This window comes from Candidatus Enterococcus avicola (assembly GCF_047470845.1).
Lineage (GTDB): Bacteria > Bacillota > Bacilli > Lactobacillales > Enterococcaceae > Enterococcus_D > Enterococcus_D casseliflavus.
Genome location: NZ_JBLGTY010000006.1, coordinates 57,672 through 115,342, shown reverse-complemented (window position 1 = coordinate 115,342; position 57,671 = coordinate 57,672). Strand labels below are relative to the sequence as shown.

The 57,671-nt window shown below is 44.3% G+C and carries 49 protein-coding genes and 1 other annotated feature (2 of these 50 cut by a window edge); of the genes, 12 read left to right on the top strand and 37 right to left on the bottom strand.

What is annotated here, in order from left to right; translation table 11 throughout:
• Positions 1 to 364, bottom strand: partial view of a tRNA guanosine(34) transglycosylase Tgt gene (tgt, locus tag ACI3E5_RS07705; RefSeq protein WP_005227333.1) — the start only. The gene continues 782 nt to the left of window position 1, outside the view; the window shows 364 of its 1,146 coding nt (coding positions 1-364); it begins with the start codon at positions 362 to 364; the stop codon falls past the left edge of the window.
• Between the two features lie 198 nt (positions 365 to 562).
• Between tgt and ACI3E5_RS07700 the strand changes: the two genes are divergently transcribed.
• Complete coding sequence (locus tag ACI3E5_RS07700) at positions 563 to 1,273, top strand: DUF975 family protein (RefSeq protein ID WP_034857863.1); 711 nt, start codon at positions 563 to 565, stop codon at positions 1,271 to 1,273.
• A 449-nt stretch (positions 1,274 to 1,722) separates the two neighbouring features.
• On the opposite strand, the gene queA is transcribed toward ACI3E5_RS07700, so the two are convergent.
• Positions 1,723 to 2,754 (bottom strand): tRNA preQ1(34) S-adenosylmethionine ribosyltransferase-isomerase QueA, encoded by a 1,032-nt coding sequence (gene queA, locus ACI3E5_RS07695; protein WP_010748742.1) that lies wholly within the window; start codon positions 2,752 to 2,754, stop codon positions 1,723 to 1,725.
• A gap of 352 nt (positions 2,755 to 3,106) precedes the next feature.
• On the opposite strand from queA, the gene ACI3E5_RS07690 reads away from it, so the two are divergent.
• Genes ACI3E5_RS07690 through ACI3E5_RS07675 form a run of 4 tightly spaced genes read left to right on the top strand, consistent with a single transcriptional unit; the run spans position 3,107 to position 6,508 of the window.
• Positions 3,107 to 4,282, top strand: coding sequence for a betaine/proline/choline family ABC transporter ATP-binding protein (locus ACI3E5_RS07690; protein WP_498821233.1), 1,176 nt, complete (start codon positions 3,107 to 3,109; stop codon positions 4,280 to 4,282).
• 3 nt (positions 4,283 to 4,285) lie between these two features.
• Positions 4,286 to 4,921: an ABC transporter permease gene (locus ACI3E5_RS07685; protein WP_016609633.1), complete on the top strand. Its 636-nt coding sequence runs from the start codon at positions 4,286 to 4,288 to the stop codon at positions 4,919 to 4,921.
• Positions 4,921 to 5,841 (top strand): osmoprotectant ABC transporter substrate-binding protein, encoded by a 921-nt coding sequence (locus ACI3E5_RS07680; protein WP_010748740.1) that lies wholly within the window; start codon positions 4,921 to 4,923, stop codon positions 5,839 to 5,841. Before ACI3E5_RS07685 ends, ACI3E5_RS07680 begins: the two co-directional genes overlap by 1 nt.
• Positions 5,842 to 5,845: 4 nt before the next feature.
• The gene (locus tag ACI3E5_RS07675; protein ID WP_005227316.1) at positions 5,846 to 6,508 is read left to right on the top strand and encodes an ABC transporter permease; all 663 of its coding nucleotides are present in this window, start codon (positions 5,846 to 5,848) and stop codon (positions 6,506 to 6,508) included.
• 131 nt (positions 6,509 to 6,639) lie between these two features.
• On the opposite strand, the gene ACI3E5_RS07670 is transcribed toward ACI3E5_RS07675, so the two are convergent.
• From ACI3E5_RS07670 to ACI3E5_RS07650, 5 genes are all read right to left on the bottom strand, one after another.
• Positions 6,640 to 9,471 (bottom strand): endo-beta-N-acetylglucosaminidase, encoded by a 2,832-nt coding sequence (locus ACI3E5_RS07670; protein WP_498855860.1) that lies wholly within the window; start codon positions 9,469 to 9,471, stop codon positions 6,640 to 6,642.
• Between the two features lie 191 nt (positions 9,472 to 9,662).
• Positions 9,663 to 9,929, bottom strand: coding sequence for a Txe/YoeB family addiction module toxin (locus ACI3E5_RS07665; RefSeq protein WP_002294198.1), 267 nt, complete (start codon positions 9,927 to 9,929; stop codon positions 9,663 to 9,665).
• Complete coding sequence (locus ACI3E5_RS07660; protein ID WP_086293915.1) at positions 9,929 to 10,192, bottom strand: type II toxin-antitoxin system Phd/YefM family antitoxin; 264 nt, start codon at positions 10,190 to 10,192, stop codon at positions 9,929 to 9,931. The genes ACI3E5_RS07665 and ACI3E5_RS07660 overlap by 1 nt, the downstream gene beginning before the upstream one ends.
• 155 nt (positions 10,193 to 10,347) lie before the next feature.
• Positions 10,348 to 12,288 carry a glycoside hydrolase family 127 protein gene (locus ACI3E5_RS07655; RefSeq protein WP_498821236.1) on the bottom strand — a complete coding sequence of 647 codons (1,941 nt, stop codon included), beginning with the start codon at positions 12,286 to 12,288 and terminating at the stop codon, positions 10,348 to 10,350.
• A gap of 49 nt (positions 12,289 to 12,337) precedes the next feature.
• A complete protein-coding gene (locus tag ACI3E5_RS07650; protein WP_270273155.1) occupies positions 12,338 to 13,237 on the bottom strand; it encodes a helix-turn-helix domain-containing protein in 900 nt (299 codons plus the stop codon).
• Positions 13,238 to 13,357: 120 nt separating this feature from the next.
• Between ACI3E5_RS07650 and ACI3E5_RS07645 the strand changes: the two genes are divergently transcribed.
• Positions 13,358 to 14,620, top strand: coding sequence for an alpha-galactosidase (locus tag ACI3E5_RS07645; RefSeq protein WP_498821238.1), 1,263 nt, complete (start codon positions 13,358 to 13,360; stop codon positions 14,618 to 14,620).
• A gap of 66 nt (positions 14,621 to 14,686) precedes the next feature.
• Here ACI3E5_RS07645 and ACI3E5_RS07640 read toward each other — a convergent pair whose 3' ends face one another.
• Genes ACI3E5_RS07640 through ACI3E5_RS07600 form a run of 9 tightly spaced genes read right to left on the bottom strand, consistent with a single transcriptional unit; the run spans position 14,687 to position 23,823 of the window.
• The gene (locus tag ACI3E5_RS07640; RefSeq protein ID WP_498821240.1) at positions 14,687 to 15,877 is read right to left on the bottom strand and encodes an arabinan endo-1,5-alpha-L-arabinosidase; all 1,191 of its coding nucleotides are present in this window, start codon (positions 15,875 to 15,877) and stop codon (positions 14,687 to 14,689) included.
• 51 nt (positions 15,878 to 15,928) lie between these two features.
• On the bottom strand, positions 15,929 to 16,192 hold the full coding sequence (locus tag ACI3E5_RS07635) for a DUF6171 family protein (protein ID WP_086293912.1): 264 nt from the start codon (positions 16,190 to 16,192) through the stop codon (positions 15,929 to 15,931).
• A gap of 4 nt (positions 16,193 to 16,196) precedes the next feature.
• Entirely contained in the window at positions 16,197 to 17,642 is a 1,446-nt protein-coding gene (locus tag ACI3E5_RS07630; protein WP_096742189.1) for an alpha-N-arabinofuranosidase, read from the bottom strand.
• Entirely contained in the window at positions 17,643 to 18,626 is a 984-nt protein-coding gene (locus ACI3E5_RS07625; RefSeq protein WP_270273148.1) for a glycoside hydrolase family 43 protein, read from the bottom strand.
• Between the two features lie 3 nt (positions 18,627 to 18,629).
• On the bottom strand, positions 18,630 to 20,057 hold the full coding sequence (locus ACI3E5_RS07620) for a glycoside hydrolase family 43 protein (protein WP_498821243.1): 1,428 nt from the start codon (positions 20,055 to 20,057) through the stop codon (positions 18,630 to 18,632).
• Complete coding sequence (locus ACI3E5_RS07615) at positions 20,054 to 20,662, bottom strand: DUF624 domain-containing protein (RefSeq protein WP_005232198.1); 609 nt, start codon at positions 20,660 to 20,662, stop codon at positions 20,054 to 20,056. The genes ACI3E5_RS07620 and ACI3E5_RS07615 overlap by 4 nt, the downstream gene beginning before the upstream one ends.
• A gap of 4 nt (positions 20,663 to 20,666) precedes the next feature.
• Entirely contained in the window at positions 20,667 to 21,500 is an 834-nt protein-coding gene (locus ACI3E5_RS07610; RefSeq protein ID WP_005232200.1) for a carbohydrate ABC transporter permease, read from the bottom strand.
• 11 nt (positions 21,501 to 21,511) lie between these two features.
• Positions 21,512 to 22,426, bottom strand: coding sequence for a carbohydrate ABC transporter permease (locus tag ACI3E5_RS07605; protein ID WP_034872060.1), 915 nt, complete (start codon positions 22,424 to 22,426; stop codon positions 21,512 to 21,514).
• Positions 22,427 to 22,482: 56 nt separating this feature from the next.
• Complete coding sequence (locus tag ACI3E5_RS07600; protein ID WP_498855859.1) at positions 22,483 to 23,823, bottom strand: ABC transporter substrate-binding protein; 1,341 nt, start codon at positions 23,821 to 23,823, stop codon at positions 22,483 to 22,485.
• 375 nt (positions 23,824 to 24,198) lie between these two features.
• Between ACI3E5_RS07600 and ACI3E5_RS07595 the strand changes: the two genes are divergently transcribed.
• Complete coding sequence (locus tag ACI3E5_RS07595) at positions 24,199 to 25,089, top strand: ArsR/SmtB family transcription factor (RefSeq protein WP_498821246.1); 891 nt, start codon at positions 24,199 to 24,201, stop codon at positions 25,087 to 25,089.
• Positions 25,090 to 25,159: 70 nt separating this feature from the next.
• Here the strand turns inward: ACI3E5_RS07595 and ACI3E5_RS07590 are convergent, their stop codons facing one another.
• The 11 genes from ACI3E5_RS07590 to ACI3E5_RS07540 form a co-directional block, all read right to left on the bottom strand.
• Positions 25,160 to 26,983, bottom strand: a complete 1,824-nt coding sequence (locus ACI3E5_RS07590) for an APC family permease (protein ID WP_498855858.1) — start codon at positions 26,981 to 26,983, stop codon at positions 25,160 to 25,162.
• A gap of 217 nt (positions 26,984 to 27,200) precedes the next feature.
• Positions 27,201 to 29,903: a YhgE/Pip family protein gene (locus ACI3E5_RS07585; protein ID WP_498821251.1), complete on the bottom strand. Its 2,703-nt coding sequence runs from the start codon at positions 29,901 to 29,903 to the stop codon at positions 27,201 to 27,203.
• A gap of 15 nt (positions 29,904 to 29,918) precedes the next feature.
• Positions 29,919 to 30,143: a hypothetical protein gene (locus tag ACI3E5_RS07580; protein WP_223347157.1), complete on the bottom strand. Its 225-nt coding sequence runs from the start codon at positions 30,141 to 30,143 to the stop codon at positions 29,919 to 29,921.
• 47 nt (positions 30,144 to 30,190) lie between these two features.
• Complete coding sequence (locus tag ACI3E5_RS07575; protein WP_498821253.1) at positions 30,191 to 30,865, bottom strand: HAD family hydrolase; 675 nt, start codon at positions 30,863 to 30,865, stop codon at positions 30,191 to 30,193.
• A 46-nt stretch (positions 30,866 to 30,911) separates the two neighbouring features.
• Positions 30,912 to 31,712 (bottom strand): pyrroline-5-carboxylate reductase, encoded by an 801-nt coding sequence (proC, locus tag ACI3E5_RS07570; RefSeq protein WP_008376116.1) that lies wholly within the window; start codon positions 31,710 to 31,712, stop codon positions 30,912 to 30,914.
• Between the two features lie 61 nt (positions 31,713 to 31,773).
• Entirely contained in the window at positions 31,774 to 32,475 is a 702-nt protein-coding gene (locus ACI3E5_RS07565; RefSeq protein WP_498821255.1) for a GntR family transcriptional regulator, read from the bottom strand.
• A 41-nt stretch (positions 32,476 to 32,516) separates the two neighbouring features.
• Complete coding sequence (locus ACI3E5_RS07560; RefSeq protein ID WP_498821257.1) at positions 32,517 to 34,955, bottom strand: FtsK/SpoIIIE family DNA translocase; 2,439 nt, start codon at positions 34,953 to 34,955, stop codon at positions 32,517 to 32,519.
• 164 nt (positions 34,956 to 35,119) lie between these two features.
• A complete protein-coding gene (locus ACI3E5_RS07555) occupies positions 35,120 to 35,923 on the bottom strand; it encodes an amino acid ABC transporter substrate-binding protein (protein ID WP_086293899.1) in 804 nt (267 codons plus the stop codon).
• Between the two features lie 13 nt (positions 35,924 to 35,936).
• Positions 35,937 to 36,569 carry an amino acid ABC transporter ATP-binding protein gene (locus tag ACI3E5_RS07550; RefSeq protein WP_005227272.1) on the bottom strand — a complete coding sequence of 211 codons (633 nt, stop codon included), beginning with the start codon at positions 36,567 to 36,569 and terminating at the stop codon, positions 35,937 to 35,939.
• A 12-nt stretch (positions 36,570 to 36,581) separates the two neighbouring features.
• Positions 36,582 to 37,226, bottom strand: coding sequence for an amino acid ABC transporter permease (locus tag ACI3E5_RS07545; protein ID WP_010748717.1), 645 nt, complete (start codon positions 37,224 to 37,226; stop codon positions 36,582 to 36,584).
• A gap of 307 nt (positions 37,227 to 37,533) precedes the next feature.
• Positions 37,534 to 37,768 (bottom strand) — a binding site (T-box leader).
• 126 nt (positions 37,769 to 37,894) lie between these two features.
• On the bottom strand, positions 37,895 to 39,049 hold the full coding sequence (locus ACI3E5_RS07540) for a cobalamin-independent methionine synthase II family protein (protein ID WP_195265345.1): 1,155 nt from the start codon (positions 39,047 to 39,049) through the stop codon (positions 37,895 to 37,897).
• A gap of 126 nt (positions 39,050 to 39,175) precedes the next feature.
• Here ACI3E5_RS07540 and ACI3E5_RS07535 point away from each other — a divergent pair, with 126 nt between their 5' ends.
• The gene (locus tag ACI3E5_RS07535) at positions 39,176 to 40,096 is read left to right on the top strand and encodes a LysR family transcriptional regulator (protein ID WP_498821262.1); all 921 of its coding nucleotides are present in this window, start codon (positions 39,176 to 39,178) and stop codon (positions 40,094 to 40,096) included.
• A 128-nt stretch (positions 40,097 to 40,224) separates the two neighbouring features.
• On the opposite strand, the gene ACI3E5_RS07530 is transcribed toward ACI3E5_RS07535, so the two are convergent.
• From ACI3E5_RS07530 to ACI3E5_RS07510, 5 genes are all read right to left on the bottom strand, one after another.
• Entirely contained in the window at positions 40,225 to 42,591 is a 2,367-nt protein-coding gene (locus ACI3E5_RS07530) for a phosphoketolase family protein (RefSeq protein ID WP_005227267.1), read from the bottom strand.
• Between the two features lie 196 nt (positions 42,592 to 42,787).
• Positions 42,788 to 44,212, bottom strand: a complete 1,425-nt coding sequence (araA, locus tag ACI3E5_RS07525) for an L-arabinose isomerase (protein WP_142424148.1) — start codon at positions 44,210 to 44,212, stop codon at positions 42,788 to 42,790.
• Positions 44,213 to 44,231: 19 nt separating this feature from the next.
• Positions 44,232 to 44,927 carry an L-ribulose-5-phosphate 4-epimerase gene (locus tag ACI3E5_RS07520; protein ID WP_008376133.1) on the bottom strand — a complete coding sequence of 232 codons (696 nt, stop codon included), beginning with the start codon at positions 44,925 to 44,927 and terminating at the stop codon, positions 44,232 to 44,234.
• Positions 44,928 to 44,946: 19 nt separating this feature from the next.
• Complete coding sequence (locus ACI3E5_RS07515; RefSeq protein WP_195265350.1) at positions 44,947 to 46,542, bottom strand: xylulokinase; 1,596 nt, start codon at positions 46,540 to 46,542, stop codon at positions 44,947 to 44,949.
• 4 nt (positions 46,543 to 46,546) lie between these two features.
• On the bottom strand, positions 46,547 to 47,653 hold the full coding sequence (locus tag ACI3E5_RS07510) for a GntR family transcriptional regulator (RefSeq protein WP_369907762.1): 1,107 nt from the start codon (positions 47,651 to 47,653) through the stop codon (positions 46,547 to 46,549).
• Positions 47,654 to 47,818: 165 nt separating this feature from the next.
• Between ACI3E5_RS07510 and ACI3E5_RS07505 the strand changes: the two genes are divergently transcribed.
• The 3 genes from ACI3E5_RS07505 to ACI3E5_RS07495 all read left to right on the top strand — a co-directional run bounded on the left by ACI3E5_RS07505 (position 47,819) and on the right by ACI3E5_RS07495 (position 50,904).
• Positions 47,819 to 48,652: an SHOCT domain-containing protein gene (locus ACI3E5_RS07505; RefSeq protein WP_195265354.1), complete on the top strand. Its 834-nt coding sequence runs from the start codon at positions 47,819 to 47,821 to the stop codon at positions 48,650 to 48,652.
• A 330-nt stretch (positions 48,653 to 48,982) separates the two neighbouring features.
• Positions 48,983 to 49,687 (top strand): helix-turn-helix domain-containing protein, encoded by a 705-nt coding sequence (locus ACI3E5_RS07500; protein ID WP_269924131.1) that lies wholly within the window; start codon positions 48,983 to 48,985, stop codon positions 49,685 to 49,687.
• Positions 49,688 to 49,794: 107 nt separating this feature from the next.
• Positions 49,795 to 50,904, top strand: coding sequence for an ABC transporter ATP-binding protein (locus ACI3E5_RS07495; protein ID WP_077453935.1), 1,110 nt, complete (start codon positions 49,795 to 49,797; stop codon positions 50,902 to 50,904).
• 132 nt (positions 50,905 to 51,036) lie between these two features.
• Here ACI3E5_RS07495 and ACI3E5_RS07490 read toward each other — a convergent pair whose 3' ends face one another.
• From ACI3E5_RS07490 to chvE, 5 genes are all read right to left on the bottom strand, one after another.
• Entirely contained in the window at positions 51,037 to 52,494 is a 1,458-nt protein-coding gene (locus ACI3E5_RS07490) for an alpha-L-fucosidase (protein ID WP_498821268.1), read from the bottom strand.
• A gap of 282 nt (positions 52,495 to 52,776) precedes the next feature.
• A complete protein-coding gene (locus ACI3E5_RS07485) occupies positions 52,777 to 53,112 on the bottom strand; it encodes a PTS sugar transporter subunit IIB (protein WP_008376144.1) in 336 nt (111 codons plus the stop codon).
• 12 nt (positions 53,113 to 53,124) lie between these two features.
• Entirely contained in the window at positions 53,125 to 54,321 is a 1,197-nt protein-coding gene (mmsB, locus tag ACI3E5_RS07480) for a multiple monosaccharide ABC transporter permease (protein WP_077453936.1), read from the bottom strand.
• Between the two features lies 1 nt (position 54,322).
• Positions 54,323 to 55,852: a multiple monosaccharide ABC transporter ATP-binding protein gene (gene mmsA / locus ACI3E5_RS07475; protein ID WP_077453937.1), complete on the bottom strand. Its 1,530-nt coding sequence runs from the start codon at positions 55,850 to 55,852 to the stop codon at positions 54,323 to 54,325.
• A 146-nt stretch (positions 55,853 to 55,998) separates the two neighbouring features.
• Positions 55,999 to 57,099 carry a multiple monosaccharide ABC transporter substrate-binding protein gene (gene chvE / locus ACI3E5_RS07470; protein ID WP_005231478.1) on the bottom strand — a complete coding sequence of 367 codons (1,101 nt, stop codon included), beginning with the start codon at positions 57,097 to 57,099 and terminating at the stop codon, positions 55,999 to 56,001.
• Positions 57,100 to 57,330: 231 nt separating this feature from the next.
• On the opposite strand from chvE, the gene ACI3E5_RS07465 reads away from it, so the two are divergent.
• On the top strand, positions 57,331 to 57,671 hold the 5' portion of the coding sequence (locus tag ACI3E5_RS07465; protein WP_008376147.1) for an ABC transporter substrate-binding protein. 664 nt of this gene lie beyond the right edge of the window; only the first 341 of its 1,005 coding nucleotides appear in the window; the start codon lies at positions 57,331 to 57,333; its stop codon lies beyond the right edge, outside the window.

The following is a 57,671-nucleotide window of genomic DNA, read 5'->3' as shown; positions in this document are numbered from 1 at the left end:
AATGGTTTTTGAAATGGACACCTTCTTCGACGATGTTGCGCATTTCGGCTAATGAAAAGACTTGGAAACCACCTGAATCTGTTAAGATTGGTTGATCCCAATTCATAAATTTATGTAAGCCGCCTGCTTCTGCAACAATGTCTTCTCCTGGACGTAACCACAAGTGATAGGTATTGCTTAAAATGACGCCTGCACCCATTTCTTTCAACTCTTCAGGGGCAAGGGTTTTGACCGTTGCTAATGTGCCGACTGGCATGAACATTGGCGTTGGAAAGGTTCCGTGAGGCGTGATCAATTCGCCTAAACGGGCACCGGTATGCTTTTCTTTCTTTATCAGACGATAACGAATGGCTGGTTCCGTCATTCATTTCCCTACTTTCTCTCTATACTCGATTAACTGTGCAACGCTATCTATGATAAGGGTTGCCCTTACATTTTGCAAGGAAGTTTAAAGAAACTAAGAGTATTTTCTCCTAGTTATGCGAAACATCTATTACTTTTTTTTGAAGATTTAGCGAAAGTTTGCTATCATGTTATTTATATTGAAGGGAGGTTTTTTGAAATGAAATCAAATAGAGAACTAAAAGCAGAAGCAAAAGCAATCCTGAGAGGCCGCTGGAAAGACAGTGTTTTGATGTGTATTGTACCGACTTTGATCTCGATCGCTATCGCATTCGTCATTATCGTCCTTACTGTTATTCCATTGTATCAAAGCGGTATGTTCAATGATCTTGGTTCTACCGATGCAGTCAATTCCGCTGGCGGCAGTGGTGGCAGTGGCGGCGGCGGTTTGATCAGCGGTCTATTTTCTGCCTTATTCGGTGCTGGGATCTCTTGGACTTTCCTTGATCTTTTACGCGGTAAAAAACAGTCGATCCAACCCTTTTCTGATGTCTTTCGTGGCTTCAGTGGTGCTTTCGTGTTAGGGATCATCGTCATTTATATTTTGTCGACTATCTTCACGACGTTGTGGACATTCCTGTTTATCATTCCTGGGATCATCAAAGCTTATTCTTATTCTCAAGCATATTTTGTCTTTTATGATACTTATGAAGAAACTGGCATGCGACCAGATTTTCTCAGCTGCATCACAGGTAGCCGTCATTTAATGAGAGGCTACAAAGGTCAACTGTTCATCCTTGATCTGAGCTTCATCGGCTGGCACATTTTGGCCATCATGACTGCAGGAATCGGCTACTTATGGCTGACACCTTACATCAGTGCAACCAAAGCAGCGTTTTATGACAATCTGCCTAAACGAGCACTTGCTTAAAAGATCGGTTCGCCGGTCTTTTTTTTTGAGGAAAACGACCTTTTTCTTTTGCAAACGCTTCCGTTTCGTGTTATAGTATACGTGTAAGGAAGGTAGCAACTCTGTTGGTGGTTTTCGTAAATATCGCAAACTCAATCTACTAAAAGTTGTTGAACGTACAAGTTTCACCTAGTACCAAACGTGTAAAGTAACAAGAAGAAAAACGTAACAAGGATCGAACATTTCCATATCGAAAAATGATACGTCTCATTTTGTATCGGAATACACGAAACATGTGTAAGTTTGTAAATGAAAACAAATTTTCGAGAAACATTGCTTTGCATGGACCACAAAAAGCGACCACCACTTATACCTTCCTCTAGTAGTAAGCTGGGCGACAAAAAAGCAGTTCTAAAAGTTGAGAAATTGTTTCAACTTAAAGAGCCGCTTACGTCGCTCAGTTTTTTTGTTTATTTTAAGAACATCGCATCGCCAAAGCTAAAGAAGCGATACCGCTCATCGATGGCATGCTGGTAGGCAGAAAGTGTTAGGTCGCGTCCTGCAAAGGCACTGACTAACATCACTAAGGTTGATTTTGGTAAATGGAAGTTGGTAGAAAAAGCTTCCACGATTTTAAACTGATAGCCTGGCGTGATAAAAATACTCGTCCACCCACTATCGGCTTTGATTTGCCCATCAAACTTAGTCCCAATGGTTTCTAACGTACGGATCGAAGTCGTTCCGACTGCAACGATCTTGCCGCCATTTGCCCGAACCTCGTTCAATTGAGCGGCAGCTTCTTCTGTCAAACGGTAAAATTCGCTGTGCATCTCATGATCAGCGATATTATCGACACTCACTGGACGAAACGTTCCTAAACCAACGTGCAAAGTCAGATAAACCAGCTTGACGCCTTTTGCTGCGATCTGCTCCAGCAATTCTGGGGTAAAATGCAAGCCGGCAGTTGGTGCAGCAGCTGAGCCGTTTTCTTTGGCATAAACCGTTTGATAGCGGTCTGGGTCTTCTAGCCGTTCTTTGATGTAAGGCGGTAACGGCATTTCGCCAAGTGATTCCAGAATCTCTAAAAAGATTCCTTTGTATTGAAAACGAATGATCCGGCCGCCGTGATCGAGCTCTTCTTCCACCACTGCCTCTAATCGTCCGTCGCCAAAGGTGATCTTCGTGCCGACTTTGGCTCTTTTGGCTGGCTTGATCAAGGTTTCCCACGTATCCCCTTCAATATTATTCAGTAAAAGGATTTCTAAATGAGCACCTGTTTCTTGTTTTTCGCCATAGATACGAGCTGGTAATACCCGCGTATCATTCATCACCAAAGCATCCCCTGGTGCCAATTCATCAATGATGTTATAGAAGTGCTTGTCCTCAAATTTGCCAGTCTCACGGTCAACCACTAATAAACGGGAACTTGAGCGATCGCTTAATGGCGTTTGGGCGATCAGTTCTTCCGGTAATTCAAAATCAAAATCTTCAGTTGTAAGCATGTTGTTCCTCTCTTTCCCTAAATTCTTCTCTATTCTAGCATGTTTTTATAAAAATTGAAAAAACAGCTTTTTATTCTGCCCTTTCTTAGAAAAAAATAAAGAGACTGCTGCCAAGGCGTTCTGCAAAAAAGCCCCCTTTTTCCCAATGAAAAATAACGGGGGATCTTCGCCGTTTCTTTTCCCTATGCATCGCTCCTTAATTTGGACTTGCTTATGGCGCTATTTTCGGTTTTGTCTATACAATTATGAAAAAAATGGGCAGATTATTTGAATAACAAGGGACTTTTCGGCATACTTAGTACAGATTCTAAGCCATTATTCAGATTGCTTAAATAAAAATAGAGGTGACATCATGATTGAGTTTCAGCAGGTATCCAAAATTTACAAAGGTGGTAAAGTCGCTGTTGAAGATGTGAATCTTTCCTTTGAAAAAGGCGAATTCATTTGCTTCATCGGGACAAGTGGTAGCGGAAAGACGACTTGTATGCGGATGATCAACCGTATGACGGATCCTTCTAAAGGAAAAATCTTGATCAATGGAAAAAGCGTTACAGAGATCAACCCAGTGGAATTACGCCGTCAAATCGGCTATGTGATCCAAAGCATCGGTTTGATGCCTCACATGACGATTCGGGAAAACATTACATTGGTTCAAAAATTGTTAAAAGTCAGCCAAGAAGAACGCAACAAAACTGCCGAGCGCATGATCGATTTGGTGGAATTGCCGCGAGAAATGCTCGACCGCTACCCCAACGAATTATCTGGGGGCCAACAGCAACGGATCGGTGTTGTCCGTGCCTTGGCAGCTGACCAAGATGTCATCTTAATGGATGAGCCTTTTGGCGCACTAGACCCAATCACTCGTGATTCCCTACAAGATTTGGTCAAAGACTTGCAAGAACGGCTTGGAAAAACCGTCGTCTTCGTTACCCATGATATGGATGAAGCATTGAAACTTGCTAGCCGCATCGTGATCATGAGTGAAGGAAAAGTCATTCAATTTGATACACCAGAAAATATTCTGCAACACCCAGCAACACCGTTTGTGGAAGAGTTGATCGGTGAGGACCGCTTGTTGCAAGCAAAACCTGACACAACGCCAGTCAAAGACGTGATGTTGAATACCCCGATCGCTATCACACCAGAAAAATCCTTACAAGAAGCGATTCATTTGATGCGGGAAAAACGGGTCGATACCTTGCTGGTTACCGACAATAGCAACGTGCTAAAAGGCTACATCGATGTCGAATCCATCGACCGCAACCGTGGCAAAGTTACTAGTGTCGGCGATATCTTGAACAAAGATGTCTTTTTCGTTCGTGAAACCACCTTGTTGCGGGATACCTTGCAACGCATCTTAAAACGCGGCTTAAAATATGTCCCAGTAGTAGATGCCGACAAACATTTAGTCGGGATTTTGACCCGTGCTTCCTTAGTTGATATCGTTTATGACGTGATTTGGGGCGATGAGCCATCGATCATGGAAGCCATTGAGTCGGCGAAACCTGAAGAAACTGAGGAGGTCTAGCGCATGCAAAGCTTCTTTAATGAATATGGCGGCCAATTGGTCACCAAAAGTCTCGAACACTTGTATATCTCCTTTGCTGCTTTGCTCTTAGGGATTCTTGTTGCCGTACCGATCGGTGTGATCTTGACCCGTTTCCCCAAAGCAGCAACGGTCGTGATCGGCATCACCAGTGCGTTGCAAACCGTGCCTTCTTTGGCACTATTGGCATTGATGATCCCGATTTTAGGTGTCGGAAAAGTCCCTGCTATCGTCGCTCTTTTCATTTATTCCTTGTTGCCGATTTTGCGAAATACCTACATTGGAATGAAAAAAGTCGATTGGAATTACCGCGATGTTGCCAAAGGGATGGGGATGACCAACTTGCAGTCGATCATCAGTGTGGAATTACCTCTAGCGATCCCAACGATCATGGCAGGGATCCGCTTATCGGCCGTGTATGTTTTAGCCTGGGCTACCTTGGCTTCTTACATTGGTGCCGGTGGACTTGGTGATTTGATCTTTAGCGGACTAAACAACTACCAACCGCCTTTGATTTTTGCTGGGACGATTCCAGTGACGATCTTTGCTTTATTAGCTGACTGGTTACTGGGTTTGTTAGAAAACAAACTGACACCAGCTGCCTTAAGGGGGGATGCGTAATGAAAAAAACTTCAAAATTAGCGCTGTTGTTTTCCTTAGGTGTCGCTTTACTGTCCGGCTGTTCCTTTCCCGGTTTAGCTTCGACTTCTGATGAGAATACCGTGGCGATCACAGGTGGGATCACTTCCGAAGCCCAAATTCTTGGCGCGGTGGTTGCCGGTATGGTCGAACACTATACGGATAAAAACACAACCGTCATTAACAACTTAGCAACAACGACCATCAATCACCAAGCGATGATGAATGGCGATGCGTCGATCTCAGCTGCCCGCTACACAGGAACTGACTTGACCACGACGTTAGGGTTGGAGCCAGAATCTGATCCGCAAGCCGCCTTTGACAAAGTCAAATCAGAATTTGAGCAACGGTACCAACAGACTTGGTTCCCTTCTTACGGCTTTGATAACACGTATGTCTTTCTTGTCAGAAAAGATACTGCCGAAGAATACGGATTGGAAAAAGTCAGTGACTTGAAAGATGTCGCAGATCAATTGGTTGCAGGGGTCGATACCGCGTGGATTACACGGGTCGGCGATGGGTACGATGGCTTCCAGAAAGCCTATGGGTTCTCTTTCCAAAATATCCTACCGATGCAGATCGGTCTCGTTTATGATGCTGTTGATAACGGAAAAATGGATATCGTTTTAGGGTACTCAACCGACGGCCGGATCGGCAGTTACGATCTCGTGATGCTGGAAGATGATCTAAACTTCTTCCCGCCTTATGATGCCGCACCGATCGTCGATGACAAATTGTTGAAAGAAACACCTGAAATCGGCGATGCCCTGAACAAATTAGCAGGCAAAATCGATACCGAAAAAATGCAAGAATTGAATTACCAAGTGGATAATGACCTTCTAGAACCAACGGTAGTTGCCGAACGTTTCTTAGAAGAAAATAATTACTTCGAAGGAGAGTGACGAAATGGCAGACATGAATTTATTCCAACAATTTCTTTTCTATTTTCAAGAAAACGGCGGCTATGTTTTTGCCCAGTTCATTCGTCACTTCTTGATTTCAATCTACGGGGTACTTTTTGCCTCGATCGTCGGCATTCCAATCGGGATCTTGATTTCTAAAAAAATGCGTTTGGCAGATTGGGTGATTCGTTTCGCCAATATCATCCAGACGATTCCATCTTTAGCGATGATCTCGATTTTAATGATCGGCATGGGCTTAGGTGTGAATGTCGTGATTTTAACGATTTTCCTTTATTCTTTGTTACCGATCATCAAAAATACCTATACCGGCATGCGCCAAGTCGACCGCAATACGTTAGATGTCGGCAAAGGGATGGGGATGACTAGCTGGCAGCGATTGTATATGATCGAATTGCCCTTGTCTGTTTCGGTGATCATGGCAGGGATTCGAAACGCCTTAGTCGTGGCGATCGGTATCACCGCCATTGGGGCTTTCGTTGGTGCTGGTGGACTGGGGGACATCATCATCCGCGGAACCAATGCGACAGATGGTGCATCGATCATCTTAGCCGGTGCTTTACCAACTGCCTTGATGGCGATCATTACGGATCTTGGATTGAGCTTTATTGAACGCCGCTTAGATCCCGCCAGCCGTACTTCACGCTAATCTTATTGGGAAAAAGCAAAAGCCGTTGTGACCATTTATTGGTCGCAACGGCTTTTTTGGTTCGGTCATTTTTCAGAAAAGCATCGCTTCAGCCGCTTCCCTTTTTAGGGTTAACGCCCTGCTCTTTTTTGCTATTTATCCATTCCGTATACTTCGACTTCATAGATTCGGGCTGCTGAGTCTGCTCCTTGTGTTGGTTTATCAATACTGATTTTTACATATTGCACCTTCTTGACGGCAAACGTATTGGTGCTATTGCCTGCTTCATTTTTCAACGTTCGTGAAACTGGCTCATAGTCTTTGCCATCTTCACTGACGAGCACCGTATACGCCCGCGTATTCATGTCTGGACCTTCTCCACCAGCTTCCGCATGGGCGAGGCGTACTTCACTGACCGTTTGTGGTCGACCGAGATCGATCATCAACTCATGAGGCGCATTGCCTGTCGCACACCACTTCGTACTCAAATCACCATCGAGGGCAAAAGCTGGTGCTTCGGCATCATTGACAAACGATGAAGCAGTTGCTTCGGCATCTTTTGAAAGCAGCAGCAACTCTTTCGGCGCATCAGCAGAAATCGTGATCAATCCCGCCATTTCCAGAGGGGTCTCTCCTGCTTCGTTTTTGGCAACAAGCGTGACTTTGTAGGTACCTGGTTCCGAATAGGTCACTTGGGGATTTTCTTCTGTACTGCTTGTGATATCGCCGCCTTCAAACGTCCATTCAAATGCTTCGGCATTCGCAGATGAGGTATTCGTGAAGGTGATCGTTTCCCCCGGTGCCGCTAAGGTTTTAGAGGCTGTAAAGGCTGCTTTTGGCAGCTGATTGTTTGGCCAAGTGATCTCCACCGTATCGGATAGCTTGCCGCGATTGCCATAGCGATCCACTGCCACCACCGCGAACTTGGTTTTCGTCCCTTTTGGTCGTTCAACGGCATTCAAATAGTGGTTGGTTGCTGGCGTAGCTGCTAAGAAGGAGCGTGAGCCGTCATCGTTCAATTGGTAGACCTCATAAACCGCAGCTGTCTTGTCCTTGGCAGCTTCCCACGTTAAACGGACCCCCGCATAGTTGCCCTCTTCTTCATCAAAGAGCACATCCTCAACCGTCAATGCTTCGGCAGCGAATTTCTCTGCTTTCTGATCTCCGATCGTTAATTGCCCTAGATTCAACTCATAGACATCACTGGTTTCTTTCGTGGTTATGTCATAACCGATCGCTGTCACTTCCCCTTTGATGTCTTTCAATGAGTAAGTGATCGTCGTCCAGTCTGTTGCGACCTCTTTGTCTCCTTTGATCGTTTGTGTTGAACCATCAGCTAAAGTCACGACCAAATCAAGAGCTATCGGTACCGTTGCTTTGACAGTCGTCGTCAGCTTCGTCTTTTTCGTCACAGGAAATGCTGTCTGATACAATGCCATGTGACTGGTACTACCTTTTGTCATCTGTCCACGTAGTTTCAGTGCATTTCCGCCATTATAGGCATCCGCATAATTGATTGATACAGCCAAATCATTGTCTTTTCCATGGTCAAAGACCCAACGATAGGTCGGCAAAACAGCTTGCAAGCTTCGGTTGTTCCAATTGCGGCTGGACACTTTTTCTCCCTCGATAAAATAGTTGTAGCCATTCCCCAGACTAAAATTCGTCACAAAAGGCAGCTCTGTGATAGCGGTCTGTTCCAGGGCATAGGTGGAGATCCCAGGCCACTCTGTCGCTTCTGGCAGCTGGCTTTCCCGAGGATCACCCGTGTTATTGACCCAAAAAGCATTCTCTTTGCTTTGGAAATCATCCGGCGTACTAGCAGAAGAATAGGTCCAGCTAGGTACATACAGGCCCAATGAGGTATAAGGAACGCCTTTTTCATCCGTAAACAGATCCCAGCGCACAGGCGTTGCATAGCCATTTTCTTGCACATCGATCCCAGCAAAAAGATCGTAAGGATCGACACCGATTTCACGGGCTTTTTCATTGGAGGCCTTCAACAGCTCTTTGTCCGCCAGTTTGTCAGTGGTCCACCAGAAATTCAAGAACATACTATCTGCCAATGGGTTCATCTCTGCATCCACTAAATAGGCTTTGTTCTTATCCGTCAAAGCATTTTGCCAATCCATTTTCCCATCACTCGTCATGGAATCATACCACATGATCTCTAAATGATCGTCGGCTTGTTCTTTGAATTGGGCGATCAATTCTTGCATCGCTTTGGCGTGGCTTTCATTTAGTCCTTTACCATCAGCCCCCGATTGTTCGACACCTTCCGCTGCATCATCAAAACTAGTGACCGCCGTATCGGTTTCTTGATTGATGAACCAGCCATCAAAGCCATACGTATTGGCAACTTCGATCATCTTTTCTACGATCGGAAAATTGCCATCCTCATCCTTAGCTAAAAACATATCTAGCCATTCCAGCTTCCCACCATGGGCAGTTTGCGGAAAGAAGATCGTTCCTAAAACCGGCACGCCATTCCTATGAGCAGCATCTGTCACATCAGGACTTGGTGGTACGATGATCCCTTCGCCAGAAGAGCCGCCCCAATAAACCAATTGATCAATGTATTGCCAATAAGAAAAGACATTGGCATCAAAGGTATTGATCCCTCGTGGTGCATTGCCGCTCGTACTGCTATTCATGATCGAAAGCGCCACGACTTTGGTTTCTGCCGTTTGCGTGTCATTCATCTTCGGCAACGTCTCTTTAGCTGCCCGCTGCGCTAATGGAACAACGCTGGTATTGTATTTCGCATCTGGATCTTTTTCAAAAGACCATGCCAACAAATCCTCTGGGAACCAATAAGACGACTCCGGTTGATTGTCCATCGCTTTTTCCAACGTACTTTTGGCTGTTTCCTGGTAAACGACTTTTCCCGTTGTCTTCGCCTCACTTTGGGTGCAGCCGCCGATTGCCGTTGCCGCTGCCAATACCAACAAAGATACGCCAACTTTACTGATTTTCCTTGTCACACTTCTTCCTCCTTGTTTTACATAAACCCGCCAACATTCCTACACTAAAACGATAACGCTTTCAAAGGTAGGAATATAGGAACAAATTAAAGAAATCATGCAACAAATCCAAGAAGGTTGAGTTTAGAAAAAAAGAGCCTCCTTTTTGGGAAGCTCTTGGTCAACTAGCTAAAAAATCAGCTCTTCACTCTTCATTCATAATGTGTCCATGCAGAATAAATTTCCACAACTTTATTTTCCTCATCAACTTTGTAAACCACTCGATGTTGCCTATTCAGCCTACGTGAATATCTGCCTTCATGTGTAGGTCTCAGCTTTTCAAAAGACTGCGTGGGCATATATGGATCTTCCTTCAAGGTCTGAATCACTTCTTCAAACTGTTTCTTTAAATTCGATTGTTTGATTTTCCTTAGATCCACTTTCGCAGAGTTTTTGATTGCGACTGTATAGTTACTCATCAAAGAGCTTCCCAATCAATATCATCGATATCCGTAAAGCCACTGTCGTCTTTTTCGCGGTCTCGTACTTTGTCTAGAGTACCTGTTTGCTCAAGAAAAAGGGTTTCTTGAATCGCTCTCCAGTCTTCTAGCCCAATCAACACCGCATTGTTTCCACTACGATCACTAATAATCTCAATTTCAGTATGGTTTTCATTTACATCTTTCAATAACTGATAAAAATTTTTGCGAGCAGTGCTAGGATTCATCGTTGTATTAGCCATTGCCTCTCCTCCTTTTCTTGATATAATTATAGCGTACCTGATTGAGCACGTCAAAAATACAATAATGCACTTATATACAGCGAACTTTTCCCGCTATTTTTACATAGAAAAAAAAGAGCCTCCTTTTTGGGAAGCTCTTTGGCCCTGCTTACTTCTTACTCCTTTACAACGAGCGGCAGCCAAACGCGCATTTCGCCTATGCCCCGATTGCCCCATAAATGGTATGGGATCAGTTGCCACGTACGAGGTATGACCGTTTCCGCTCGTTCTTCGTAAAGGGTTGTTCCCGACCATTCTTCGCTTTGGTAGCCTTTGATCGCCAAACGTAAAGTAGTTGGCAACAACGTATCCTCTTTCGCAAAGGTCGCCTCCAGCGCTTGTGGGTCGATGCGGCAACGCCAGAGTGCTTGACCATTGTCGGCTTCTTCTATGCAATACACGAAGGGTCCTCGTTGCAATGCGACTTGATTGATAGCTTGAATAACCTGAGGATTCGCACGCAAGATTTGCAATGGTTGCTCAAAACGGATATTGGCCGTCACGTTTTCGACTGCCTCAAAGATGATTGCCTCGTTCGTCTCCTGCCATTCGTGTTTACTATCGATTTGAAACTTACTTAGTCCGTTAGGTTTGTGGATGATGAGCGTCTTTGGAATGCCTTGATAGCGAATCGTGAGGTCCTCTGCAAAAGGAAACCCGCCCGTTTGTTCAAACGTAAATTGGTCAGGTTCTTCTAAACGGCTTGCTACAAATAAATTCACGTAAAGCTTTTCTTGATCGCAAGTGTAAACCAAGCGCTGCAGCGAAGCGACCATCCGCGCAAAATTCGGCGGACAACACGCACAACCGAGCCAATCAGGTCGTTGGGCTTTGACGTGGCCTTTATCAGGATTTTCCTGATCTCGTTGGGGATTGACCTCCAAAGGATTCACGTAGAAAAAGTGTTTGCCGTCAATTGCCGCACCAGAAAGAACGCTATTATACAACGCTCGTTCCATCGTCGCTAAATATTTCGGTTCATTGGTTAGTTTGAACAGCTCAAAAGAAAATTGCACCAATGCAATAGCTGCACAAGTTTCACAATACATCGTATCATTTGGCAAATCATAGGGACCGACAAAGGCTTCCCCGTGAACGGTTGAGCCGACGCCCCCGGTCACATACATTTTCTTATAGGCGATGTCTTCCCAAATCGCTTCACAAGCGTCGATTAATTCTTGATCTTGGGTATGCTGGGCGACTTTTGCCATCCCGCTTGCCATATACAGCATTCGTACCGCATGACCTTTGGCTTCATGCTGCTTTTTAGGTTGATCGTAGGCTTGTAAATAGGTGAGGTCTACCCTTGGCGTTTCATCCGATAAGCCATCCGCTTGGTTTTTCAAAATTTCTTTTTCGTAAAAGGCAGGATCTTCCCCACGTACTTCAAGAAAGAAATCAGCTAATGTCAAATAGGTTTGTTTACCGGTGTATTCATACAAACGCACCAGCGCCAATTCGATCTCTTGATGGCCATCTGCACCTTGAATTTTTCCAGGCTCCCGCCCAAAATACGTGCAAATATTGGCGATATTTTTCTCTGCCACGGTCAGTAATTTATCCTTGCCTGTCGCTTGATCATATGCGATAGCCGCTTCGACTAAATGCCCGGCACAATAAAGTTCATGACTGAAATACAGCTGACGGTATTTTAACTTCGGTCGGGTCAACTGAAAGAAGGTATTTAAGTAGCCATCTGCTTCTTGCGCCGCAGCAACTAAGTCAATCACTTCATCTACTGTCTTTTCCAATTGCGGATCGCTAGTATTCAACAAGCTATACCCAGCCGACTCGATCCATTTGTAGACATCACTATCTTGGAAAAACCAGCCAAAATGTTCCCCTTCCATTTGCCCTGCAGCGATGCGAAAATTCGCCAAGGCATGGCTTTTCCCAGCTGGCAAATTGGGATCTTCCCGTTCTGCTTGAACATCTACACCGATTTCATCATTTAGGACTTGGTATTGGTAAGGAATCGTTTCTTTGCGAACAAGCTCTTGGTATCCTTGCCAAAACTCGTCCGTGAGCTGGATCTTGTTTAATGCGAATTCTTTCATTTCGTTCTCCTGTTCTTTTATTTTTTAAGTTTGATTATTCGTTTCATATTTACTTCATTAATAAAAAGGCCGGATCATCTCCTGTGATATGTTGCCCTGCCTCCTCTTTGATCGTTTGCTTATATAAGAGCTGGTAAGCTTTAGGACTCATGCCTTTTTTCTGTTTAAAGGTATTGCTAAAGTGCTGCCTACTGTTAAATCCTGCTTGAGCGGCAATTTCGACGATTGGCAGCTGACTATTGCTTAGTAAAAATGCTGCCTGCTTCAGACGCTCACTGGTGAGAAAATGGTTGACCGTCACTCCCAGTTGCTCATGAAAGAGTTTATGCAAGTAGGCTTTCGTAATCCCCACCGCCGCTGCGATTTGGGAGACTTGAATATCTTCATCAAAATGCTGTTGAATATAGTTGACCGCAGCGTTCACATAGCAATTGCCCCGTTTGGTTTCTTTCGTACGTAATGAAAAGGCTAATTCCATCAACATCCGCTTAAACAAGAGCTCGATCGTAAATTGCCGTTCAGCAGACGGTTGCTCTTGAGTATCATCGATCATCAGCAGCTGCAGCAATGACTTGATCGCTTGTCCAAATTGGCGGACATCGCGACTTTTCGCGTAAGGCTCATTCAATTGTACATTTCCTTTGATGTATGCAAAAACATCACGAACACAAAGGCCGGACGGTGTCTCACTCAGAAGAAATTCAATATTCAGTAAGGTGCAGGAATCTCCTTCAACGAGTAAGGCGTGTTCCACAAACGCGTTTATGAAAACGAAATCATTTCTTTCCAGAACAATTACTTGATCTTGCACCTTTATCTTACACTTCCCTTTGGTCACAAACATGATCTCACACGCTGGGTGTTGATGTGGATCCATGGAAAAACGCTCAAGGGCAACACTATAGTATGCTGTAATCTTCGCATAGTTTGTTTCTTGTGGAAACACCATTAATCAACTCCTTTTTCATTCGTTGACGATTTCTTTCTTTTTTATTTCTAGTAGACAAAACTTTCCCTCTCTTTTTTATTGCTTACTATACTATAAGAAAAACGTACTAGGAGGAAATCAATGTCTTTTTTACATTTTGCACAAACACCCCCAATGGGATGGAATTCTTGGGACTGCTATGGCGCTTCTGTAACCGAAGCAGAAGTGATCGCCCATGCAGATTTTATGGCAGAGCATTTGAAAGCTTATGGTTGGGAGTACGTCGTCGTGGATATTCAATGGAGCGAACCAGAAGCAAAGTCTACAAGGTACAATGATTTTTATCCGTTGTGTATGGACGACTATTCTCGCTTGATTCCTGCTGAGAACCGTTTCCCTTCAGCAAAAGATGGCGCTGGTTTCAAAAAACTTGGTGACTATCTGCATCAAAAAGGGCTGAAGTTTGGTATCCATATCATGCGCGGCATTCCACGACAAGCAGTTCATCAAAATACGCCGATCAAAGGAACGGATAAACGGGCACGGGACATTGCTATGAATTCAATCTGCCCTTGGAATTCCGATATGTATGGGGTCGATGTTTCATTGCCTGAAGGACAGCTTTATTATGATTCTTTGCTCGAATTATATGCTTCTTGGGGTGTTGACTTTATAAAGGTGGATGATATCGGCGATTCGAAAATTTACGGTGATGCCCATAAAGCAGAAATCAAAGCGATTCGCCGTGCGATCGATCGATCGGGTCGAAAGATCGTCCTTTCTTTGTCTCCCGGACCAGCTGCCCTCAAAAATGGTAGTTTCTTTCAAAATCATGCCAATATGTGGCGCTTGACGGATGACTTTTGGGATCATTGGGACGCCCTTTACGCCATGTTTGACCGAGCAGCAGAGTGGGCACCTTTCGTCCGTCCAGGTAACTGGCCTGACTGTGATATGCTGCCGTTGGGTCATATCGGCATTCGGGCAGTTGATGGTGGCGGTGGTGATAGTTGGACACGTTTTACGGAAGACGAGCAATACTTATTGATGAGTTTATGGACGATCTTCCAATCTCCATTGATGTTCGGTGGTACTTTACCAGACATCGATCCCTTTACGTTACGTTTATTGACGAATACTGAAGTCTTAGAAATGTATCGAAGAATCCATACGAAAAAAGAGTTCTATCGTGATCAAGAGTGGATCATTTGGGAGGCGTTGAGCGACACAGCCGTCTACTATGCCATTTTCAATGTTTCTGATCAAACGCAAACCATCCCAAAATCGATCGCTGCTTTACTACCAATAAAAAGCGGCACTGAGTTATGGCAACAAAAAGAACAAACAATTGCCGATGCTGAGGTTCCTACTCATGGTGTCCGATTATTAAAAGGCAGTATTTAGTAAAGCCGGCAGCAGCATACGTTTATAAGCAGCACAATGTAACCTACTCATTGTGCTGCTTGTTTTTTATTCTTCGTACACTTTTCGACCAATAAACGCAACGCCTTGATCATTGATTCCAGAGAAAAACAACCTTTCTTTTTGGTCGATGTACTCATAATATGGGACAAATTCGTTTTCTCCCCACAAGTAACTTCGTCCTTCTTTTTTTAATGCTGTTATTTCTTGCAGTTGAGAAGATATAACTTGAGATTCATGATCAAATTGGATGATTTCCCACTTTCCTAACAGAGTTTCCTGCTCTGGCATTCGTGAAACACTTCCTTGATAGATTGAAGCAGAGATTACTGGCCAGCCTGATTCCAGCCAATAGAGTTTACGTATCTGTAAATGGAATTGGTCACTGAATGGTTTTCTCCGTGCATGATGCACAACGAAGCTTTCTTTATTGGTTTGCGTAAAGATCGAATTATGACCAGGAGCGTATACAACTGGTTCTTCTGAGAACTGATAGCTGCCCAACAGTTTAGTCCCTACTTCGGTTGGCGTCTTTTCTTGATCCGTCATGGCCGTACCATGCCAGTCCAGATATGGCCCTGTAATTTCTTTTGCTCGTGCGACACGGATATTATACGAATCGTTAAGGGAGTCGAAAGAAACAAACAAATAATAATAATCGGTTTCAGGATGATAATAGATAAATGGGCCTTCAATAGCAGTATCAACTGTTTTCGGACGAAAAGCAATCCGTTGACCATAGCTCTTTTCTTGAAGTTTTCCAGTTTCTTTGTTCAATGGAGCAATATAGATTCCGCCAAAAAAAGAACCATAGACAAACCACTGTTCACCCGAGCGGTCAAAAGCAATATTGGCATCGATCGCGTTATGCTGTGCAAGAGTAGCATTGGTTTTAACAACCTCTCCTTGATCTTCCCAAGGGCCCAAAGGATCTGATGCTGTAGCTAAGCCAATAAAAGAAGTGGTACTGCCGAATGTCGAAGCAGAATAATACATACGGAATTCGTCCTTGTAGCGGATAACTTCCGGTGCCCATAGTCCTTGAGCTTTGCTCCATTTTACTGCTGGTTCAGGCATTTCTGACAATGCCTGTTTCTCAAATTGCCAATGGATCAAATCTTTTGAACGACGAATTGGTACACCAGCCGTTTTGGGCTGTTGTGTGTCCGTTGAATATAAATAAAAGGTGTCTTCATGTTCAATAATCGTAGGATCATGAACCCCATTGATCGCTGTCATGTCTTCCCTCATCTCCTAATTGATTTATGCTATTTTATAAAAACAGGACAGCTACTTGGCGAGCTGTCCTGTTTGTTCCCACATTCCTGCAGGACAGTTTTTCTTAGCTAAGTTTGCGCGAAACCGATAAAAGCAACCGCATTTGGTACAGGTATGATTCAATCGCAGTGGACAGGTCTCACAAACAGCGATTCTCCTACTGACGATCTCCGGCGAAGCCAAGTCGCTTTCTAAAGAAAGTTGTTCTGCAATCAAGGATTCAATGTCTTCCTGTGCTGCTGCAGCATCTTTCACTTCGCATCCTTTACAAGTCATGGGATCAGACTGTCAATGAGATCGTTAGAACACTCATTGCTGGCACCCGCAAGCTGACTTTGTTCTCTTTGACATCGTAAGCGGTGAAGTCTTGGATCACCACATCTTCAGGATGATCAAAATCATTGTGTGCGTTCATTTTGTCCCCCACGATATAACGAGCTTCTTTCACTTCATTGATCGCTGTTTCCAGGGAGAAGGTTAATTCTTCCGTGCCTTGGGTAGCAAAATTACAAACCGATAGATGGATCGTATCTTCTTTTTTCGAAATCGTATACGTAATGGTATCGCTGCTGGTTCCATGGCTATCAATGGTTTCAGCATCTTGATGGACTTTGTACAAATCAAAGACATGATAGCTTGGGGTTTTCACCATTTGTTCGCCATCTGTCAAAATCATCGCTTGCAGGACATTGACGGTTTGTGCGATATTCGCCATATGCACTCGCTTGGCATGTTTATGGAAAATATTCAAGGTGATCGCTGCGACCATGGCATCACGGATCGTATTTTGTTGGTATAAGAAGCCTGGATTCGTACCAGGTTCTGCTGAGAACCAAGTGCCCCATTCATCAACAATGATTCCCACACGCTGTTCTGGGTCATACTGGTCCATGATCGCGCTGTGGCGGGTCAATAATTCATCCATGTAGGCTGCTTTTTCACAGGTCACTTGCCACTCTGCCTCATCAAATTCCAAGGCGCTACCTTTTTCTTCCCAGCCTTGCGGATGAACGTAGTAGTGCAAGCTTAGGCCGTCCATCAACCAATGGGCGTTTTTCATCAGCGTTTCTGTCCAATGATAGTCTGCGACATTCGCTCCGCCAGCAACTTTGTAGATTTTTTTGTCACCGTATTGGCGGACATAGGTTTGATAGCGGCGATACAGATCCGCATAGTACTCTGGCCGCATATTGCCGCCGCAGCCCCAGTTTTCGTTTCCTACGCCAAAGAATTTCATTTCCCACGCTTCTTCATGGCCATTTTCTCTGCGAAGATCAGCCATCGGAGAAATGCCATCCATCGTGATGTATTCCACCCATTCCGACATTTCTTGCACCGTTCCGCTGCCGACATTGCCGTTGACATACGCGTCACATTCCAGCTGCTTGATCAATTCAAAAAATTCATGGGTCCCGAAATGATTGTTTTCAGTCACGCCGCCCCAGTGCGTGTTGACCATCGTTTTGCGGTTTTCTTTAGGACCAATCCCGTCTTTCCAATGGTATTCATCGGCGAAGCAGCCGCCTGGCCAACGCAGCACAGGGATTTGAATGTTTTTCAGTGCTTCAACCACATCGATCCGCATCCCATTTTTATTTGGGATCGGCGAATCTTCTCCAACGTATAATCCTTCATAGATACAACGGCCTAAATGCTCTGCAAAATGACCGTAGATATATTTGCTGATCGTTGTTCCTGATTTTGTGTTTTGAATGTTGATCGTCAATCAGTTCACCTTCATCTCTAATTTATTGTTTGCGACCGGCTCGCCAAAAACTGGGAATCCTTTTTCATCCCAAGTGAATGGTTGTGCAACTGCATGTCGATTCGGGTTTGCCAGAGGATCGCCTGCCTGATTTTTTTCTGGTCTTGCATGATAAACTAAAATGTCCTCACCATCTGCCCCATTTGTAAAAGAGTTATGCCCCGGTCCATATTGAGAATTCCGTTCTGACGTTTGAAAGACTGGCTCTTGGGATTTGTGCCAAGAAAATCCATTCAATAAATCACTATTTTCGTCTGTCCACAATAATCCCATAGCGTAATTTTCATCTGTAGCACTGCCAGAATAAGTGATAAAAATCTTACCATTTCGCTTAAGCACAGCTGGTCCCTCATTCACCATGAAACCAATCTGTTCCCAAGGGTATTCAGGGATCGATAGTAAAAGCTGCTTTCCTTTTAGTGTCCATGGATTTTCCATTTCTGATAGATAAAGATTAGAGTTTCCTGGAATTCTTGGATCTTGTTGCGCCCAAACATAATAAAGTTTCTCCTGATGTTCAAACACCGTTGCATCTAAACTAAAACTTTCAAATTGCGTGATGACCTGTCCTTTTTCTTCCCATTCCCCTTCAAAAGGGTCACTTGCATTATTTTCGATCACGAACATTCGATGATGATGATTTTCATTTCTGATCTCTTCATTATCACTCGCGGCAAAATAGATATACCACTTATCAGCGATAAAATGAATTTCTGGCGCCCAAATCAATTCACTCATTGGTCCCGACTCATGTGCCTGCCAAACCGTCTTTCTTTCCGCATCTTCCAGTTCATTGAGGCTTTTCGCTCGTCTAAGTTCAATCGACTGATACCCAGGAACTGAACCTGTAAAATAATAGTAACCATCGGAATGTAAATATACCCAAGGGTCTGCTCGTTCATACACGATTGGATTTTGTATTGTCTCTGCATTTGCTTTTGCCATACCTTACTCCTCATTCCTAACAATAAATAATGGTACTCCTGCTTCTGAGGTACCTGTAAATGTCATTACTTGCTTTTGCTGATTTTCATCCCAGCCGGAAAGAAACTTCCCTTTATAAACAGTGTCATCGATAACCACACTTGAATCTTCTTGACTATTCTTTTCTGCTAGTTCCCATGTTCCAGTGCGATCACCTTTGATCGTGCCATTTTTTTCAACTGTAATTTCCTGTGGTTCTTTCAAATCATCCGTTAAAAACTTGTCAAAGGAAATCAGCGTATAGACACCCGTAACTTGATTCTTTGTATAGTCAGCAATCGTTTCTTCGCTGTATCTCAATGGAGAAACAACCGGCCAGCCTGCTTCTGTGAAAAACATTTGATGGACTCTCACAGAATGGTATTCTCCGCTATTTGGAAAACGTGTATGGAAAATCAGGTAATATTGATTGGTTTCTTCATCATAATAGGTCGAGTTGTGACCTGGCGAAACATAGCCCACCCCTTCATTGCTCGTATTTTCGGTATATAGGAAGTTCCCCATAATTTTAGTTCCGAAGTCTTGAATACTTGCGTCATCAAAAACCGTTCCAAATTTCCCTTTGACCTCAGCCATTGGATTTCCTTGGCTGTCTTCATAAGGACCATCGGGATTCTTTGACCGCGCGACTCGAAGGTTATATCCACCGTCTGCATCTAGCCCACCAAATGAAGTGAACAAGTAATAGTAGCCATTTTCTTGATTATATTGAATGTATGGTGCTTCGATGCGACTGTGATTTCCGCCCATCAAATGTGTTCCGTAAGAATTGCGATCTTTAGGCAAACCCGTTTCATCATCCATTTCTAGGATAAAAATCCCACCTGAGTATGATCCATAGACCATCCATAATTTTCCTTCATTGTCATAAAAAACATGAGGATCGATCGCATTTGGATGAATCGCTGCATTGTACGCTTCACCAAACTGCGGAGAGGTTCCTGAATAAAGAAAAGATTCGACTTTTTCATAAGGACCTTCAATAGAGTCAGATACCGCCACTCCCATTACGGAGAGCGGTGAAGTTCCTTGACACAAACAATAGTACAAATAGTATTTTCCATTCTTAAACTGTTGGATATCACTAGCCCATAACGTATCTATCTGTGCGTACTCAAACTCTTCTGCCAATTCTTCTCGAATATTCTCAAATAGTGTATCTTCAGATACTGAATTAGATATCTGCTCCCACTTCATCAAATCCTGAGACTTGGCAAATTGCATATGTGATCCAATAATATAAAATGTATCATCCGCTTTGATCACCGATGGGTCATGGACACTAACATCGGCAAACTCAGGAGGGGACAAGACTTCTTCAACTGCAGAAGCAGTACAGCCAGATAAAAGAACCATTAGAGGAACACACGAGAAAAGAAATTTTTTGATCATGATTTTAACAATCCTTTCTTGCTATAGCCTGACAACAAGCACTTGCTGGCACTGTACAAAAAGATTGAAATTGCGACAAAAAAGAACCAATGATACGCCATGCTAACAATTGAAAATGTGAGAACCATCAAAAGGCAAAGAAACGATTCTTTTGGTAACAAGAATGGACTCGTCAATGAAAAAACGGCTTTTTTCCTCCACTTATCTTTACTCAATCGAGTGACTAAGGATAAATTGATCAATACTAAAATCACATAACTGAACAAAAACAAAAGTGGCCATTGGAAAAATGCTCTCATTAGATCACTTTGCTGCACAATCAGCAATTCCAAATAGAGAATGCCTAGAATAAGTGGAAATATAAAGACCCGCCATTTGTATAAGCGAATGGCTGACACATAGTTTTTCCAAAATAAAGTCAATACTTCTATATAAGAGTAATAGCCTGTAAATAGATCCTCTTTATTTAGAATCGTTAAGACAGCAACAGTACTGGGAACAAAGCCGACCACAAAAAAACCAGCTAAAATACCTAGAAGCCACAAAATATTTAGTTCTATCAGAAGTACGAATGCATTTAGCCAGTTCATTGCTTTTAGAAACATCTACTCACCCTTTCATTCCAGAAAGTGCAACTGATTCAATAATTTGCTTTTGAAAAATAATAAATACGATCAAAACCGGAAGTAATGAAACAACGGAAGCTGCCATAATCAACGGATAATCCGTTTGAATTGCATAGGCGGCATTTAAGTTTGCGATCACTACTTGCAATGTTTGTTTTTCTGGACTATTCAAGTAGATCAATGGTGCTAAGTAGTCATTCCAAGCGCCCATAAACCATAAAATAAATTGAGCAGCAACTGCTGGACGAATCAACGGGAAAATCAATTGGATAAAGGTTTGTAAATAGCCCGCCCCATCAATTTTTGCCGCCTCAACGATCGAATCAGGAATATTAGATAAATATTGTCGCAAAAAGAAAATCATCGTGATATTCCCAAACATTCCCGGAATGATCAATGGTAATAACGTATCAACCCAGCCAATTTGGGAGAACATCATAAATTGTGGGATCATCACCGCTGGATAGGGAATCATCAAAGCGGCTAAAAGAATTAGAAATAGCGCATCTTTATGCGGCATCCGTAATTTGGCAAATGAGAAGGCAGCTAAACTGGATGTCAGAGTACCTACAACAGTTACAGAAAGTGAAACGATCACTGTATTTTTAATCCCTGAGAACAAAGTGTCCAGCTCAGATAAACGTTTGTACGCATCAAATTGTACTGGGTCTGGAATCCATTGAGGTGGCAGCTGGAAGACGCCAGCTCGGTCTTTTAGCGATGTTGAGATCATCCAAAGTAACGGCCCCACCATAATAACTGCTCCAAGGGAGAGAATTAAAATAATGAGTACGTTGCTTATTTTCAGTTTTTTCATTCTTTTCCCTCCTAATCTAATTTATAGCTTGAACGATTGTTCATATAGAATTGGAATGCTGTTATCACAAAAACCAATACTGCTAGAATCAACGCCATACTGCTTGCATAACCCATTTGCCAATTTCTGAAAGCTTTTTGCCAGATATACCAAACGACCGTAGCACTGCTATATTGTGGTCCGCCAGTTGGTGTCATAATGTTTATTTCCGTAAAGATTTGTGAGCCGCCGATAATATTCGTAACGACTAAAAAGAAAGTGACTGGTCTAACCATCGGCCAAGTGATATTGCGAAACTTTTGAAAAGAAGAAGCACCATCTAATTCTGCTGCTTCATAAAAGGTTTTGGGTACACTTTGAATCGCTGCCAAGTACAAGAGCATCGAATAGCCCAAGCCTTTCCAAACAGACATAATAATAATTGCCGGTTTGACTGTTGATGGGTTTTGCAACCAGTTAGGGCCGCTGATACCGAAGATATCCAAGACCTGATTGACTAAACCAAAATCACCATTGTAAGCCCATTGCCACAAAATCGAAATGGCTGCTAATGATGAGATGACTGGAATATAATAGATTGTTCGAAAAATCGTCGTTCCTTTAATTCCTCTGCTCAGTGCTGATGCCAGCATAAATGACAAAATCAAACCGATTGGAATTCCTAACATCAAAAAGACGGTATTAAACATCGTCTTATAGAAGTACTCATCTCTAAAAAGCTTCTGAAAGTTCTCAAGACCGATAAAATTCATTTGCCCTAGACCGTTCCAATCTGTAAAGGCAGCATAAACCGAATAGCCCAAAGGTATCAATGAAAACAAAATAAATCCTAAAACTGGAAGTAGAACGAACAAGAAAGCAACTTTGTGCTCTTTTGCATAAAGACTATTTTTATTTTTTGTTTTTTTTATTTCCACTTGTTCCATTACGCGTCCCTCCATAAAAATCTTTGGGGTCACATAGATATGTGACCCCAGTGAGTCTATCTTGCTGTTTCTTGTTGGCGAATCGCTGAGTCTAGTTTTTCTTGCATCTTAGGTTGAACTTCTTTTAAATAATCCGCTGCCGTTTGATCTCCATCTAACACAGGTTGGATATTGATAAAGAATTCATCGTACCATTCTGCATTGTAGGTTGTTGCTACTGGCAAAGCGCGACCATAATCTTGGACGATGTCAATAAATTCTTGTTTATTATTAGGCACACTATCCGTATCAGAAGCCCATTCTTCAGCCATATCAATCAGGTTAGGAATTTGAATCTGTGCGTCTACTAATTGTTGTTGTCCTTCTTCAGATGCACTTAAATATTCAACTAATTTCACTGCTTCTTCTGGATGTTTGGTTTTGCTGGCAACACCAATTCCTAAAGAACCGATATACGTTGCAGATTCGCCTGTAGAGCCTGCTGGCCAAGGCATCAAGTCATACTCAAAATCTAATCCTGCATACGTACTCATATCCCAAGGTCCTACAGGAAAGAAAGCAATCTCCCCGTTCATCCATCTTTGATACGTATCCAATGTTTGTGCATCAGAAATTGAAGGGGTGAGTTCATGCACATTTTGCAGATCCGCAAACCATTGCAATGCTTCCGCAAATTCTGGTGTATCGACTGTAACGGTATCTTTGGCTTCGTTGATCCAATCTGCTCCGTTACTCCAAACAAAAGCTTGTAAACTCCAGTTTACGTTAAATCCTGTTGCCCATTGGTCAAGATTTCCATCTCCATCAGAATCCTTCGTCAACTGTTTAGATACTTCAACGAATTCATCCCATGTATAAGGCATATCTGTATCTGGCAAATCAATACCAGCTTCTTTAAACATGTCTTTGTTATATCCTAAAGCAAATGGTCCAACATCTTTTGGTAATCCATACAAAGCACCGCTACCAACTTTTTCACCATCATACCGATAACTGTTTACCCCATATTCCCAAATGTTTGAAAGATCAAAATCTGAATTCTCAATTTCATCCGTAATATCTAGCAAAACACCATTATCAACGTAAGCCATTAGATTGCTTTGTTCTACATAGAAAACATCGGGCATATTACCGCCTGAGATTGCCGCTTGCAGCTTTGTTGCATATTGATCAGCATCTGTGGCAATAATCTTAACGCTTACATCATTTTCTTCCTCAAATTGTTTAATTGCTGTTTCATAGGCTTTCTTCTCGTCCTCGCCGCCTCGAAACATAAACGTAATTTCTTTACTTCCGCTATCATCACCTGAACTATTATTACTGTTTCCGCAGGCTCCTAATACCAAACTACTTAAACCTAGAACTGCTCCCGAAAAAATAACCTTTTTGATGTTCATCTTTTCCATCCTCTCAAGTTTTATAGATATTTGCAGGTACGTTATCACATTTGTTCATTGACATCTCTTAAAAAAGACCTTACTAACTGCTCATAATAATTCCTAACACCTAAGATGTTTCCTATAAAGAAGCCTATAAACAATTCACAAAAACAAAACATAGAAATTGATGTTTGCAAACACTTTCAATTTACAAATAAATCATAACTTGATTTGTAATCGCTGTCAACAATATTTTGATTAATTTATTCAAGATAATATCTATATTAATTAATAAATATATTAATAACTAACGAAATAAACAACGCTATTTACACAAATTAGCAAATATGTTAACATTCAAGTAAATCAAACAGTTTATGCGGAGGTGACACGATGCAATTAGAAATCAATCAAGAAGCATTGCCTGTCTATGAGGCACTTGCCAGTAACGTGCGAATCAAAATCATTCAATTGCTGGCTAAAAACAAGATGAATGTCAAAGAGTTGGCACAAGAGTTGGGCTTAAGCAGCGCTATCATTACGATGCACATCAAAAAATTAGAAGAAGCCAAAATCATCAAAACAGAGCGTGTGGGGCAAAAAAAGATTTCCAGTTTAAGAGTGGATCATATCGATATCAACTTTCCTGAGAAAATCTTTAATGCCTTTGATACGAAAGAAACGGCGATACCGATCGGTCATTATACAAATTATTCGGTAGAACCAACGTGCGGGCTTGCTACTTCAGCTGATTTTGTGGGAATGGTGGATGAACCGAAGTTTTTCATGGATCCCCGACGAATGGATGCCCGCATCTTGTGGTTTACGAAAGGATTTGTCGAATACCAATCGCCAAACTTCTTAGCAAAAGAAGAAAAACTCGAAATGATGGAGATTTCAATGGAAGTTTCGTCTGAATTTCCTTTTTCCAATAACAACTGGCCGTCAGATATCACCTTCAGCTTAAATGGTGTGGAGCTTGGTACATGGACTAGCCCAGGGGATTTTGCAGATATTCGCGGCAAGTATACACCGGATTGGTATCCAGACAATCTCAATCAGTACGGGTTATTAAAGACGATTCGCATCATGGATCATGGAACCTACATGGAAGGTGTTCCTCTTTCCGCCATTACGATCAAGGATATACCTGCCTACGAAGATACGTGGCATTTAAAAGTGGAGGTCAAAGAAGATGCCGAGCATGTCGGCGGTTGTACCCTCTTTGGCAAGGGGTTTGGGAATTACGATCAAGATATCAAACTAAAAATGTTTTATAGCTAAAAAAAACGCTAGTCTTAGCGGCTGCCCCAAACATTTCTTTTGGGAATCAGGTCGCTAAACTAGCGTTTTGTTATTTCTTCAAATGGTAACTGTACGTACTTACAATGATGTTTTCACGCCAAGAGAGTCTGAAACGCAAGCGCAGGCTTGTTTGGTTGTGCAAAATATTTTGCCAGCGACGTCTTGGGACAAACTGTGGAATGATGACGGTCGTTGTGTAATTGTGTTTGGCTGCATTGCGGCTGACTAGATCCACATAACGCAAGATGGGATTTTCAATCGAACGATACGAAGAATGAACGACGGAGAAACGCACGTCTGGGAATTTTTGCTTAAATTCTTGTTCGATCTCTTTTTCTTTCTTCACATCTTCATCCAACGAGACGTGCATCGCCACGACATAATCACCAATCGATTGGGCATAGTTCAATGCGCCGATATTTACTCGGGTAACATTTCCGACGAGAACGATCACGGTATTTCCTTCATAGACATGCAGTGCTTCTTGTTTTTCCAATCGCAGCTGTTCTGCGACTTTTTTATAATGATCATGGATCTTGTAAAAGATATACAAGAGGATCGGCATGATAATGAAAAATGGCCAAATATCGCCTAAGCGATACACGAACAAGATGGCAATGATCGCAAAAGAAATCAAAGCCCCAATGATGTTGGCGATCGATTTAAAGAACCAGCCCTTGCCTTCTTTTTTCCATTTGACGACCATTCCGCTTTGGGATAGTGCAAAAGGAATGAATACCCCGATGGAATACAACGGAATCAAACGCTCGGTCGATCCTTGGAAGATAAACAATAGGACGATGGAACCAGCAGCTAAGGTGATAATCCCGTTTGAGTAGCCGAGACGATCCCCACGGTCTTGATACATGTGTGGCATATATTTGTCTTTCGCTAGGTTATACGCCAACACAGGGAAGGCGGAAAATCCGGTATTTGCGGCAACTGCTAAAATCAGCGCTGTGGCAAATTGCAAAACGTAGTACATAAACCCATGACCAAAAACGGCGGAACCGATTTGAGATAGAACGGTCACTTCTGTTTCTGGTACGATACCATACCAATAGTTGATAAAAGTGATGCCGACAAAGAAGAACCCTAAAATCGACGCCATGATCGTCAAGGTCGCAGCTGCATTTTTCGCCCGTGGTTTTTTGAAAAACGGCACAGCGTTACTGATCGCTTCGACCCCTGTCAAAGAAGAGGAACCTGATGAGAAAGCCCGTAAGATCAAGGCTACGGATACCCCAGGTACGACCGCTCCCGGTAGTGCGGTTGCATTTAACGGTTGCGCACCCGTTACGATATTGTACAAACCGACCACGATCAAGACTGTGATCACTGCGATAAAGGTGTAGACAGGAATCATCAAGAAGCTAGCTGATTCTCGCAACCCTCGCAGATTCATCATCATGATCAAGAGCACGATCACGACAGAAATCGCCACTTGATGACCGAACAACGCCGGCACAGCTGAAGTGATGGCTTCTGCCCCTGCTGAGACGGATACTGCCACTGTCAGCATATAATCGATCAACAGGGAGCCGCCGGCAATCAGGCCCGCATTTTCCCCTAAATTTTCACTACTTACTACATATGCCCCACCGCCGTGAGGGTAAGCATGAATGATCTGGCGGTAAGACAAGGTCAATGAAATCAAAAGAATAATAACAAAAGCAGCGATCGGCAATGAATACCAGATAGCAGCAGCGGAAAGTGCCACTAATACGACAACGATCTGCTCTGTCCCATAAGCAATCGAAGACAAAGCATCAGAAGATAGCAACGCAAGGGCCGCCGTCCGGCTCAGTTTTTGTTCATCATTCTCTGCGGATTTCAATGGACGTCCGACCAACAAACGTTTCAAATACTCCACTTTTTCTACACTCCTTTTCATGAAAAAATCCTTCGTTAAACTTGTAACGATATCCTCACAAATATTGAATTATCAAGACTGTATGCTACTCTTGTAACCGCGAAAAGTCAATGAAAATCAGATGAAAAAACGACCCTTTTTCCCTCTTTTGATTATTAGAAATTTCACGTGATGGCACAAAAGCAGAAAGAACAAATGCTCTTTCTGCTTTAAGATTTTAGTGGAAGAAATGACTTTCTTTGGAAATGTCACTTAGTTTCTTCGTAGAGTTGACTAGATAAGGATACGCGTACGTACCGACGATCCCAAAGACCAGGAACAAAATCGTTAAAATGATCAACTGCGGGATAGCATTTGGCCAATAGATCCCACCGGCTGATTCTCTTAACAGATTGACCGCATGGGTAAATGGCAGTAGCGGATTAATGAATTGGAAGAACTTCCCAGAGACTTGGATTGGGTAGTTTCCTCCCCCACCTGAAATGGAGAGAACCAAAATAATGATGGCGATCCCTTTCCCGAGGTTGCCGAACAGTCCCGCCAGTACGTAGACGATCATCATAAAGGCGAGTCCGACGAGTAATGCGAAGAAGACACTGTACACAGGGTTGTGGACATCGACGCCTAATAAAAACATATTTCCTAGGGTCACGATCAAACTTTGGGCAACTGCCATCGTCAAGAACGTCAGCATCCGTGCCACAAAGGTTTCACGTTGTGTAAAGCGTTTTTTGTCTTTCTTCTCTAAATGATACTCCGTTGTAGCGACACTTGACAACAATAATGCCCCTACCCACAAACACAATGCGGTATAAAATGGTGTGCTAGCTGAACCATTGTTGGCGATTGGATAGATTTCATTGCTCTTTAATTCCACTGGTTGTTTGAAGAAGTCAGCTTCATCCGTAGCATCAAGTTTCAATAATTTGATGACTTCCCCGAGATCGACTTCATTTTCGCCTGCTCTGATCGCATCAGCGGCTTTGTGGATGCCAGCTTTGATACTTGGCCAATCGTTATTGATTAAATCAACGGCCGCATCCAAGGCTTTTTCAACTTCTGGCAGTTTTTCATCCACCATCGCCATCGTAGAACTGATTTCTGATTTGATGGTTGGCCAATCGTTTTGCAAGAAGTTTACGGCCAGCCCTAACTTTTCTTCGACCACTGGCAATTCGTTGTTGTACAGGTCGGCTCCTTTATTGATGGCATTGACGATTTCATCCATATGACCATTCAGCATCGTATTGGCATCGTGCAATTCTTGTTTGATGGCAGGCAATTCTTTTTGGTATTTTTCCAAAATCGTCACGGCATTGCTGACCACTGATTTGGTGGAAGACAGCAACGAGTCAAAGTCGATTTCTTGAGCTTTTTTCAAGACATCTTCGGCAGTGGTGATGGTTTCGATTAGTTTGGTTAGAATGTCGTTGATGGTGGTGGTGATAGATGGTACATCAATCTCTTGCAGTAAACTTTCTATCTCATTAGCTAGTTCAGTTATGTTAGTAAGATATCCCTTCAATCCATCGACATCACTATTTTGAACAGCTTTTTTTGCCCCATCTAAAAGTTGAGATAAATTCGCCAAATGATTTTTCACAGCTTTTAGCTGACCAATCACGCCTTGAATTTGATCATTTCCAGCTGAACCTTCAATATTTTCTAGAAACGCAATTAAGGCATCTAGCATACTTTGTTGTTGCTGAATATTTTGCTGTAACCCATCAATCGTCTGTAAAATTGATTCTCGATCTTTTTCTAATTGGTCTTTATTGATGGACTCGTTTAATTTTTCGGACCATTTAGCTGTTGTCGAAGCAACTTGTTTAGCTGATTCAATCGTCACTTGCGCACTGCTAGAAATACTTGGCAAGGCATCTTTGAACTGTTGCGCCCCATCTTTGGTCGCGGTGGCGAAGCTGGCGGCTTGGTCACCTAGTTGTTCGATCTGTGGTAACGCTGCTTGAACTTGTTCGATGACTTGCAGTCCTTGTTTGGCGGTATCGATGCCGTCCGTCATGGTGCTGGCAATGTCATCAAAATCATCATCGATCATCTTCAATTGTTTGCCGGCATTTTGGATCTCTGGGATCTTCTCTTGCAAGGTCAAAATGATGCTGGCTTCTTTCTTCAATGTCGGCAGCTTATCGTTTAGGCCAATCAGTTTTTCCCCCATGGCATCCACTTGCGGAATATAATCGGTAAATTCTTCGGCTTTTGCGATCTTTTCTTTGATTTCTGGAAACTTATCGTGCAAGGTGACGATCTCTTTCGTATAACCGTCGATCGTAGCCAAATTGTCATCGGTATCTAAGATCATGGATTTGACTTTGTTGATGCTGACTAAGTTGGAATCAATGTCATAGCCGATTTCATTGAAGACTTTTATTAACGTGGAGCTGGCAGTCTCAATAAAGTTTTGTGAGATTTCTTCTTGAAGACTGCTGGCTCCTTTTTCGGTGATTTTTGGTGCGATGGCGTTGATTTTTTGGTTACTGTAATACTCGATCGTCGGTTTTTCAATTGTCCCGCTGGTAAAACTGATCAGATCATCTGAAAAATCAGCTGGCAGATAAATACCGGCGTAATATTTTCCTGATTTGACCCCTTCTACCAAGTCCTCTTTTGAATCCACGAAACGCCATCCTAACTGTTTGTTATCATGGAGGGTGTCGATGACTTCATCACCGATATCGATATGCTTGCCTTGAAATTCTGCCCCTTTATCCGCACTATACACGGCGATTGGCAATTCACTGGTGTTGCCATATGGATCCCAAAGTGCTTTGATATTGAACCACGCATAAAGCGAGGGTAAGATCATTAAGGCAATGATCAAAAATGCAGAGATTGGATTGCTGAAAATTCGTTTCCAGTCCAGTTTATATAAATAGAAAACATTCTTTAGTTTATTCATTTTTTTCTTCCCCCACTAGTTCTTCGTCGAAGGATAATTTACCATGTTTTTCCCCCGCCGCCAACGGCTACGATCGACCAAGAAAAGTCCTTTTGACAAATGGACGTTTTTGTCAAAATGAAACCCCTTTACTTTTTGTTTTTTTTCGCTTATTGTTAAACTTTCTTTAACTTTACCATGATGGCGAAAAACAAACCACTCATATCCTTTGAACTGTTTTTTTACCGGTCTTTTCTTCACAAAAAAAACTGCCTTTTTCTGCAACGAAAAGGAAGTTTTTTTAGGTGTTATTTCAGTTGATCCTTTGCCAATAAATCATACACATATTTCAGTGAGGTGGCTTCGCCATATAACTGAAGTCCGGCCTTTTCTTCTGGGGAGTAGACTTGATCAAAACTTTGATCGGGAATCAGCACGACATCAATCTCCGCACGTGTCGCAGCTGTTGCTCCCACAAGAGAATCTTCCATGACTAATGCTTTTTCTGCTGCGACTTGCGCTTTTTCTAAAGTCAGCAAGTAAGGTGCTGGATCAGGTTTATGGGCGGAGACATCATCGCCAAAGGTCTGATAGTCAAAGGCCTGCAACAAATCGAAATGCGCCAACAATTCAGAGGCTCTTTTTTTCATCGTCGAGGTGGCTAGTGCCGTTTGGAAGCCTTTCTCCCGAGCCAATGCAATGGTTTCTTTCGCATAGGGTTTAGTTTTGAAGGTGCCATCGGTTATTTGCTGGGCAATATAGACTTCCCGTTCTGCTCGTAATTCCTGCACCCGCTGCTGACCACCTACGAGGTCGGCTAATTTAGTGGCAGTCTGTTGCCAACTTTGACCACGCCAACCAAAAATATCAGCGGCTGTAATCGGAAGCTGATACTTTTTAAATAGAGCCAACCACCCATCAAAATAGACTTTTTCAGTATCGACTAACAATCCATCAAAATCAAAAATCAAAAGTTCTTTCATAAACGCTCCTTCGTTTTGCTAAGATTTTTTCCTCACTCACTGGGGATCAAGACATTTCCCGACTTTTGTCAGCAGCTGCTTGCACTGCTTTGATGACAGCCGCACGAAAGCCATTTTCCTCTAAGGTTTTGACTGCTTGGATCGTTGTGCCCCCAGGCGAGCTGACACGATCCTTTAAAACACCTGGGTGTTCCTTCGTCTCTAGTACCATCTTCGCTGCGCCTAATACCGCTTGAGCAGCAAATTCATACGCCATCGGCCGCGGCATACCTTCTGCCACTGCTCCATCTGCCAAAGCTTCAATGAATAAATACGTGTAGGCTGGCGAAGAACCACTGACACCAATGACTGCATCGATCATGCTTTCTGGTACTTGCTCGGCTTTCCCAAGGCTTTCAAAAAGTTGTTTGACTTCGTTGGCTTCGGCTTCCGTTACTTGACCGTTGGGGCTGATAGAAGACATCCCTTCGCCGACAAGTGCGGGGGTATTTGGCATGACCCGCACGATTTTGTGCGCACCGATGATTTCTTCCATTTGCGCGATCGTCACACCCGCGGCAATGGATACTAGCAAGTGTTCCTCAGTCAATCCTGCTTTTAAATCAGCAAGCAAGCGGGGAAAGACAAAAGGTTTGACTGCTAAGACGAAGATCTCTGCTTTTTCTGTGACATCCGCCAGCTTAGTTGTCCCAGTGATTCCGGTTTCTTTTTCTAATTGTGCCAACGTCGGCTCGTAGCGATGGTTATAAACCAAGATCTCTGCTGGTTCATACAGCTTTGCTGCAATCAAGCCGTTGATGATGGCTTTTGCCATGTTACCGGCTCCTAAAAAGGCGATTTTTCTCATGTATTTCACGCTCCACTTCTGATTTTGGTACCACTTTTTGCTAAAAAAGCCTAATCAATGACTAGGCTTCAAATTCGATCATATACGGATGCAAGGCAGTGTTATAGATCCCTTCTGTATATTCTACCACTTCTCCTTGTAGATCATACGAATAACGGGTTCGTTTCAAGGCAGCGATCTCCGGCGTGATCATAAACTTCTGTTGCTCTTCAGTCAACGTCGTTGCCACAAACGCATCTTGAAAGCGATCGATGATCATTCGATGTTCATCCAATAGGCGATACAATGATTTTTCTTCAAAGACCTCGATGGAGGTTCCCTTTAGTTGCTTTGGCAAATGGTACTCATAGTAAATAAAAGGTTGGTGGTCAAAATAGTACATGCGACGTAAACGCATGACTTCTTTGCCCATTAAAGAATACGCAGGGTGTTCAGGCGCAAGTTCGACTAATTCATAGCTGAGGTTTTTCTTTGTGTATTCCTTGCCGGTCTTTTCAAGCAATTGGCTAAACGTCGTGCCTTTTGACAGCTTGTTGTAGGGGCGATTGCTTAAAACCGTCGTCCCACGTCCGCTGCGTTTTTCCACATACTCATCTGCCGCTAACAATTCGATGGCTTTGCGGACAGTGATCTTGCTGACATTGAAGGTAGCTTCCAATTCTGTTTCCGTCGGTAAAAACGAACCAATCGGGTAGCGACCCGACATGATGTCTTCTTTGAGCTTATCGGCAACATCACGGTAAAGAATGTGTTTGCGTTTCATTGCTATCTCGCCTTTCTCTCATTGGATTGGTCTTGTTCTCCTTATTCATCAAAGGTAGGAATGTCTTCTGGTTGCGGCTCAATCAAGACTTTCCGCGGCTTGCTGCCTTCAGAAGGTCCTACGACGCCTTGATCTTCTAATTCATCCACTAACCGAGCTGCTCGGTTATAGCCGATACGAAAACGTCGCTGCAAGAGAGAAACGCTGGCGGTCTGCATTTCCACCACAAGAGCTTTGGCATCTTCGAATAGCTCATCTTGCGGTTGTCCGCTGCTGCCAGCACTCGTTTCTTCCTCAGTGACCATCATTTTTTCTTCATAATTGGCTTCTTGCTGATCTGTCACGAATTCAACCACTCGTTCGACTTCTTGGTCGGAAATAAAGGCCCCTTGGACCCGAATCGGTTTGTTCTCACCCATCGGCAGATACAGCATGTCGCCGCGTCCCAGTAGTTTTTCGGCTCCGTTCCCATCAATGATGGTCCGCGAATCGACACCGCTGGAAACAGCAAAGGCCATCCGTGATGGAACATTGGCTTTGATGATCCCTGTAATGACATCCACACTTGGTCGTTGCGTTGCTAAGATCATATGGATACCAGCTGCCCGCGCCATTTGCGCCAAACGAATGATGGCATCTTCGACTTCGTTGCTAGCAACCATCATCAAGTCAGCTAACTCATCGACGATCACCACAATGAATGGCAAGATCGGACGATTTTCGCCATCTTCTAAATTCTTATTGATCACTAAATCGTTGTAACCAGTAATGTTTCGGACCCCAGTTGCCGCAAATTTTTCGTAGCGTTCTTCCATTTCCTTGACCACTTTTTGCAACGCTTGCGCCGCTTTGCGGGGATTGGTCACAACGGGTGTCAAGAGATGGGGAATCCCATTGTAAACATTTAATTCAACCATTTTCGGGTCGATCATCATCAATTTGACTTCATGGGGTTTTGCCCGCATCAAAATACTGGTGATGATGCCGTTGATGGCTACGGACTTCCCGCTCCCAGTCGATCCGGCAATCAAGAGATGGGGCATTTTCGTTAAGTCTGCCGTTTGGACACGACCAGAAATGTCGCGTCCTAAAGGTACTTCTAATAGTTTATCTGGATGATCTGGTTGGGCTTCGATCACTTCTCGGAATGAAACCATGCTGACTGCACTGTTTGGAACTTCGATCCCAATCAATGATTTCCCTGGGATCGGCGCTTCCATCCGCACATCTTTGGCAGCTAAGGCCAAGGCGATATCGTCGGTCAACCCGACGATTTTGCTGACTTTGACCCCTACTGCTGGTTGAACTTCGAATTTGGTTACTGCTGGTCCTAAGCTGGCTTTGACGACTTTTGCGTCAACACCGAAGCTTTGGAAGGTAGTTTCTAACACACCGATATTTTGTTCGATCTTTTTGTACTCGCTGCTTTGATCCGTTGAAGGGATCGAATCGAGTAATTGCGCTGAAGGCAATTCATAATCACGATTTTCAGCTTCTTCCGAAATCTCAAATTCCAATACTTCACCATCGTCATCGAGGATCTCCCCGTCTTCATTGACCTTTTTGCTTGGTGCCGGTTTGTTTCCTGCTGGATGTGGTGCTTGAGCGGCCTCTGGTCCCGCCGCTTGCGGCAATTCCTGGAAGTGGTCGATGGGTACAAAGCTCAGCTGCTCTGGTTCAAAATCAGCTGGGGCTTGCATCTGCTGTTCTTTTGCTGATTTTTCGTCTTCTGTCATTGGTCGGACTTGATTCTTTTCTTTGATCTCCGCCATGACTGCTGCTCGCTCGGCTTCTTTTTTGGCTTCTTTCGCCGCTTGTTTCTCTGCTGCTCGTTCCGCTTTGCGGGCTTCTCGTTCGGCTTGCTTTTCTGGAGAGCCTTCTAACAACCGCTGCAGCTTGTCACCAGCTACTTGCAGGTGCTCGACTAACTCGTGGCTGCTCATTTGGCTGAACAAGAACGCCCCGATCAGCATGAGTAAAACAGCGATGATGTAGCTGCCGATCTGGGAAACAAGAAAATAGGTCGCCCCATAAAGCATGGCGCCAATCATTCCGCCCCCGACATTTTGGGTCACTTGGCTGCGCCGAATATCGCCTAACAGCGTCATCCACGTGGTTCGGAAGATATTGGCTGGTTCTCCCACCACATTACTAAAGATTTGCGCATGGAGTATGATCAGTAAACCAAAATACACCAATACACAGCCAATCACTCGCCGAATACTCTTAAATCGAGCTTCGGTCGTTTTGATCGCTAACCAGACACCATAAGCGGCTAGGGCAACACTCAAAAATTGGTACGTGTTTCCGCCAACGATCCGAAACCCGTTGGCAATCAAGGTTCCTAAAAAACCTAAATGGAAAAAGCCAAATATCGAAAACAAGACAAAGAGCAGGCCGACGCCGACCAGCATTAATTTCTCTTGCTGTTTTTGTTGTTTTTTTGTTTTGCGTTTCTTTGCGCGTTTTTTTTGCGCCATTTCTATCCCTCTTTTCATCTTTCCCTATTATAACGAAAAAAGAAGGCGAACAAAAGTTTTCCTGTGAGAAATTTTGGTTAGGTGCTGGAATTTAAGCGAAAATTTCTTAAATGATGAAAAAAACACCAGCCGCTAAGCAGCCAGTGCCTCTTGTTGACTTGTTTTTAGTTTGGTGTGACGTCTTCGCCAAACCACTTTTCAGAGATTTCAGCAAAGGTACCATTGTCTTGCAATTCTTTCAAACCATCATTGATTTTATCTGCCATGGCTTGATCGTCTTTCCGCACACCTACAGCAAAATCTTCTGCTTCAAAGGGGCTTTCGATTTCGTTGAAGTCAGCGGTTTTGCCTGTTTGAGTCAAATAATATTCTGCGTAGACACGGTCGATCAAAAGACCGTCGATCCGACCGTTTTCTAAATCGATAAAGGCTTCATTAAAGCTGGCATACAAGGTTGCGTCATTGCCGTCTACGAGATCCTTCAAAACTTCCGGTTGGTTATTGAAGGTCTCATAACCAGAAGAACCTTCTTGGGCACCTAAGACTTTGCCCTCCATATCATCAAAGCTAGTAATGCCGCTTGATTTCGCTGTGACCAAGACTTGTTTGTTTTCCATATAAGTATCTGTAAACAATACTTTTTCTTCACGAGCTGCAGTTTTGGTATACCCGTTCCAGATCATATCGATGGTGCCATTGCTTAGTTCGGTTTCTTTCATGGACCAATCGATTGGTTGAAATTTGACTTTGGTTCCTGTTAGATCCAAAATCGCTGTGGCTAAATCCACATCAAACCCAACGATGTTGCCTTGGTCGTCTTTAAAGCCCATCGGTACAAAAGTATCGTCTAGGCCGACGATCACTTCTTCTTTGTCGGCGGCACTGGTTGTGGTGTCATTGCTGCTGCCGCACGCCCCTAATAAAAATACACTTGCTGCTGCGATTCCCGTCAATAGTAATTTTTTCATTTTGTTCTCCCCCTTATTCTCCTGCTACTTTTAATAATTGATCGCCGATATTTTCGGCAAAAACCAAATCATGGGTCACCACGATCTGGGTCACTCCTTCTTTTTTCAGATCCAAGATCAGCTGTTCGACTTGCTGTCTCAAGCCTGGATCTAAGGCGCTGGTAGGCTCGTCATAGGCCAACACTTTGGGATTCATCGCCATCGCTCGTGCGATAGCCACCCGTTGCCGCTGCCCCCCGGACAATTGGAAGGGATATTGGGCTAATAGGTCACTTAACCCTAGTTTTTCTGCCAACTGTTCGGCTTTTGCTGTATACGCGGCTTTGTCTTGTTTTAGCACCATTTTTGGTGCCAAAGTGATGTTTTCAAAAACCGACAAGTGGGGAAACAATTGGAAGTCTTGGAAGACGACACCGACGACTTGTTCTTGTTCCTTTGTGTCGGTGGGATCAAAGGCTTTGCCATCCAGTAAAAAGCTTCCAGAATCGATCGTTTCTAACCCTGCTAGTGTCCGAAGCAAGGTGGTTTTCCCGCCACCGGAAGGACCGACCACCGCTAAGATACTGCCGTCTTCGATCGTCAAGTCTAGCTGATCGATGACTTTTTTAGCGCCAAATGATTTTGATACTTGTTTTAGTTCTAACATACGTGGTTCCTCCTAACGGTAATAGTCCAGTTTGGTCTCGATTTGTTTTAACAATAACGTAAAGACGCCTGTCATCACCAAGTAGATCAAGCCGACCCCAACTAGCGGAAGCAAGGTACTGTCTCGCTCCATGGCGATTTTTCCGATTCGCATCACGTCTGACAAGCCTAAGATGTAAACGAGAGATGTGTCTTTGACAAGATTGATGACTTCATTGCCGACAGATGGCAGGGTGATCTTGACGACTTGTGGGATGATGATTTTTTGGATCGTTTGGATCGGCGACAAACGCAAGACTTTCGCGGCTTCGTACTGTCCGGCTGGAATCGATTGGATCCCCCCACGGAAAATCTCAGCAAAATAAGCAGCGTAATTGATAATAAAGGCGATCAAGGCTGCTTCAAAGCGGTCAAAGACGATCCCTAAGATCGGCAGACCGTAGAATACGAAGATCAACTGTAGCAATAAAGGCGTTCCTCGCATCAACCAAACGTAGACTTGCACGATCAATTTCAAAATACGCAGGCGACTGGCTAAAACAAAGGCCAACAAAATGCCTAAGGGAATGGACCCGATTAAGGTCAGTGCGAACAATTTAACGGTGATTCCAGTTCCTGAAATCAGTTGGGGCATAACATTGACTAAATACTCAAACATGATGACTTCCTCCTTGATAGGTTTCAATTTCGATTAGCAGCGATACAGCTTAGCGACGGCTTCTCCGACGCTTATGTGACGCTGGGCGTTGGCTGGTGAGGGGCAACTGGCAAGTTTCATTTTTCTAAAAAAGAAAAACAAAAAAAGCGCACACTGGCATTTGCCAGAGGACGCTAGATACGTGGTTCCACCTCAATTTGCCTTTCCTTCACAGGAAAAGGCCTCGTGCAGTCTTTGTGATCCTTCCACTTTCGGTTTTCGGTGAGCCGCAAAAAAAGAGAAAAAAAACGTCCCCTAGCCATTACAGCTAAAGGACGTTATCAACGCGGTTCCACCTTTGTTTATCAGTGCTTCACAGCAACTGAACTCAGAAAGTCATCAATCAATGACTGCTGCTGTAACGGGCAAACCCGGTCTCTCCTACTTTTCTTTCGGAAAAACGACTCCAAGATGTGTTTCACAACCATGCGTTATCTCTTTGCACCAACCAGAGACTCTCTTCAAACAGCAAGCCTTGCTACTCTTCTTTTCGATGTCTGTTTCATTAAGTTGTGTCTTACTTTACTCGCTCTTAAAGAAAATGTCAAACATTTTTTCTGAAATTTTCGAAACTTTGTCGCATGCACCGATTTCGAGGGGAAGATTCAGGGAAAAGAAGACGCAACTGCTTAACCGAAGTATGCTTCAGCTAAGGTTTGCCCTTGCTTGATTTTTGCCCATTGCTGCTCAGTCGAAAGCTCATTGCCGCAGTCACAAGAGGCAAAGCCACATTGATGAGAAAGATAAAGCCGCTCCTTAGGAATGATTTGACTAGCTTTGTCTAATAAAGCGATCACTCGCTCTTCATCGTCTAATGTGGCGGTTTTGCTGGATAATAAGCCTAAGACAACCTCCACTTCTGGGCGATCTTTCAGCGCTTCTAAAGCCGAGATATCACCGGCACGGTCATCATCCCACTCTAGGAAAAAGCGGTCATAATGCTGATCACGTAAGAATTTTTCGGCGATCGCTTTGTAGGTACCACTGGCTGCCGCGCGGCTTTGGTAATTGCCGCGACAATTGTGGGTCCAGACTTTTAATCCTAATTCGTGGGCGTAATCAGCGACTTCGTTGTTGATCGCCACAAATTCATCGGCTAACGCTTCTAAGCCGTCATTGCCTTGGATGAAGAAGCTCTTGTCATTGTCTTCGGCGAATAATTCCCATAAACAATCATCGAACTGAACGATCTCACCACCGGCTTCTCGGTATTCCTGCAAGAATTCCTTGTAGGCGTTAAGCAGCCCTTCCCGCAAGGCTTCTTTCGTTGGATACACCTGACCTTCACCAACGAGGTCGTTAAAGACAGTCAGCTCGGTAAAGGCGTGGGCAGCCCCCCAGACGGTGATTTTGACTGGCAGGTCGCCAGCTTGGCGTTTGGTTTCTTTAAACAACGTCAAGTAATGATGGTTTTTGCCAGATAATGGTTCTGTGATTCGGATGCCGATGTCTTTACGCGTTTCAAAATGTCCACCGTCTAAATCTTCAAAGGCATACCCATGATCGGAGATATAGCGCTCAACGCCTTTTAATCCCCAGAGAAAATCCAGATGCCACATCGAGCGGCCGTGTTCGCCATCTGTGATGACTGTGATGCCGTGTTCTTTTTGCGCTGCAATGATGTCAGCAATCGCTTTTGCTTCCGTTTCTTGGTAGCCAGGAAACGCATCATAAAACGGGTACTGGATGTCCTCCCGATGCTCAATTTGATTTTTGTAGTCCAATAAATCTTGTGGTCGTAACAATGACCCCACAAGCTGAAATTTGTCTGTTGCCATATCCATTCCTCCTATACAAAGTTTTCAAAATTGTTAGATTTATTTTAGCAAACATCTTATACTATAGATAATACTTATAAACTTATATATTCCATAGGCAATACCTATAACACGAAAAGGAGGTTGCTTCCCATGCGTATCCAGCAGCTTGAATATTTGGAAAAAATCGTAGAGACCGGCTCTTTCAATGAAGCCGCCAAACAACTTTTCATCAGTCAGCCCTCCCTCTCTCAAGCCATGAAAGAGTTGGAAAAAGAGTATGATCTGCAGCTGTTTTACCGTAGTAAATTAGGGGTGACCTTGACCGATGATGGCCGTTCCTTTCTCAACTATGCTCGAAATGTTTTAGACCAAGTCAATCTCTTGGACGAACGCTTTCGCAAAGACAGCCATCGCAAGCATGTTTTCAGTGTTTCCGCGCAGCACTATGCCTTCGTCGTCCACGCCTTCGTGGAGCTGGTTAAACAGTTAGGGGAAGATGAATTTCAATTCACCTTGCGGGAGACCCAGACACAAAATGTACTGGATGATATCCAGACGTTTAAGAGCGAATTGGGGGTCATTTATCTGAATGTTTTCAACACGACGGTCCTCACCCGTTTGATCCACGAAAAAGACCTGCAATTCATTCCTTTATTTGAAGCCAAACCCCACGTCTTCATCGGCCGAGAAAATCCACTGACTCAGAAAAAAAGCATCACATTAGCTGATTTGGAACCTTATACCTATTTGTCGTACGAACAAGGGGAAACCAATTCCTTCTATTTTTCTGAAGAGATTTTAAGCACTTTACAACGCAAAAAACACATTCGCATCAGCGATCGTGCCACGATTTTCAATTTGATGGTGGGTCTCAACGGCTATACCATCAGCTCTGGGATCATCAGCAGTGAGCTGAATGATGAAAAAATCGTTGCGATTCCTTTGGAAGTCGATGATGCGATGACACTAGGTTATCTCAAACACAAGAAAATGGAACTGAGCGAGATGGCTTTGGACTATCTCGCCTTGTTGAAACAGCATATCAAAAATTACGGTTTCGACGTCTTTTAAAAAAACGATCCGCAGACAGTCGGTCGGGCTTCCTTGGTAAGGCGTCCCGACCCTGTTGCGGATCGTTTTGTTTCTTTTGTGCTTTTTTTGTTCTTAAACTGTCTTACGTTGGTGTTGTGGAGAATAAATCAACGCAATGGTTTCCATTCCCACTCTTCGACTTCGGCGATATCATAGCCGTTTTCTCGAATAAAGTCATGGTGATACGCAACGGTGTCTGCCATTTTTTGGGCAAAGTCCGTTGCTTTTTCTCCATAGACCCATTCGGCGGCGTCTTTGGCTAAGTGGAAGCGATCCAATTCAGAAAGGATCCGCATATCAAACGGTGTCGTGATGTCGCCATTTTCTCGGTACCCGTGAATATGAAGCTGTTGGTTGCGACGGCCAAAGAAGATGTCGCGAATCAGTCCTTCATACCCGTGGAAAGCAAACACGATCGGTTTGTCTTTCGTAAAGTAGGCTTCGAATGCTTCATCGCTCAACCCACGAGGATCGACTTCTGGACGACGCAATTTCAATAGATCGACCACATTGATGAAGCGGACTTTCAACTCTGGGAAGGCTTCAATCAGCAACGAAACAGCAGCTAAAGCTTCCAAATTCGGTTCCGTCCCAGCAGCTGCGATCACAATATCGGGTTCTTGTCCTTCATCTGTCGATGCCCAGTCGATGACTTTCAAGCCATCTTTGACAAGCACTTTCGCTTCATCCGCCGAATAAAACTGCGGACGTGGGTGTTTTGAAGAGACCACTAGATTGATCTTTTCTTCAGAAGCGAGCGTTTCTGCCATGACAGCCATCAAGCTATTGGCGTCGGCTGGCAAGTAGACCCGCACAAAGTCGGCTTTTTTCTCTGCAATATGGGTCATGATCCCTGGATCTTGGTGGGTGTACCCATTATGGTCTTGTTGGAAGACCGTTGATGAAGCAATCAAATTCAATGAGGGGTACGGGTTGCGCCAGTCAAGATCATGGGCTTTTCGTAACCATTTGAAGTGCTGCGTGATCATAGAATCAACGACTCTTAGGAACGACTCGTAGCTGGCAAAGAAGCCATGACGCCCCGTCAGCACATAGCCTTCCAAGAAGCCTTCTGCTTGATGTTCTGATAATTGTGAATCAATCACACGGCCCACTGAAGACAGCCATTCATCATAATCAGGATGTTTTGGCTCCAACCATTGGCGGTCCGTGACTTCGAACACATGGTTCAACCGATTGGATTTGGCTTCATCTGGGCCAAAAATGCGGAAGTTGTCAGGATTTTCTTTGATGATGTCACGGGCAAATTTTCCGAAGACCATCATATCTTGGGCAGTCGTTTCCCCTGGTGTCTCAATCGCAATGGCATGTGCTTGCCAATCTGGCAAGCGTAGCGGTTGCGGATCGATCCCCCCATTGGTGATTGGGTTGACAGCCATCCGTTGCTCCCCTTTTGGCGCCAATTCTTGAATCTCAGCTTTGATGCGGCCGTTTTCGTCAAAAAGCTCTTCTGGACGATAAGACTGCAGCCAATCCGTCAAAGCATCCACGTGTTCCATGTGTTTCGCATTGACCGGGATCGGCACTTGGTGGGCACGGAATCCCCCTTCAATCGGCTCGCCATCCCAGACTTTCGGTCCAGTCCACCCTTTTGGTGTGCGAACGATCAAAACAGGCCAATGAGGCATAGCGGCTTCTTCCGCAGAACCTTTGCGGGCTTCTGCTTGGATCGCGTGGATCTGTTCGATGGCTTGATCCATCTTCTGTGCCAATTGCGGATGAACGGCTTCTGGATCGTCCCCTTCTACGAAATAAGGGGTCCAACCCATGCCTTCAAAATATTTCGTGAGATCTTGGTCGCTTTTACGAGCCAAAATCGTTGGGTTGGCAATTTTGGCGCCATTCAAATGCAAGATAGGCAAAATTGCGCCATCATTGACTGGATTGATAAAGGTGTTTGAAAACCAGCTGCCCGCTAATGGTCCGGTTTCGGCTTCGCCATCACCGACCACTACTGCTGCAATGACATCGGGATTGTCTAAAATAGCTCCGGTAGCGTGGGCGATGGAATAGCCTAACTCGCCGCCTTCATGGATCGAACCTGGCGTTTCAGGTGCCGCATGAGAAGCGATCCCACCTGGGAAAGAGAAGGTTTTGAATAGATGTTTCATCCCTGCTTCGTCTTGGGTGGCTTTTGGATAGATCTCGCTGTAGCTGCCGTCTAAATAAGCATTCGCAACCATGACTTGTCCGCCATGGCCCGGTCCTTCGATATAAAACATGTTTAAGTCGTACTTATTGATGACGCGATTGAGATGGGTGTAAATAAAATTTTGTCCGGCGATCGTTCCCCAGTGACCAATTGGATTCACTTTCAAATCTTTTTCTTCGATGGGGCGGCGCAATAAGGGATTGTCTTTCAAATAGATCTGACCAACGGAAAGGTAGTTGGCTGCTCGCCACCAAGCGTTCATTTTCTGATAATACTCTGGTGTATCGTAGGTTGTCTTCATTGTGCTCCTCCTTTTAGTCCATTGTTCCACTCTTACATAAAAGTCTATGCCCCCTATATTTAAAAGTCAATTTTGCTGATTGCTGGTGCTTTCAGGGGTCTGCTTATCTGCACTTTGCAGCTAGAAGGCAAGAAAGCTTAAGAAAAACGCAAAGAAACCGCCGGCATCGCCAACGATTTCTTTTGTGATTGGGTACTTATTTGATCGTTACGTATTCTAATCCTACAAGCTTCGCCCATGTTTCGATCTGGTCAGAATTTAAGACAAGTGAGACAACGGTGTGATGGCCACCGCCTGTTTCGATCCATTGTTTGACGCCATCGTGGAAGTTTGGTTTTGGCGTCCACATTACTCGTGCAACCGGTAGTTTTGGTGCTTCTTCAGTTGGCTCAAAGGCATCGACTTCATTGATCAATAATTTGTAGTGGGTGCCAAAGTCGGCCATCGAAACCACGACACCTTCGCCGCCTTGGCCGTCAAAGACGAGGCGAGCTGGGTCTTCACGATCCCCCATTGACAGTGGTGAAACCACGATTTTTGGTTTATTGGCTGCTAATACTGGATCGACTTCCATCATGTGGGATTGCAAGATGGCTTCTTTTCCTGGTGTCAGCTCATAGGTGTAGTCTTCCATAAAGCCAGTCGCTTTATTGTGAGCCATGATTTTCATCAAGCGGTCAATAGCGGCTGTTTTCCAGTCCCCTTCACCGGCAAACCCATAGCCTTCTGCCATCAAGCGTTGTACAGCTAAACCAGGCAACTGCTGCATACCATACAGGTCTTCAAAGTTCGTGGTAAATGCCGTATAGCCGCCTGCTTCAAGGAAGCGGCGCAGACCGATTTCTTGTTTGGCTTGGGCTTTGACATGACGTGCCCACTCTTCTTTGTCGTAATCGCCATAATCGAAATCATACAGCTGGCTGTATTCTTCAAAGAGTGCATCGATTTCTTCGTCAGTCACCGCATCGACAACTTGTACCAAATCGCCGATCCCAAAATAATCAACGGTCCAACCAAATTGGATCTGTGCTTCGACTTTGTCGCCTTCCGTCACCCCAACGTTACGCATGTTGTCGCCAAAACGAGCGACTTTGATTTGGAAGCTTTCATTGTAACCGACTGCCACGTCCATCCAAGCAGCGATTTCTTTTTGGATGGCTTCATTTTTCCAATAGCCGACAACGATTTTGTTTTGCTTTTTCAAACGGGCATTGATAAATCCATATTCTCGGTCACCATGAGCCGCTTGGTTCAAGTTCATGAAGTCCATATCGATGGTTTCCCATGGAATTTGTTCATTGTATTGAGTGGCAAGGTGCAGCAATGGTTTTTGTAATAATTTCGTGCCGCGAATCCACATTTTTGCTGGTGAGAAGGTATGCATCCAGGTGATCACCCCAGCGACTTCATCCCGATAGTTGACTTCTTTCATGATTTTCGTAATCGTATCGGCAGTAACAGCGAGTTCTTGTAAAACGACTGGATAAGGCAGCTTTGAGCTGTCATTTAAGCTTTTGACCATTTCTTCTGCATGGTCCCGTACTTCTTGTAATGCTTCTTCTCCGTATAAGTGCTGTGATCCTACGACGAACCAAAATTCTTTTTTCCCGATTTCTAACATTCTACTTGCTCCTTTTTCGTTATTTTTGCCCGTAATAGGCATTTTCTCCATGTTTGCGTAAATAATGTTTGTCTAAGACCCGCTGCGGCAATTCGGGTGCGTAACTGTTCAGCTGACGCGTGATAAAATTCATCTTAGCAACTTCTTCTAAGACCACTGCGTTCATCACCGCCGCATCCGCCGTTTTGCCCCAGGTAAACGGTCCATGACCGTGAAGCAAGACACCAGGAATTTCTTCTGGCGTGATGCCGCGTTCCTTAAAGGTTTCGACGATCACCTGTCCTGTTTGTGCTTCATAACCTTCATCGATCTCGGCTTGGGTCAAAAAGCGGGCACAGGGGACTGCTCCATAAAACGTATCGGCATGAGTTGTGCCCATCGCTGGCAGATCGAGTCCTGCCTGAGCCCAGCTCGTCGCCCAAGTAGAATGGGTATGGACGATCCCACCAATTTCTGGAAATGCTTTGTATAAAACGGCATGCGTTGGCGTATCGGAGGAAGGATTTTTCGCTCCTTCCACTACGTTGCCCTCAAAATCACAAACCACCATATCACTGGCTTGCATGGTTTCATAGTCAACACCGCTAGGTTTGATGACAAACAATTGCTGTTGGCGATCCACTGCTGACACATTGCCCCAGGTGTATTTGATCAATCCTTGCTTCGGCAATGCCAAATTGGCCTGAAAGACTTCTTCTTTTAATCCTTCTAACACAAAATTCCCTTCTTTCTTTTTAAATCAACGCATCGATTGCCGCTTGCTCGATCGGCAACCCTGCTTGGTAACGTTGGGTAAAGACGGTGAACCCCTGAATGTCGGCTTCTGTCGGGGCTAACGTCACGCCGTGGTCATTTTTAAACACTTGATCTGCTAAGAATGCTGCCAAGGATTGTTCTGGCGTGTAACGGCGAAGGTATGCTGCTAAAAGGGCGATCCCCCAGGCGCCGCCTTCACCAGCCGTTTCCATGACCGTGACTGGGGCTTCCATGACAGCTGCCAAGACACGTTGGGCAACTTCTGGCGTCTTGAAGATCCCACCGTGACCAACGATTCGATCAATGGCGACGTCTTCGGCTTCCAGAATCTTCATCCCGATCTTCATCGCACCAAAGGCACTAAACAGATGTAAGCGCATGAAATTTGCTAAAGTAAAAGAACTCTCTGGCGATCGGACGAAAAGCGGCCGTCCTTCAGGGATCTTGGTGATATTTTCACCAGAATAATAGCCATAAGAAAGCATCCCACCACAGTCTGAATCCCCTTTCAATGCTTCGTTGAACAAGGTCGCAAACAATTCTTCCGTGGAAAGTTTTATTCCAGCTGCGTCGGCAAATTCGCGGAAAAGTTTGACCCAGGCATTGATCTCCGAGGTACAGTTATTCGTATGGACCATCCCCACCAAATCACCAGAAGGCGTCGTGACCAAATCGATCTCTGGATACACTTTAGTTAAGGGTTCTTCTAAGACGATCATGGCAAAAGCCGACGTCCCAGCTGAAACATTCCCGCTTCGCTGTGCCACACTATTCGTGGCAACCATGCCAGTGCCCGCATCGCCTTCTGGCGGACATAACGGGATGCCAGCTTGCAAAGTACCAGTTGGGTCGAGTTTTTTTGCCCCTTCTGCCGTCAATGTGCCGGCTGGTTCGCCTGCTGTCAACACTTGTGGCAAAAGGTCTTTGATCTGCCAAGGATACCCCTGACTGCTGATTTGTGCATCAAATTGCTGCAGCATATTCGCATCATAGTTTTTTGTCGTACTGTCGATTGGGAACATCCCAGATGCATCGCCGATTCCAATAACTTTTTCCCCTGTCAGCTGCCAATGGACATAGCCGGCTAAGGTAGTGAAAAAAGCGACCTCTGGGACGTGGGCTTCTTGATTCAAAATCGCTTGATACAAGTGCGCGATACTCCACCGCTGCGGGATGTTGTATTGGAACAATGCCGTCAAGGCTTCTTCTGCTTCTTCCGTGATCGCATTGCGCCACGTCCGAAAAGGGACCAACAGCGTGCCTTGCTGATCAAAAGCCATATAGCCGTGCATCATTGCAGAAAAACCGATACTGCCGATCGTCGTCAAAGGTACCTCGAATTGCTGTTGGATGTTGTGCGCCAACTCTTGGTAGCTGGCTTGCAGTCCTTGCCAAATCGCCTCTAGTGAGTAGGTCCAAATCCCTTGCTCCAATTGATTTTCCCATTCAAAGCTACCTGAAGCGATCGTCTGAAACTGCTCATCGATCAAGACAGCTTTGATCCGTGTCGAGCCTAGCTCGATCCCAAGAGACGTGCGCCCGTCAATAATTGCTTGCCTTACTTGTTGCGTCATCTTCTTATTCTCCTTTTTGGTTATTGACTGAACCGCGAACGATCAGCTCCGGTTCAAAATAAAAGCGTTGTGCTTCTGTTGCCTTACCTGTAGTGATCCATTGTGCCGCCAATTCCCCCATCGCTTCTTTCGGGTGAGTCAGTGTGGTGATCGTCGGTGTCGACAAGGTGCTAAGGGGCGAGTCATCGTTACCCACGATCGAAAAATCAGTAGGAACGTTCTTCCCAGCAGCCGTCAATGCTTGAATCAAGCGATGCGCGATCTCATCGTTGTAACAAACGATGCCTGTGACTTGATTATCGGCAGCCGTCAAGCGCTGGATCGCTTGTTCAATAACGGCTTCTTTCGTCTCCGTCGTATACGTCAAGACGTCTTCTGCTGCAAACGTCCGCTTGGCTTGGGTCAACGCTTTGACAAACCCTTTCATCCGATATTTCCCTTGTAAGTCATCGATTTTCGTGATCATCATCAACTGCTGATGCTGTTGCTCTAATAAATAATTGGTTGCTAAAAACCCAGAACGTGTATCGTTGACACAAATATGCGGCAACTCTAGTTCTTCGTAATAGGCATTGATCATGACGAGAGGAATCCCGGCTTCTTGGAGGGCGACATAATAAGCAAGATTCGGGTTGTACTGGCTGCTCTTCGTTGGCTCAACGATCAACCCGTCTACCCCTTGATCCATCATTTGCTGCAAGCACGCTCTTTCTTGCTCATGATCGTTGTTGGTTGAGCCTAAAAGCAGTGAATAGCCTTGCTCCCGCAATGTCTGTTCCACGCCGCGCATGATCGAAGGGAAAATATAATCAGACAAATAGGTCATGATGATCCCAATCGTTTTGCGGTTTTTATGATTGACAGTCTCAGGTTTTGAAACGTAGGTGCCTGAGCCCCGTTCTTTTCTTAAATAGCCTTCATTGACCAAAACAGCGATCGCTTGGCGCACCGTGTGGCGGCTATAATGAAATTCTTCCTGTAAGGTTGCTTCTGAAGGGATCGCATCGCCTTCTTGATAGGTGCCTAAGCGGATCTTTTCTCTTAAGATATCCGCAAGTTGTTCGTACTTATTCGCCATTTTAATCCCATCTTTCAAAAGTTGTCCGTACATCTAAGATACCAAGAAACCGCTTCCGTGTCAATTGTTGCTATACTAATTTTTCTGAAAAAGTAATAGAGAAAAAATTCCAAATGATCATTCACCTCGATTTTACTCATAATAAAAATAAATAAGATTAAATTTGTTGTATAATTGAATAAATAGTTAGTTATTTCTATGAGGGAGGCAAACACTTTGACGAGAAATATGAATGAAAATCGTGAGGCGCCAATCATTCTTTATTCAAAAAAATATCGAGAGAATCGCAAACACGAGGCTAGTTGTCGCTGGTTTATTACCAGTAAAGGTGTTTTGATAAACCATACCCATCCAAAAATCCCAGATGAAAAGATTCCCATGGCAAAAATTGCCGATGTGGAATTACATATAGGCAAAGGTCTCTTAGTGGACTACCTCCGACTGTGGGTACCTGGTGATCCTCATCTGCTTTATTTCACCAATCGAATCGATGCCCAAAAAGCCTATGATTTTTTAACCACTCGCCTTGCAGTACTTGGCGGGCAATCAGCGAAAAGTTACGTGGATGAAGAGGCTGGAAAAATCAAATTACTTTCCTATCATTATCGTGATGCTTGGATCATTGCAGAAGATACCCTCACGATCCTCGACTACAAAAAGAAAGAAAAGCAGGTTTTGCAGATTCCCCAGATCACCAGTGTCAATCTGAAAGAAGTTGCCGAATCTGGTCTTTGGAAAGGCAATGGCTTTTTAGAATTGTATATTGGAGGCGGGGCGATCAGAGAAACCCATTCTCGCAGAAGGACGGAACCAAACCACTCCCTTTGCTTTGCCGAAAAAGACCTGGTGATTGCTCGGATCATACAGCGCTACCTCACCAACTTCCCTCGGGAGCGGTCGGTCCCGTTAACGAACCCATCGCCGACGGAAGCGCTCATTGCTGAACTACGTGAACTAAAAGTATTGGTTGACGAAGGAATTCTGACTGAAGAAGAATTTGCCTTCAAGAAAAAACAACTGTTAAGATTATAGAAGCAATCGCTTCGGGAAAAAAGCCGCCCTCCTGCCATGCGAAGGCAGAGATTTCGGTGAAGGGCTGTGCTTTTTTCCTGGGAAAATTTTGAACGTTTTTTTTAGAACATGCTATACTAAATGAAGAATACGTAGAGTATCTCAAAGGAGGTCTTTCTCATTTTTTCTTTTGATGACATCAAAGCGCGTTTCCCCCAGGCAACGCTGCATGACAAAGTATCCACAACGAAGGACATCGAATCCATCGCTTTCGGCAAAAAATATATTTGGCTGCCAACTGACCAATTAAGTGACAGTGAAAAACTGCTGATCCAACTGGGAAACGGCTCTTTGCAACCAGAAATCGATAACCGAAACCATCCATGGTATCCGATTTTATTTGAACATCAGCCCGTTCAAGAGCCAGAGTGGATTCGCCTGCTGCAAGTTCATTTCACCCGAACCATCGACTCCTTACAATCCGAATGGCTCGCAGAGATCCAGCAAATGCTCCCTAGCGTAGTGGATCTTTTTTTCCTCACCGAAAACCATGCGGTGATCGTAGAAAAACAAGATGGTGCCAATTTGCCCATCGAAGATCTTGACGGCTTATTCGTGGCTTTGGATATGGATTTCGACTGCTATTCTCAGCTATTCGTCGGTCCCTTCCATCACCCTCGCCACGACTTCACTACCTTATGGACGAGTGAATCTACCCTGTTCAAAAATGAGTTAAAAACGAAAACTACCAGTAAAAGTATGGATCTGCCCAAAGTGGTCTTCTCTCTTTTTCGCAATGGCTTTTCCGAGTATATTTCCTTGTTCCGTACCTTGTATCTAGATTGGTTTGAAGAAGAGACCGAAACGATCATTCAATCCCTGTGGCGCAATCAAGGCAATGCGAGTTCTACTGCCAAAGAACTGTTTATGCATCGGAATTCTCTCCTATATAAGATCGATAAGTTTCAAACACTGACGCGCTTGAATTTAAAAAATATGGATGATCTTTTGCTTTGCTATTTACTGATCGACCAATTCACCCATCAGAGCAATTAAACAACCTGCACAAGAAAACGTTTTTTTCTTGTGCAGGTTTCCGTTGCGCATTCGAAGCGTTTTCATTTATGCTATTCATGTAAACTAAATGGAAAGAGGTAATCCCAATGGTAGAAATGGCCTTAAAAAATATCCACAAAAAATATGACAATAATGATGCATATTCGGTAACTGATTTTAATTTAGATATCGCTGATCGCGAATTCATCGTTTTCGTCGGACCTTCTGGTTGCGGAAAATCCACAACCCTTCGAATGATCGCTGGTTTAGAAGATATTTCTGAAGGCGAATTGAGCATCGGTGGAAAAGTAATGAACGATGTGGCACCAAAAGACCGCGACATCGCGATGGTTTTCCAGAACTACGCATTGTATCCCCATATGACTGTTTTCAACAACATGGCATTTGGTTTGAAATTGCGTAAATACGACAAAGAAGAAATCAAAAAACGGGTAGAAAATGCCGCTGAGATCTTAGGATTGACAGAATACTTAGATCGTAAACCAGCTGCCCTTTCAGGTGGTCAGCGTCAACGGGTTGCCCTAGGCCGTGCCATCGTTCGTGATGCCAAAGTCTTCTTGATGGATGAGCCGTTGTCAAACTTAGATGCGAAATTGCGGGTTGCCATGCGAGCGGAAATCGCAAAATTACACCAACGTTTAGAAACAACGACGATCTATGTAACCCATGACCAAACAGAAGCGATGACCATGGCTGACCGGATCGTTATCATGAAAGATGGCTTCATTCAACAAATCGGTTCACCCAAAGAAGTCTACAATACGCCGAAAAATATTTTCGTTGCCGGCTTTATCGGTTCACCAGCAATGAACTTCTTCAATGTTACGTTGAAAAACGGCATGATCTCTGATGGACAAAGCTTGAACTTACGTATTCCTGAAGGCAAGAACAAGGTTCTTGTGGAAAAAGGTTACGAAGGCAAACAATTAGTCTTTGGTATTCGTCCAGAAGATATCCACAGTGAACAAATCGCATTGGAAGCTTCTCCTGAAGCAACTGTACGTGCCGAAGTAGTCGTATCTGAATTATTAGGTGCAGAAACGATGCTTTATACACGTGTAGGTGCGACTGAATTTATCTCGAAAGTTGATGCCCGCGACTTCCACCGTCCAGGTGAAACAGTTGATTTAGCTTTCAACATCAACAAAGCACACTTCTTCGATAAAGATTCAGAAAATGTCATCACACTTCCTTAATTTGTAGTTACCATGCACTGTTCTCGGATTTGCCCCCTAGGCAGTCGCATTTAACTAATATCCACTTTTATTCCTTATTTGTATCCCCCAAAAACAGACAGTCAGCCGACTGTCTGTTTTTGGGTTGCTTTTTTATTCTTCGTGAGGCACATAGCGAGCGGCCATGGTTTGAATGATCGGTGTTTGCCGAACTTGAGTAAAAACGATTTTGACAGCAGACACGCCGACCGCTTCAAAGCTGATGATTTTTTGATAGCCGATCGTCACTATTTCGGTCAGCAACTGTGGTCCTGCTACAGTTTGCAGAAAAATTTTTGCTTTTTCTACCCGTTGCCCATATTGAATCGCTTCTTTCAGTACAAGTGTATTGATGACGACCGGTTCTGAAAAATGTAGGGTCAGCCATGGCCGTTTGTCTTCCAAGTCCGGTTTCCAATACTGGCCAAACGCTTGAGATAGTTGGAGCTTATCCATTCTGCTGGACACACTGGTTGAAGAGCTCGCAAACGTGCCGCTCCTTTCAGTCGTCACCTCTTTCAATTGTTTAATCGAGTGACCTAATTGCTGCAATGCCTTTTGATCCATTGGATGGATCATACCATCCGGCATCGGCGGCACATTAAGTAGAAAAGAACTATTGCCCCCAACGCTCTGCTTGTAAAAGGACCAGAGCTCAGCGCCGCTTTTTACTTGTTGGTCTTCTGATGGATGATAAAACCAGCCGGGGCGAATTGATAAGTTGACCTCAGCAGGGTACCAAGCCAATTCAGCAGCTTCTTTAATGCCGTACTTTTTCAGCGCTTGTCGGCTTCCTAAATCCATTTCCATACTGGAGATTGATTGCCGAAACACTGCGCTATCGGCTTTTTGCGAATGACTCGCTGTTTTTTCAGCATCCTTTAATGCTGCTGGCACCACACTCCATTCTTGAAGCCTGGTTTGCCCCGCTTCGTTTCCTACCCAACGGACATCCGGTCCGCAAATCGCGATCACCGCATTGGGTTGCAGCTCTCGAATCACTTGATAATACCGTTCCCAATCATAGTTTTGGCGTTTTCCATTGGGCCCTTCACCATTGGCGCCATCTAACCATATTTCGAATATATCACCATAATTGGTTAAAAGTTCTGTCAACTGCGCTGTATAAAAATCATCATAGGCTTGCCCCATTCCATAACAAGCTTCATGCTGATCCCAAGGCGATAAATAAATGCCGAATTTCAGGTCTGCTTGACGGCAAGCATCAGAAAGTTCTTTCACTAAATCACCTTGACCATTGCGCCAGGGCGTTGAAGCGACTGTGAAAGCAGTGTGCTGGCTTGGCCATAAGCAAAAGCCGTCATGGTGTTTGCAGGTCAAAATGATTCCCTGCATACCGCTTTGCTTCATTGTGGAAACCCATTGATGACAGTCTAGCTTTTGCGGGTCAAATACCGTTGGCGACTCATTGCCGAGTCCCCATTCACGATTGGTCATCGTATTGAGACCAAAGTGGATAAAGCCATAAAATTCCAACTGCTGCCACTGTAGTTGTCGTTTACTGGGGCGAATCTGGGTAAGGTCTGCTGGTTCGATAATCTGTTCCTCCATTCTATGAGTTGTTTGCTGCTTTAAGGAAACAGATACAAGATCGATTCTTGACTATTTCCTTATTGGAAAAGATCCGCCGCCTTTACTGTACTTTTGCCACCTGTCCACTCACTGGCAAACGAAGTACAAGAACTGACCGAAGCAGCATTCAATCGACGGTTCTTCCCTATCAGGTGATCAAACTACTTTACGATAAAAAGAGTAGTGCTTGCTTGGGGGATTCGCAAGGCACTACTCTAAACAACATATTCAAACGCTGAAACACATAGCTCTTTTTTGAGCCTAGCGATCGTTTTGTAAGAGGGTCAGGCTGTCTGTAAGGACAGCTTCGCCATCTAACAGCTCGTAATCTGTTTCTTTGATTAATTTATATGGCACCGCTTTGACCATGAGAAAGTCTTTTAATCGATTGACTTCGTACTTCGACTGCGGACCGATCAACAAAGCATCGACTGTTTGTTGCTGCAGGATCTGTTCAGCAATGATGGCTGGTGCCGAATAGATATGCACAGCTAGCCCTTTTTCATCTGCGGCCCGCTGCATGTTTTTTACTAAGAGTCCCGTAGTGATGCCGGCGGTACAAATCAATAAAATCGTCTTTTGTGCTTGGTCCTCCATAAACAGGCCCTCCTACGAAATTTTCTTTTTCTTATTGTAGATATCCAACACGACGGCCAGCAGCAAAATCAACCCTTTGATGGCTTGCTGCCAATCGACACCGACTCCTAAGATCGACATCCCATTGTTTAAGACACCCATCACGAGACCACCGACGATCGCCCCCATCACGGTACCAATACCGCCTGAGGTGGAAGCACCGCCGAAATACACTGCGGCCATCGCATCTAATTCCATTGACGTTCCCGCTTGCGGTGTGGCTGCATTCAACCGAGCGGCTAAAACCAAGCCCGCCAAAGCTGCCATCATCCCCATGTTCACGAAGACCCAGAAGGTGATTTTCTTCGTCTTGATCCCAGAAAGTTCGGCTGCTTTTTTGTTGCCGCCGGTTGCATAGATTTGACGACCAGCGACGGTTTTGTTAGTCAAAAAGCCATAGGCAGCCACGATCACTCCTAAGACGATCAAAATGATCGGATACCCTTGATAAGAGGCAAAGATATAGGTAGCACCGAGAAATACGACCGCAGTAAAGACGGCTTTAAAGGCAAAGGCTGCCATTGATTCCACTTCAAAAAGATTTTTTTTGCGACGCTCACGGGTCCGCCATTGGCCTAAAATCAGGACGCCCGTGATCACTACACCTAAAATCATGGAAAGTAAATGGATCTGACCGCCTGCAATATCTGGCAAATACCCAGTAGAAATTTGTTGGAATGCCTTGGGAAACGGTGCCAATGATTGACCGCCTAAGACGACTTGGGTCAGTCCTCGAAACATCAGTAAACCAGACAAGGTCACAATAAATGCTGGGATACCGACATACGCGACCCAGAAGCCTTGCCAGGCACCGATCACTGCCCCCATCAGTAAGCAAAGAGGCACTGCCAGCCAAGGACTGATGCCGTTATTGACCATTAAGACGCCTGCAATCGCACCGACAAACGCCATCACGGACCCTACGGATAGATCGACGTGTCCTAACAAGACGACCAAAAGCATACCAGCTGCCAAAACGAGAATATGACTGTTTTGCAACACGAGGTTGGTGATATTCAGCGGCCGCCAGAAAATCCCATCGGTCATGAGCTGAAAGGCCACCAATAATACTGCTAAGATAATGATCATACTGTATTTACTAAAGATTTCCAGTGCCTTTTCTTTCAGCGAATGGCTGCGTTCTTTTTTTAATTTATTGGTTGTTTCCATCTCAAACCCCACTCTCTTCTAATGTCATTAGATTCATCAATCGTTCTTGATCCGCCTCTTCCCGTAACACTTCGCCCGTGAAGCGGCCTTCGTTCATCGTGTAGATCCGGTCGCACATGCCTAATAGTTCTGGCAACTCCGAGGAAATGATACAGATGGCTTTGCCAGCTGCTGCCATCTCTTCGATGATCGTATAGATTTCGTATTTCGCCCCGACATCGATCCCACGGGTCGGTTCATCTAAAAATAAGATGTCTGGTGTGGTCATCAGCCATTTTGCCAAAACGACTTTTTGCTGATTCCCGCCGCTCAAGCTGCCGACGTTTTGATAGATTGAATTGGTTTTGGTCCGCATTTTTTTGCGGAATTCTTCTGCCATCGTGACTTCTTTTTCTTTATCGATGACCCCTTGGCGGCTGATTTTGGCAAGACTAGCAATGGTGGTATTCTCGCGAATATCCATCAGCAGATTCAAGCCCAGCGCTTTTCTGTCTTCCGACACATAGGCTAGCCCATTTTTGATGGCGGTTGGCACGTCTTTGACAGAAATCGGTTGGCCGTCTTTATAGACTTCCCCCGAAATCGAACTGCCGTAGGAATGACCGAAGACGCTCATGGCAAACTCAGTCCGTCCCGCACCCATCAAACCGGCGATACCGATGATCTCTCCTTTGCGGATCATCAAGTTCAAATTTTCATTCACCACACGGGTATGGTCGATTGGATGATGGACCGTCCAATTTTTGACTTCAAAAAACGGTTCACCAATAGTGGGGTTCCGCTCTGGGTAGCGATTGGTCAAGTCTCGCCCAACCATGCCGCGAATGATGCGCTCTTCAGAGATTTCGGTGCCGCTAAGCGTCTCGATCGTTTGCCCGTCTCGTAAAATCGTGATACGATCCGCCACATTGACGATTTCATTCAGCTTGTGGGAGATAATGATCGAGGTGATTCCTTGGTTGCGAAACTCTTTGATCAGCTCTAACAGATTGGCACTTTCTTCTTCATTCAACGCCGCGGTTGGTTCATCTAAAATCAACAATCGGACGGATTTTGAAAATGCTTTGGCAATTTCCACTAGCTGTTGATGCCCGACACCGATTTGTGAAACCAGCGTATTCGGGTCTAATTTCAAGCCGACGATCTTTAAGAGGTTGTCTGTTTTCTTTTCGGTTAGATCCCAATCAATGATGCCGTGTTTGGCTTGTTCATTTCCTAGAAAGATATTTTCTTTGATCGAGAGGTAAGGACTTAAGGCTAACTCTTGATGAATAATAACGATTCCTTTGTCCTCACTGTCCCGCAAATCTTTGAACTTGCATAACTCCCCTTCATAATAGATCTCTCCGTCATAGCTGCCGTAAGGATAGAGTCCGCTTAAGACATTCATCAGCGTGGACTTGCCGGCGCCATTTTCTCCACACAGTGCGTGGATCTCTCCTCGCTCGATCGAGAGGTTGACGTTATCAAGGGCGCGAACCCCTGAAAACTCTTTGACGATGCCTTTCATCATCAAAATATTATCTGCCATGTTCTTTCACCCTTTTCCTTTTTATGTAAAAGTGAACCGATCCGTTTGTAAGAAAAGCGGAAAGAACGAATACTGGGGATGATTCGTTCTTCCCTACTGCTTTCGGGGAAACTAGCATCTTTTCTCGCTGGATCTGTACTTCTTGCTTAAATGCCTAGCTCTTCTTCTGTATAGTAATCGGTATCGATTAGTTCTTCTTTGTAGTTGTCGCTATCCACAGAAACGGGATTTGACAAATAGGTTGGTACGACTTTGACGCCATTGTCATAGGTTTCCGTATCGTTGACCGGGACTTCCTCGCCATTGGTGATGGCTTCGATCATTTCGATCGTGTTTTTCGCTAACACCCGTGTATCTTTGAAAATCGTTTGGGTCTGTTCGCCCGCGATGATCGATTTCACCCCTGCCACCGTCGCATCTTGACCGGTAATCACAGGTAGTGGTTTATCGGAAGAACCATAGCCAACGCCTTTAAGCGATGAAATGATTCCTAGGCTGATTGGATCATAAGGTGAAAGAACGGCATCCAATGTTTGATCCGTATAGTTGGCACTCAACAAGTTGTCCATCCGAGCTTGCGCAGTTGAACCATCCCAACGCAAAGTAGCGATTTGGTTGAAGTTGGTTTGACCAGAAGGAACGACTAGCTGTCCGCTGTCAAAGTATTGTTGGAAGACCGAAAGGACCCCATTATAATTGATCAGTGCATTGTTATCATCTGGAGAGCCGCCGAATAATTCAATGTTAAATGGTCCTTCACCGTCTTTGAGACCCAATTTGTCTTCAATATAAGACGCTTGCAGCACGCCGACTCCAAAATTATCAAAGGTGGCATAATAATCGACGTATTCCGAGTTCATCAGTAAACGGTCATAGGCGATGACTGTGATATCTTCGTTATGGGCTTTTTCCAACACGTCTGTCAGTGCCGAACCATCGATCGAGGCGATCACTAAAGTATCAACGCCTTTGGTGATCATATTCTCAATTTGTGCCACTTGGTTTTCTACTTTGTCTTCTCCATATTGCAGGTCAGTTTTATAGCCGAGCTTCTCTAATTCTTCTACCATGTTGTCGCCATCTGCGATCCACCGTTCTGCCGATTTGGTCGGCATCGCGATCCCAACAAATCCTTTGTCTCCGTCACCGTTTGCCCCGCTGTCTGATCCATTCCCACAAGCTGCTAACAATCCGCCAACCAATAAGGTGGATGCTAGGACGACCAATTTACCAAAAGTACCTTTCATTGTGATCCCTCCATGTCTTTTTCTTACATTCTCAGTATAGCCAGTTAAGGAATCGCTTACATTTAGATTTTTTCGAGGTTTCTTGGATTTCTTGAGAAAAACGACTCAGTTGCCCCCATTTCTTTTCGTAATCTTGGATTTTTTAAGATTCCCTTGGTTTTTATTTGATTTGATATTTTGTGTAAAGCGCTTCCGTATTTTTTAGTAGAATAGACCATAGAGGTGAAAAAAATGAGGAATATAAAAATTGGGTTACTCCTTTGGTTGTGTTTGTCTTTCTTGGCTGGTTGCCAAGCAGTCAAAGAAACGACCGCTGAAACATCGGAAGAAAGTATCGTGATCGGTTTTTCTCAATCGGGAACAGAAAGCAGCTGGCGCAAGCGCCACACCGAATCGATTCGCACTGAATTAGAGAAGGAAGGCTATGAAGTGCTCTATCGTAACGGCTATATGAATCAAGAACGTCAGATTCAAGATATCCGCAGTTTTATCGTGTATCAAGTCGATGCCATCGTCTTTACCCCGATTCAGGAAAACAATTGGGAACCGATTTTGGAAGAAGCGGCGCAAGC

Excerpts from the sequence above, each read along its gene's own strand:
- ACI3E5_RS07700 (WP_034857863.1), top strand. The coding sequence starts at position 563 with ATGAAATCAAATAGAGAACTAAAAGCAGAAGCAAAAGCAATCCTGAGA.
- queA (WP_010748742.1), bottom strand. The coding sequence starts at position 2,754 with ATGCTTACAACTGAAGATTTTGATTTTGAATTACCGGAAGAACTGATC.
- ACI3E5_RS07690 (WP_498821233.1), top strand. The coding sequence starts at position 3,107 with ATGATTGAGTTTCAGCAGGTATCCAAAATTTACAAAGGTGGTAAAGTC.
- ACI3E5_RS07685 (WP_016609633.1), top strand. The coding sequence starts at position 4,286 with ATGCAAAGCTTCTTTAATGAATATGGCGGCCAATTGGTCACCAAAAGT.
- ACI3E5_RS07680 (WP_010748740.1), top strand. The coding sequence starts at position 4,921 with ATGAAAAAAACTTCAAAATTAGCGCTGTTGTTTTCCTTAGGTGTCGCT.
- ACI3E5_RS07675 (WP_005227316.1), top strand. The coding sequence starts at position 5,846 with ATGGCAGACATGAATTTATTCCAACAATTTCTTTTCTATTTTCAAGAA.
- ACI3E5_RS07665 (WP_002294198.1), bottom strand. The coding sequence starts at position 9,929 with ATGAGTAACTATACAGTCGCAATCAAAAACTCTGCGAAAGTGGATCTA.
- ACI3E5_RS07660 (WP_086293915.1), bottom strand. The coding sequence starts at position 10,192 with ATGGCTAATACAACGATGAATCCTAGCACTGCTCGCAAAAATTTTTAT.
- ACI3E5_RS07655 (WP_498821236.1), bottom strand. The coding sequence starts at position 12,288 with ATGAAAGAATTCGCATTAAACAAGATCCAGCTCACGGACGAGTTTTGG.
- ACI3E5_RS07650 (WP_270273155.1), bottom strand. The coding sequence starts at position 13,237 with ATGGTGTTTCCACAAGAAACAAACTATGCGAAGATTACAGCATACTAT.
- ACI3E5_RS07645 (WP_498821238.1), top strand. The coding sequence starts at position 13,358 with ATGTCTTTTTTACATTTTGCACAAACACCCCCAATGGGATGGAATTCT.
- ACI3E5_RS07640 (WP_498821240.1), bottom strand. The coding sequence starts at position 15,877 with ATGACAGCGATCAATGGGGTTCATGATCCTACGATTATTGAACATGAA.
- ACI3E5_RS07635 (WP_086293912.1), bottom strand. The coding sequence starts at position 16,192 with ATGACTTGTAAAGGATGCGAAGTGAAAGATGCTGCAGCAGCACAGGAA.
- ACI3E5_RS07625 (WP_270273148.1), bottom strand. The coding sequence starts at position 18,626 with ATGGCAAAAGCAAATGCAGAGACAATACAAAATCCAATCGTGTATGAA.
- ACI3E5_RS07620 (WP_498821243.1), bottom strand. The coding sequence starts at position 20,057 with ATGATCAAAAAATTTCTTTTCTCGTGTGTTCCTCTAATGGTTCTTTTA.
- ACI3E5_RS07615 (WP_005232198.1), bottom strand. The coding sequence starts at position 20,662 with ATGTTTCTAAAAGCAATGAACTGGCTAAATGCATTCGTACTTCTGATA.
- ACI3E5_RS07610 (WP_005232200.1), bottom strand. The coding sequence starts at position 21,500 with ATGAAAAAACTGAAAATAAGCAACGTACTCATTATTTTAATTCTCTCC.
- ACI3E5_RS07605 (WP_034872060.1), bottom strand. The coding sequence starts at position 22,426 with ATGGAACAAGTGGAAATAAAAAAAACAAAAAATAAAAATAGTCTTTAT.
- ACI3E5_RS07600 (WP_498855859.1), bottom strand. The coding sequence starts at position 23,823 with ATGAACATCAAAAAGGTTATTTTTTCGGGAGCAGTTCTAGGTTTAAGT.
- ACI3E5_RS07595 (WP_498821246.1), top strand. The coding sequence starts at position 24,199 with ATGCAATTAGAAATCAATCAAGAAGCATTGCCTGTCTATGAGGCACTT.
- ACI3E5_RS07585 (WP_498821251.1), bottom strand. The coding sequence starts at position 29,903 with ATGAATAAACTAAAGAATGTTTTCTATTTATATAAACTGGACTGGAAA.
- ACI3E5_RS07575 (WP_498821253.1), bottom strand. The coding sequence starts at position 30,865 with ATGAAAGAACTTTTGATTTTTGATTTTGATGGATTGTTAGTCGATACT.
- proC (WP_008376116.1), bottom strand. The coding sequence starts at position 31,712 with ATGAGAAAAATCGCCTTTTTAGGAGCCGGTAACATGGCAAAAGCCATC.
- ACI3E5_RS07565 (WP_498821255.1), bottom strand. The coding sequence starts at position 32,475 with ATGAAACGCAAACACATTCTTTACCGTGATGTTGCCGATAAGCTCAAA.
- ACI3E5_RS07560 (WP_498821257.1), bottom strand. The coding sequence starts at position 34,955 with ATGGCGCAAAAAAAACGCGCAAAGAAACGCAAAACAAAAAAACAACAA.
- ACI3E5_RS07555 (WP_086293899.1), bottom strand. The coding sequence starts at position 35,923 with ATGAAAAAATTACTATTGACGGGAATCGCAGCAGCAAGTGTATTTTTA.
- ACI3E5_RS07550 (WP_005227272.1), bottom strand. The coding sequence starts at position 36,569 with ATGTTAGAACTAAAACAAGTATCAAAATCATTTGGCGCTAAAAAAGTC.
- ACI3E5_RS07545 (WP_010748717.1), bottom strand. The coding sequence starts at position 37,226 with ATGTTTGAGTATTTAGTCAATGTTATGCCCCAACTGATTTCAGGAACT.
- ACI3E5_RS07540 (WP_195265345.1), bottom strand. The coding sequence starts at position 39,049 with ATGGATATGGCAACAGACAAATTTCAGCTTGTGGGGTCATTGTTACGA.
- ACI3E5_RS07535 (WP_498821262.1), top strand. The coding sequence starts at position 39,176 with ATGCGTATCCAGCAGCTTGAATATTTGGAAAAAATCGTAGAGACCGGC.
- ACI3E5_RS07530 (WP_005227267.1), bottom strand. The coding sequence starts at position 42,591 with ATGAAGACAACCTACGATACACCAGAGTATTATCAGAAAATGAACGCT.
- araA (WP_142424148.1), bottom strand. The coding sequence starts at position 44,212 with ATGTTAGAAATCGGGAAAAAAGAATTTTGGTTCGTCGTAGGATCACAG.
- ACI3E5_RS07515 (WP_195265350.1), bottom strand. The coding sequence starts at position 46,542 with ATGACGCAACAAGTAAGGCAAGCAATTATTGACGGGCGCACGTCTCTT.
- ACI3E5_RS07510 (WP_369907762.1), bottom strand. The coding sequence starts at position 47,653 with ATGTACGGACAACTTTTGAAAGATGGGATTAAAATGGCGAATAAGTAC.
- ACI3E5_RS07505 (WP_195265354.1), top strand. The coding sequence starts at position 47,819 with ATGAGGGAGGCAAACACTTTGACGAGAAATATGAATGAAAATCGTGAG.
- ACI3E5_RS07495 (WP_077453935.1), top strand. The coding sequence starts at position 49,795 with ATGGTAGAAATGGCCTTAAAAAATATCCACAAAAAATATGACAATAAT.
- ACI3E5_RS07490 (WP_498821268.1), bottom strand. The coding sequence starts at position 52,494 with ATGGAGGAACAGATTATCGAACCAGCAGACCTTACCCAGATTCGCCCC.
- ACI3E5_RS07485 (WP_008376144.1), bottom strand. The coding sequence starts at position 53,112 with ATGGAGGACCAAGCACAAAAGACGATTTTATTGATTTGTACCGCCGGC.
- mmsB (WP_077453936.1), bottom strand. The coding sequence starts at position 54,321 with ATGGAAACAACCAATAAATTAAAAAAAGAACGCAGCCATTCGCTGAAA.
- mmsA (WP_077453937.1), bottom strand. The coding sequence starts at position 55,852 with ATGGCAGATAATATTTTGATGATGAAAGGCATCGTCAAAGAGTTTTCA.
- chvE (WP_005231478.1), bottom strand. The coding sequence starts at position 57,099 with ATGAAAGGTACTTTTGGTAAATTGGTCGTCCTAGCATCCACCTTATTG.